Origin of the sequence: Xanthomonas floridensis (assembly GCF_001642575.1) — a bacterium.
GTDB classification, from domain to species: domain Bacteria; phylum Pseudomonadota; class Gammaproteobacteria; order Xanthomonadales; family Xanthomonadaceae; genus Xanthomonas; species Xanthomonas floridensis.
In genome coordinates this window covers 1-57,671 of record NZ_LXNG01000055.1, presented here as the reverse complement: position 1 = coordinate 57,671, position 57,671 = coordinate 1, and the positions used below count along the sequence as shown (strand labels likewise).

The window sequence follows — 57,671 nt, the reverse complement described above, 5'->3', positions numbered from 1 at the left end:
ACCGCCTCGATGGACAGATAACCGGCATCGGCAGGGCTGGAAGGTGGCGACATGGCCTCGGGCAGTGACATGCATTCTCTCGATGGCGGCAGGCGCAGGCGCCATGCACGGAGTCTGCGCGCCATCATGACAAAAGCCTGTGTCCGCTGCAGGACCGACTAGCCGGGGATGTGCGGGAAAGCGGACCCTCCCGGGATATTGCATGCCGCTGTGATCGGCCGCCGGCGCGGTGCGAACCGCCGTGCGGGCCGCGTCACTACGCGTAGCGACAACCCGGGCTGTCGCAGGTCACGCAATCCCGGCTGTTGCAGCTCAGCGACCAAGAGGCTCACTCGCGCAAGACTCTCACTCGTGCGATGGGGTCGATACAGAAAATGATCTCCGAACCCACCATCGCCATCCCCGCACGAGACACGCATCTGTCAGTGGCATCGGACCATCGAGGTTGGCACGCCAGCGACGGCAGCACTGCGTCGTCGTGACTCCGGCCAGGCGGGTGCTGCCTGCACCTGCCAGTGAAACCGGCGCAGGCCGCTCCAGCCCGCGCCCGCCTCACGATAGCCGCCTTCCGATACTGCAACCGCCGGCGCCTCACTGCGTTTCCTGCGGCGCCTCGCTCCAGCCCAGCCCCAGGCTCTTCTGCAAGGCCACGTAGTTCACCAGCAGTTGCACCTGCGCCTGCGCGGCGGCGTCCTGCGCGGAGAGCTGCTGGCGCTGCACATCCAGCAGATCGATCGACGAGGTGGCGCCGGCATCGCGGCGTTGCTGCATCAGCCCGGCAGAGCGCGTGGCCGAGGCTTCGGCCTGGCGCGCCACCACCAGCTGCTTGCGCGCCGAACCGAAACGCGACAGCGCTGCATTGGCATCCTGCAGGGCACCTAGTACTGCCGCCTCGTAGGCCGCCTCGCGACCGGCGTTGCCGGCGCGCGCCTGATCCACTTGCGCACGGGTCTTGCCGAAATCGAAGATCGACCAGCGCAGCATCGGCACCGCCAGGGTGGTCAACGCATCGGAATTGAAATCGCTTGGTGAGCCGGCCACCCAGCTCAGGCCGCCCAGCAGGGTCACCTGCGGGAAATAGCCGTTCAGCGCCTCGCCGATCTGTGCGCTGGAGGCAGCCAGCTCGCGCTCGGCCTTGCGCACGTCCGGGCGACGGCGGATCAGCGCGCCGGCATCGTCCACGCGCACCTGGGCGGGCAGCATCGGCAACGGCTGGGCCGTGCTCAACTGGGCGTCCAGCGCGCCGGGCTCGCGCCCAACCATCAGCGCGAGCTGGTCCTGCGCTTCCTGCGCCTGCATTTCCAGCGGCAGGCGTTGCGCCTCCTGCTGCTGCACCTGGGTGGCGATCTGTTCGACCTGCAGGTCCGACGCGGCACCCTGGGTCCGGCGTTGCTGCACCAGCTGCAGCGATTGGCGGATCTTGGCCAGATTGGCATCGGCGATCGCCAGCCGCGCCTGCAGGCCACGGTAGTTGAGGTACACCTGCCCGACTTCGGCGGCCAGCTGCACCTGTGCGTCGGCCAGTTCGGCCTCGGACGCCTGTGCCTGGGCCAGTGCGCCTTCGGCGGCACGACGCCGACGGCCGAAGAAATCCAGCTCCCAGCTGGCGTCGAAACCGGCGCTGTAGATCTGGGTCTTTTCCAGATCCAGCGCCTCGCTGCCCTGTGCCGGTGGCTGACCGTTCTGACCGTTCTGCAAGCCGCCCAGCGTATCGACGATGGTCTGCGGCGGCTCGGCATACGCATACACTGCGCTGGCGTTGAGCTTGGGCAGACGCTCGGCACGGCGCTGGCGGGCCAGTGCGCGGTTGGCGCGCAGCCGTGCCTGCGCCGCACGCAGGTTGGGGCTGTCGGCCAGCGCCTGGGTCACCAGCTGGGTCAGGGTCGGGTCGTGCAGGTCTTCCCACCAGTGGTTCAACGGTGCGGCGGCCACCACCTCGGCGCCGCTGGCGCGATGCAGCGCCGGGGCCTGCATGGCCGCCTCGGCCACCGGCGGGGCCTTGGTGTAATTGGGGCCGAGCATGCAGCCGCCGAGCACGACGGCGCTCAACGCCGCGGCCAGCGGCATGCGGAGCAGGCGCATGGAATCAATGCATCGCAAGGTGCGTCCCCTTGGGTAACGGCTTGAGCAAAAAGGCCAGCGGGATCGTGCACACCACGATCATGCCGAAGATCCAGAACAGGTCGCTGTAGGTCATCACCAGCGCCTGCTGTTGCACCACCCGCGCGAACTGCGCTATCGAGCGAATCGCCGCCTCGCCCCCTGCGCTGCCCTGCATCTGCGCGCTCAGGCCGGCCAGCGCCTCCTGCGCACGCGGGGCATTGGCGGTGATCGAGCTGCCGATGGTCTCGGTGTGGAAGGTCATGCGCCGCTCCTGGAAGGTGGAGATCAGCGCCAGGCCGACCGAACCGCCCAGGTTGCGGCCGGCATTGAACAGACCCGAGGCATCGCCGGCCAGTTCCGGTGGCACCGAGGAAATGGCCGCCTGGTTGAGCGACATCATCGCCAGCGCCAACCCGCAGCCCTGCAGCAGCTGCCCGGCGACGAAATGCATGCCCACCGTGTCGGCGGTCAGCGACAGGTTGACGAAACAGGCGGCGGCAAAGCACAGCAGGCCGGCGATCACCAGGATGCGCACGTCCACCACTTCGAGCAGTTTGGGCATCATCGGCATCAGCAGCACGGTGGGCAGACCGGACAGCAGCAGCACATAGCCGGCCTGCTCGGTGTTGTAGCCGGAGATCACCGCCAGGAACTGCGGAATCATGTACATCACGCCGAACAGGATCATGCCCACCGCCATGATCATGATGAACACCGCGCCGAAGCTGCGATGCAGCAGCAGCGACAGGTGGATGACCGGTGCGCGCTTGCGGAACTGGCCAACGATCAACGCGATGAAACCGCTGAGCGCGATCACGCTCAGCGTGTTGATCTCGCTGGATTCGAACCAGCGCTCGCGCTGGCCTTCCTCCAGCACCACGGTCAGCCCGCCCAGCCCGGCGGTGAGGCCGTAGATGCCCAGCCAGTCGGCATCGAGCAGGCCGGCCCAGTTGCCCTTCTCATGCTCCAGCCCCAGCAGCAGCAGCGCCACCAGGCCCACGCAGATCGGCACGTTGATGAAAAATGCGTAGTGCCAGCTGACGTTTTCGGTGAGCCAGCCGCCCAGCAGCGGGCCGATCACCGGTCCCATGATCACGGTCATGCCGAACAGCGCGGTGCCCATGGTCTGCTGGCTGGGCGGCAGCCGGGTGGCCACGATGGTCAGCGCGGTCGGAATCAGCGCGCCACCGGCCAGGCCCTGGCCGACACGGCCGATGATCATCATCGGCAACGAGGTCGACAGGCCGCACACCACCGAGAAGGCGGTGAACATCACCGCGCAGATCAGCAGGAAGTTGCGCAGGCCCAGCGTGCGCACGAACCAGCCGGTGAGCGGGATCATGATGATCTCGGCCACCAGGTAGGCGGTGGAGATCCAGGTGCCTTCAGTGCCGCTGGCGCCCACCTCGCCCTGGATGGTGGGCAGCGCGGCGTTGACGATGGAGATGTCCAGCGTGGCCATGAACGAGCCGATGGTGCCGGCCAGCACCGCCAGCCACGCGCCCGGACTGGCCTTCTCGCGGCCTGCGCTGCCGCCGGCGCTCTGGCCGGTGGCGGCCGCTGCGCTCATTGCGCGCGCTCCTGCTCCTGCACGCGGTCGGATTCTTCTTCGGCGCGTTGCTTGGCGTCCTTGGCCGAGCGGGTATCCACGGTCACTTCCACGGACATGCCCGGCACCAGCACCTTGCGCGCCTCCTCGCCGGCCAGCACGCGGATGCGCACCGGCACGCGCTGCACCACCTTGGTGAAGTTGCCGGTGGCGTTTTCCGGCGGCAATAGCGCGAACTGCGAGCCGGTACCCGGCGACAGGCTTTCGACCTTGCCATGCAGTTTCACGCCCGACAGCGCGTCCACTTCGATCTCGGCCGGCTGGCCGGGGCGCATCAGGCCGACCTGGGTTTCCTTGAAATTGGCGACCAGGTACAGCGATTCCTGCGGCACGATGGTCATGGTGCGGGTGCCGGCGGCGAGGAACTGCCCTTCCTGCACGGTCTTGTCGCCGACCCGGCCGTGGATACGGCTGGTCAGGCGGGTGTCTTCCACCGCCACGCGTGCCTGGTCGGCATCGGCGGTGGCCTGCTTCAGGCCGGCCTGGGCCTGTTCCAGCTGCGCCTTGCTGGCCTGGATCTGGCTCTGCGCCCCGGTGGCCTGCGCCTGTGCGGCATCGTATTGGGCGCGGGCGCGGGCCAGTTCGTGCTGCAGGCTTTCCTGGTGCTCATGGGTGTCGGCGCCGGAGGCCGCCAGCGGCGCAAAGCGCTTCACTTCGGCCCGGGCGAAGGTGAGGCTGGCCGCGGCCGAAGTCACCTGGGTCTGCGCCTGCACCAGCGCCGCTTCCTGGCCGGCCACATTGGCAGTGGCGGCCACGATGTCGGCCTGGCGTGCGGCAATGGCTGCCTCGGCCTGCTGCAGGGTGGCCTGGTAGGTGCGGTCATCGATCTGCAGCAACGGCTGGCCGGCGTCCACGATCTGGTTGTCGCCCACCAGCACCTTGGTCACATAGCCGCTGACGCGCGGCGCCACCGCCACCGAGTCGGCCTGCAGGTAGGCGTTATTGGTGTCCTGCATGTAGCGGCCCTTGATCAGGTAATAGGCCAGCCAGACCACTAGCAGCACCAGCACCAGCACGCCCACCAGGATCAGGGTCCACTTGACCTTGGGGTTCTTCAGCGGCGACGGTTTGGGCGGCTGCTGGGCCTCATCGCCCTGGGCATCGGCGGACGAATCGCGGCCATCGTTGGACGGGTGGTCTTGGTTGCTCAAAGGAAGCGTCCTGTGTGTCGTGGGCGAGGCGCGCGACGGCGTGCCGCCATAGCGGCGCCAGCGAGCGCGGCGAAACCATACAATTATTTGAACCCGTCAGTACAGATTGTGTGATGAGCCTGGTCAGCCGCCGCTGGGCTTGCATGGGTCCGGGCGCTGGGCGGTTGGCCACGCACGCTGCGCCAGCAGGCACGCGACGGTGCCGCACCAGCCGCATGCAGTTGCGACCAGGTCTGCAGTGTTCGCGACCAAGATGGGGTTTTTATGGGAACGCGGCGGCCTGCGCCGCGGCGGTTAGCGACGCGTAGACCTCGGAGCGGCCAGCAACCCGTCACGGGCGGTGGTCAGGTGGCCGTGGACGGCGCGCAGGAATCTGGAGCGAGGCGTCCGAGCACCTGTCTCGCACGTTCGGAAGCCGCACAGGCGTGCGCTGCAGTCAGCGGCCGGTCTTGATCTCGGTCCACAGCCGCGTGTACAGGCGATCCACGTCCGGCGGATTGATCGCGTAGGTAAACATCTTGGCGGTCACTTCCGGCGGCGGATAGATGGTGGGGTCGTTGCGGATCGCCGCATCCACCAACGGTGTGGCGGTACGCACCGGGTTGGCGTAGTGGATGAAGTTGGTATTGGCCGCGGCCACCTCGGGCTTCAACAGGTAATTGATGAACGCATAGGCGTTTTCCGGATGTTTGGCGTCCTTGGGAATGGCCAGCATGTCGAACCATTGCGGCGCGCCTTCCTTCGGGATCGCGTAGGCCACCTTGATGGTGTTGCCAGCTTCCACCGCGCGATCGCGCGCCTGGATGATGTCGCCCGACCAGCCCACCGCCAGGCAGGTATTGCCGTTGGCCAGCGAGGTCACATACTGGCTGGAATGGAAATTCTGCACGTACGGCCGGATGGCCTTGATCAGCGCGGCAGCCTTTTCGATCTCGGCCGGCACCGTGCTGTGCGGGTCCAGGCCCAGGTAGTTCAGGGCGATCGGAATCATGTCCGAGGGCGTGTCCAGAATGGTCACGCCGCAGTCCTTGAGCCTGGACAGGTTCTCCGGCTTGAACACCAGGTCCCAGCTGTTGGCGACCTCGGTGCTGCCGAAGATCGCCTTGAGCTTGTCGACGTTGTAGCCGATGCCGGTGGTGCCGATCATGTACGGCACGCCATAGGCATTGCCCGGGTCCTGCGCGGCGATGCGGCGCATCACGTCCGGATCCAGATTGGCCAGGTTGGGGATCTTGCTCTTGTCCAGCGGCAGGAACACGCCGGCCTGGATCTGGCGGCCGAAGAAATTGAGCGTGGGCACCACCACGTCGTAATCGCTGCCACCGGCCAGCAACTTGGTTTCCACCATCTCGTCGCTGTCGAACACATCGTAGGTGACCTTGATGCCGGTGCTCTTCTCGAATGCCGGAATGGTGTCTTCGGCGATGTAGTCGGAATAGTTGTAGACGTTGAGCACCTTGGCCTGCGCGTCGGATTTCCCCGGCGCGCCACCGCCGCCACAGCCGGACAACAGGGTGATGGACAGCGTCAGTGCGAGCAGTCGCAGCGTCATGTGGGTCTCCAGCGCGATGGGGGCGGCCCGGTGCGGGCCGGTCTGCCGCCAGACTACCCACCGTGCCCAGGTTTGCCCAGCAGGGCCGGCCGGGAGGTGTGCTGACCATGCGCCGGGCAGTGGGAAGCATGCTGGCTACCCAACGGCGCTTTCGCAGCGACCGATGCCATGGCGCCGATCGGCAGGCCGGGCCCTGCATGGCCGTGGCAGCGGGCGCAGAGTGCTCCTGCCGCAGGTGCTGCTGCCGCGCCGGCGATGCGTCGCTGTCGCTTACCTGCCCAGCGCGTGCGCGGTGTCGTCCAGCGCGCCCCAGGCCTTGTCGAACAGCTCGTCCACCTGGGCGCGTGTGATGATCAGCGGCGGCGACAGCAGCATCGCATCGTAGGTGGCGCGCAGGATCAGCCCGCGTTGCAGCGCGAAATCACGGCAGAGCGCGCCGACCCGCCCGCGCCCGGGGAAGTAGGTTCCGCGCCGACGTTTGTCCGGCACCAATTCCAGCGCACCCACCAGCCCGGCGATGCGCGCCTCGCCCACCAACCGGTGCTCGCCCAGCTCGGCCCAGCGCTGCGCCAGATACGGCGCGATCTGCGTGCGAGCAGTGTCCACGATGCCCTCGTCCTGCAGCAGGCGCAGATTCTCCAGCGCCACTGCCGCACACACCGGGTGCCCGGCATAGGTACCGCCATGTGCCAGCTCGCCGCCCTGCCGCTTGAGCACCCCGGCCACGCGATCGCTGAACATCGCCGCCGCCAGCGGGATGTAGCCGGAGGTGATGCCCTTGGCCAGCGTCATCACATCTGGCTGAAACCCGAAATACTCGGCTCCGAACCACGGCCCGGTGCGCCCGAATCCGCAGATCACTTCATCGGCCACCAGCAACACGTCGTAGTGCCGGCAGATGCGCTCGATCTCCGGCCAGTAGCTGCGCGGCGGGATATAGACACCGATCGCGCCCATGATGGGCTCGCCGATGAAGGCAGCCACGTTTTCCGGCCCGAGTTCGAGGATCCTGGCTTCCAGCCGGCGCGCCGCCAGCAGGCCATAGTCCTCCGGATCCATGTCGCCGCCATCGCCGAAGTGATACGGCGGTGCGATATGCACGATGCCCGGAATCGGCAAGCCTCCCTGCTTGTGCATGCCCTGCATCCCGCCCAGGCTGGCGCCGGCCATGGTGGTGCCGTGGTAGCCATCGTGGCGACCGATGAAGACCTGCTTCTGCGGCTGCCCCTGCACCGCCCAGAAATGCCGCACCAGGCGCAGGATGGTGTCGTTGGCCTCTGACCCGGAGTTTGCGAAGAACGCATGGTTCAGATCGCCCGGCGTGAGTTCCGCCAGCTTGGCGGCCAGCTGGATGGTGGGCTCGGTAGTGCACTGGAAGAAGCTGTTGTAGTACGCCAGTTGCTCCATCTGGCGCGAAGCGGCCTGAGCCAGCTCGCTGCGCCCGTAGCCCACATTGACGCACCACAACCCGCCAAACGCATCCAGCAACTTGTTGCCGTCGGCATCCCACACATACACGCCCTCACCGCGCGTCAGGATCCGGGTGCCCTTGTGCGCCAACGCCGCGTTGTCGTTGAACGGATGCAGATGATGCGCTGCATCGAGTTGCTGCAACGACTTGAGCACAGAAGAATCCACGACCTGCTCCACCCCTCAGGAACCAAGAGCATACCCGGACCCTGTTGCCGGACCGCGGACGGCTGCGCAGATCGCTCGGCCACTCGCTTGCACGCCTGACAGACAGACAGGTGGGCCGCAAGAACTTGCCCTGCCACCGACGTCGCCTTCATCCGCCCTTCGGGCAGCTTGTCCCCCATGAAGGAGGACAACGTCCCGACGGGAGAAGGAAACGTCTGGCGACGTAGGCAGCCTGCACATTTCGACCGCACTTCCGGCCTCCTGCCCAGCACCGCCGGCCCTGCACACGGCGCCGCACCTCCGTGCGTTGCGCAAAGCCACGCCTGCCCTGCTTTGCCTTGCCTTGCCTTGCTTTGCTTTGCCTTGCTTTGCCTTGCTTTGCCTTGCTTTGCGTTGCGTTGCTTTGCTTTGCTTTCGCTTTTCCGGGGCCCCATACCGCAGCGGCAAGGCCGGCAGATACAACCCGCAGGGCGGCGCGCATGGATGCGCGACGTTTTTGTAAGGGACAAGGATGTCCCTTACAAAAATTTCTGCCGGACTTGCGCACCCGCAGCGCCGCAGGCGCGCACGGCGCGAGGACGGGGTGTGCTTTCTTTTTGGTTACTTTTTCTTTGCACAAGCAAAGAAAAAGTAACTCGCGCCCGAAGGGCGTGAAAGCTCTGCTCTGTTTTGAAGCTTTTAGAAGCACTAAAACACACAAACCAAGCCTCAACACCGCCTGACACCGTACCCTCATCCGCCCTTCGGGCACCTTCTCCCGGCGGGAGAAGGGAAACGCCTGGCACGGGTCTCGATCGGGCAACTCACACGTTCAACAACAAGAACTCCCGCTCCCACGAACTGATGACCCGAAAGAACGTCTCGTATTCCTTCCGCTTCACCGAGATATACGCCCGCACAAACCGCGCGCCCAACATCTCCTGCAATGCCTCGCATCCCTCCAACCCATCCAGCGCCTCCCCCAACGAGCGCGGCAAATCGTAGCCCTGCTCCTTGCCATTGCTGCTGATCGGCGCGGTGGGTTCGAGCGTTTCGCGGATGCCCAATAACCCGCAGGCCAAGGTCGCCGCCATCGCCAGATACGGGTTGGCGTCGGAGCCGGCGAAGCGGCTTTCCACCCGCATGTTTTGCGGCGCATCGATCGGCACCCGCAGCCCGCAGGTGCGGTTGTCGAACCCCCACAGCACATTGCTTGGCGACACCTCGCCGAACATCAGCCGCCGGTACGAATTGACGTTGGGTGCCAGCAGCCCCATCGCCATTGGAATGTATTTCTGCAGCCCGCCCAGATAATGCGCGAAGGTGTCGCTGAACCCGCCCTCGCGCTTGCCACTGAACACATTCTTGCCGGTGCCCGCGTGCAACAGGCTCTGGTGGATGTGCATCGCGCTACCCGGCTCGGTTTCCATTGGTTTTGCCAGAAAGGTGGCATACACGCCGTGGCGCAACGCGGCCTCGCGCATGGTGCGCTTGAACAGGAACACCTGATCGGCGCGCGACAAGGCATCGGCATGGGTGAAATTGACTTCCAGCTGCGCGGCGCCCGACTCGTGGATCAAGGTGTCCACGTCCAGTTCCATTGCATCGCAGTAGTCGTACATCAGGTCCAGGATCGGGTCGAACTCGTTGACCGCATCGATGGAATACGACTGCCGCGCGGTTTCCGGGCGGCCGGAGCGGCCGGCCGGCGGTAGCAGCGGGAAATCCGGGTCGGTGTTCTTCTGCACCAGGAAGAATTCCAGCTCCGGCGCCACCACCGGTTGCAGCTTGACCTGCGCATAGGCATCGAGCACGCGACGCAATACGTTGCGCGGCGCCAGCTCGTGCGGCTGGCCATCCTTGGTATAGCAATCGTGGATGACCTGCGCGGTGGGGTCGGCGGCCCACGGCACCATGCGCACGGTAGAGGCATCCGGGCGCAGATGCATGTCCGAATCCGATGGCGAGGTCAGCGCGTAGTAATCGTCCGGAAAATCGCCGGTGACGGTGGTGGCGAAGATGCCTTCCGGCAGCCGCGTGCCATAGTCGTGCGAGAACTTGTCGGCCGGAATGATCTTGCCGCGCGCATTGCCGGTGATGTCCGGCACCAGGCATTCCACTTCGGTGATGTGGCGGTCCTTGAGCCAGCGGCGCAAGGCGCTCTCCGGCTGTTTGGGCGTGGCAATACGCGAACGTTGACGAAGCGACATACACCCTCACTGGCCGCGCTGGGCGGCATAACGGCGACAGGCCTGGCCGAAGGCCTCAAAGATGGCACGGTAGAACGGTTGCTGTGTGACACGCCATTCCGGATGCCACTGCACCGCCAGCAGGAACCCCGGCCCGGGGCCGCGAAACGCTTCGATCAGGCCGTCCGGTGCGGTGGCCTCGACCAGTAAGCCATCGGCCAGCGTGGCGATGCCCTGCCCGTGCAGCGAATTGACCATGACCTCGTCGGCGCCGCTCATGCCGGCCAGCCAGCCGCCGGACTGCAGCCGCACCGGATGGGCGGGGCCGTATTGCACCTCCAGCGCAGCGCTGCGGTCTTCGCGGTGATCGCGCAGGCCGGGCACGTCATGCACACGCTGGTGCAGGCGCCCGCCCAGCGCCACGTTCACCTCCTGCAGGCCGCGGCAGATCGCCAGCACCGGCAGGCCGCGCGCCAGCGCCTGTGGAATCATCCCCAGGTTGGTGGCATCGCGGGCCGCATCGTGCGGGTTGCCCTCCCAACTGGATTCGTCGCTGTAGTGATGCGGCTCGATATTGCTGACCGCCCCGGTGAGCAGCAGGCCATCCAGGCGCTCCAGCCATACGGCGGCATCGAGCGTAGGCTGCAGGCTGGGCAGCAGCACCGGCATGGCCCGGGCCGCTTCCACCACCGCGCGCACGTATTTTTCGCCGGCCGCCAGGAACGGATGCGGCCCCTGCGCGATGCGATCGGTCGGCAACCCGACCAGCGGTACGACAGCCATGCAGACATCCCGATGCGGTGCGTTGATCAGCAGGTGCATCCGAACTTACCGCGCCACCGCCGCCATTGCCACCGCCGCCGCCTCGCGCGTCTGCGACGGCTCACGCGCGCTTTGCTAGGCTGGCTGCGACTTCGCAGGTGGTGCCCATGGCTTCAGAGAACTCCGTCGCGTCCCTGCCCGCCGCCGATGCTGCCACGCTGGCGCGCATTCCCGGCTGTGCCTCGGTGGACCTGTTGTTGCCCGACACCAACGGCGTACTGCGCGGCAAGCGCATCACCGCCGACACCCTGGGCAAGGTGTATCGCGATGGCGTGTGCCTGCCGATGTCGCTGATCGCCACCGACATCACCGGCAATACCGTGGAAGAAACCGGGCTGGGGTATGCGATCGGCGATGCCGACCGCATCTGCCGGCCGATCGCCGGTTCGCTGCGACCGGTGCCGTGGGCACCACAGCCGATGGCGCAGCTGCTGCTGGCGATGCACACCCCCGAGGGCCAGCTGTTCGAGGTGGCGCCGCGCGCGGTGCTGCAGCGCGTGCTGGCCGGCTTCGCCGCGCGGGGCTTGACCCCGGTGATTGCGGTGGAACTAGAGTTCTACCTGTTCGATGCGGTGCCCGATGCGCAGGGCCGCCCGCAGACCCCGCGCGACCCGGTCACCGGCGCCCGCAGCGCCAGCACCCAGGTGTATGCGCTACAGGACCTGGACGACCAGCGTGGCTTCACCGACGCGGTCACAGCCGCATGCCGCCAGCAAGGCATTCCCGCCGACACCGCGGTGGCCGAGTACGCGCCGGGCCAGTTCGAGATCAACCTGCAGCACCGTGCCGACGCGGTAGCGGCCTGCGATGAGGCGATCCTGCTCAAGCGCACCATCAAGGCCATTGCGCAGCAGCAAGGCACGCTCGCCAGCTTCATGGCCAAGCCGTTCCCCGACCAGGCCGGTAGCGGCCTGCATCTGCATGTGAGCCTGCTGGATCAGGAAGGCAACAACGTGCTGGCCGGCGGTGCCGACGCGCCCGCGGCCGCGCTGCGGCACGCCATTGCCGGGCTGCAACGGCATGCCGACGCCTGCCTGCTGCTGTTCGCCCCGCATGCCAACAGCTACCGCCGCTTTGTCAGCAATGCGTTCGTGCCGCTGGATGCCAGCTGGGGCTTCAATAACCGCACCGTGGCGCTGCGCATCCCGCATAGCGATGCGCGCAACACCCGCATCGAACACCGCATCGCTGGCGCCGATGCCAATCCATACCTGGTGGCCGCCGCGGTGCTGGCGGCCATGCTGGACGGCTTGCAACAGCCCGGCGAGCCCACCGCCCCGATCGTAGGCAATGCCTATGCGCAATCGGTGTTCCGGCCGCGCACCTGGCAGGGTGCGGTGGATGCGTTTCTGGGCAGCGATTTCATCAACGCGCAGTTCGGCACGCAATTCCGGCAGGTGTTCGGCCAGCAGAAGCAGCGTGAGCTGTTCGACTACCAGGCGCTGGTGCCGGACCTGGATTACGCCCGGTACCTGCGCACCGTGTGATGGGCAGCCCGGCCGCAACCGCCAGCGAGACACCGGGCAGCGGGTATCCGGACAGCTGGTATGCGCGCAGCACACCGGCCCTGCCCGCCCAGCCGCGCCTGCTCGGCGCGCTGCAGGCCGATGTCTGCATCCTCGGCGCCGGCTATACCGGCCTGACGGCCGCGCTGACGCTGGCCGAAGCCGGCTATCGGGTGGTCGTGCTGGAGGCCAGGCGCATCGGTTGGGGCGCGTCCGGGCGCAACGGCGGTCAGGCCATCGTCGGCTACGGCTGCGAGCAGGACACGCTGGAAGCGTTGGTCGGCGATGCGGATGCGCGCCTGCTGTTCGATTTTTCGCGCGACGGCATGCAGCTGCTGCGCCAGCGCATCCAGCGCCACGCCATCGCCTGTGACTGGCGCGACGGGCATGCGCATGTGCCATTGAAGCCGCGCCAGGTCCGCGCCCTGCAGCACGGCATCGTGCGCATGGCCGAGCGCTACGACTATCCGCTGGAATGGTGGGACCGCGCCCGCACCCGGCAGGTGCTGGACAGCCCGCTGTACCTGGGCGCGATGTTCGATGCGGCCAGCGGCCATCTGCATCCGCTGGCCTATGCCCTTGGCTTGGCGCGGGCCGCGCTGGCCGCCGGGGTGCGCATCTTCGAAGACTCGGCGGTGACCCGGCAGGACGCCGGTGCACGGGTCACGATGCACACCGCCGAGGGCAGCGTTGCCGCGGATGTCGGGGTGATTGCCGGCAATGCCTTGCTGCACGGCATCGCCCCGCAGCTGGAGCAGCGCATCATGCCGGTGGGCACCTATGTCGGCGCGACACCGCCCCTGGGCGCGGCGCGTGCACGCGCGCTGATCGGCAACGACATGGCGGTGGCCGATACCAATTGGGCGCTGGATTATTACCGGCTCAGCGCCGATCACCGGCTGCTGTTCGGCGGGCGTGCCAGCTATTCGTCGCGTCCGCCGCCGGGCCTGCAGGGCCTGATGACCCGGCGCATGCACACCGTGTTCCCGCAGCTGCGCGACGTGCCACTGGAGACCGTGTGGGGCGGCTACGTCGACATCACCCGCAACCGCGCCCCGCACTGGGGCCGGCTCGCACCGAACCTGTATTTCGCACAAGGCTTCTCCGGCCACGGCGTCGCGGCGACCGGCCTGGCCGGCCAGGTCATCGCCGAGGCCATCGCCGGCCAGAGCCGGCGCCTGGACGTGTTCTCCCGCATTGCGCACCGGCCGTTCCCGGGCGGACGACGGCTGCGCACCCCGTTGCTGGTGGCCGCCATGAGCTGGTACCGGCTGCGCGATGCGCTGTGGTGAACGCCGCCGCCGGCACCGCGCACAGGGTGCGACGAAATGCTCAAGTTTTGGCGGGCAGAGCCGTTAGCTGATCTGACGGTTCGATCCACACGGCCAGCCGATGTCTCCAGGTACCCTACATCGCAATAGTGAAAGTGCAGTTCTGCCGCAACGCGTGTTGCTGGTGGAGAACTCACGCACGTTCACCAGCATGCTGCGCGAAGCCATCGAGCAACGCGTGGAACTGCCGGTCACTGTCGTCTCGACCCTGGCCGAAGCGGCGCGCGTGCTCGACGAAGAAGATGGCTGGTTCCTGGTCCTGACCGGGCTGGTGCTGGTAGACGGCGACCGCGACAAGGTGGTGGAGTTCTTCCTGTCGCGCAACCTGCCCACCGTGGTGGTCAGCGGCGTGTACGACGAGGACCTGCGCCAGCGCGTGCTGCAGCAGCAGATCATCGACTACGTGCTCAAGAACGCACCGGGCAGCATCGAATACCTGGCCTGGCTGGTGCAGCGCCTGGAGCGCAACCGCCGCATCGGCGCACTGGTGGTGGACGACTCGCTGTCTGCCCGCACCTACGCGGCGGCGTTGCTGTCGATGTACGGCTACCGCGTGGTGCTGGCGGCCGACGGCGCAGCCGGCCTGGAAGCGATCGAGCGCGATCCTGGTATCCGCCTGACCATCGTCGACCAGGAAATGCCCGGCATGGAAGGGGTGGAATTCACCCGCCGGCTGCGTGCGATCCGTTCGCGCGACAAGGTGGCGGTGATCGGCATCTCCGGCAACAGCGATTCGTCGCTGATCCCGCGCTTCCTGAAGAACGGGGCCAACGATTTCCTGCGCAAGCCCTTCTCGCGCGAGGAATTCTTTTGCCGTGTCTCGCAGAACGTGGACCAGCTGGAATTGATCGGCACGCTGCAGGACCTGGCCACGCGCGACTTCCTCACCGGCCTGCCGAACCGGCGCTACTTCCTGGAACAGAGCCAGCGGGTGATCCCCAAGCTGCTGTCGCAGGACCAGACGGTGACCGCCGCGATGCTGGATATCGACCACTTCAAGCATATCAACGACACCTGGGGCCACGAAGCCGGCGACCAGGCACTGCGTGCGGTGGCCGCCTCGGTGTCCGGGCATGCGCGGCCGCAGGACCTGGTGGCGCGCTTCGGCGGCGAGGAATTCTGCCTGCTGGTCCCCGGGCTCGATGCAGCCAACGCCACCAGTTATTTCGAGACCCTGCGCGAACGCATCAGCGCATTGCGCGTGCGCATCGGCGATGAAACGCTGAGCATGACGGTGAGCATTGGCGTGTGCATTGCCAGCGAAAGCGGGCAATCGCTGCATCACCTGCTCGGCGAGGCCGACAAGTACCTGTACCTGGCCAAGGCCGGCGGCCGCAACCAGGTTCGCCTGGCGAGCTGATCGACGTCGCTGACGCGCTGCACGCGGCGACGCGGCTGCAGCGACACCGAACGACGGGGATGACGCACAGACCCAAGTGGGCACGCCTCGGGGTTGCCCGCACACCCTGACCGGATTTGATCCAGATCAACGCGCCAGCGCTGGCGCGCGCCTATCGTGCCGCCCATCATTTGGAACAGGGGTGGGCGATGGCATTGCTGGTCTGGCAGGACGACCTCAACACCGGGATCGAGGTCATCGATCATCAACACCGGCGCATCGTGGAGATGATCAATCATCTGCATGCCGCGCAGACCAGCCTGCAGCGCCTGGCGGTGGCCGAGGTCATCGATGAATTGATCGACTACACCTTGTCGCACTTCGCTTTCGAAGAAGAGCTGATGGAAGAAGCCGGCTACCCCTTCAGCCTGGCGCACAAGCGCGTGCACGAGGTATTCGGCAAGCGCGTCGGCGAATACCGGCTGCGGTTCCAGGCCGGCGAAGAGGTCAGCGACGACTTGCGCAACATGCTCTCGCGCTGGTTGTTCAACCATATCCGCGGCGATGACCAGGCCTATGCGCCGCAGGTGATCGCGCACCTGGACCAGTTCTCGCGTAGCCACCAGCACGGCCACTGGCTGGGCCGCACGCTGAAACGGCTGTTCCGTTGAAGATTGCGCCGCGTCAGCAACTGGTCGCTGACCGTGGCAGTGCACCGAAAAACCTGCCGGCGTGCGCTGATTCCTCTCACCAGCGCCGCAGCGTATGCGCGCACGCTGTTATTGAAATCAATGGCACAGCTATGCCGGCGTGCAGCCGCAGCGCGGCATGCAGGAATCGCGCCGGCACTTCCCTCGCCCGCGCGTTGCCCTAGGCGACGGACGGGCTCTTTTCCGCAGGAACGCGCCAGCGGCGCGCCACCATCAGCGCGACCAGGCTCAACACCGCGGCACTCCCAAGGTAATAGCCCACCGCGCGGACACCGTAGCGTTCTGCCAGCTGCGTGGCCACATACGGCGCCGGTGCCGCGCCCAGGATACTGGCCAGGTTGAACGACAAGGATGCGCCGGTATAGCGCACCTCGGTGGGATACAGCTGCGCCAGCAGCGTGCCGCAGGGGCCGTAGGTCAGGCCCATGAAGAAGAATCCCAGCGACAGGAAGCCCAGCACCTGCAACGGATGATTGGCCTGGAACAACGGCGCGAATGCCAGCCCGAACGCGATGATGGCGATGCTGGCCAGCATCATCGCCAGCGGCGCCCCGTGGCGGTCGCCAAACCTGGCCGACAGCGGGATCCCCAGCGCGAAAAACACGATGCCGGCCACCTGCAGCAGCAGGAACTGCTCTTTGTCGTAGCCCAGGGTCTTGGTGCCATAGCCCAGCGCAAAGACGGTCATCAGATAAAACAGCACGAAGGTGGCGAACGCGCCCAGGGTGCCGACGATCAACGCCGGCCAATGCTGCGAGATCACCGTGCCCAGCGGCAGGCGGACGCGCGTCTTGCGGTCCAGGGTCTTCTGGAAATCCGGGGTTTCGGTGATGCTCAGGCGCACCCACAGGCCGGTGAGCACCAGCAGCGCGCTGGCCAGGAACGGCACCCGCCACCCCCACGCCAGGAAGTCGGCATCGTCCAGCAACGCGCCCATGCCCAGGAACGTGCCAGTGGACAGCAGAAAGCCCAGCGGCGCACCCAGCTGCGGAAACATGCCGTACCAGACCCGCTTGCCGGGCGGCGCGTTTTCGGTGGCCAGCAGCACCGCCCCGCCCCACTCGCCGCCCAGGCCCAGACCCTGGCCGAAGCGACACACCGCCAGCAGCGCCGGCGCCAGCACGCCGATCTGCGCGTAACCGGGCAATAGGCCGATCGCCACCGTGGACAGGCCCATCGTCAACAACGCCGCCACCAGCGTGGCCTTGCGGCCAATGCGGTCGCCGAAGTGGCCAAACACCGCCGAGCCCACCGGCCGCGCGATGAAGGCCACCGCAAACGTGGCCAGCGATTGCAGCATCGCCGCATTGCCGTCACCGGCCGGGAAGAACAAGGTCGGGAACACCAGCACCGCCGCAGTGGCGTAGATATAGAAATCGAAGAACTCGATGGTGGTGCCGATCAGGCTGGCAAACAGCACGCGCGCAGGCGAATTGGAGGGCGTGACAAGCGGCGCGGCGGCAGTCATCGGCGATCGGCATCCAGGCAAGGCAAGATAAGACGGCCGATTCTGGCAGATCGCGGCGGCGGTTTGCGCGGACCAACGGCCTGAGAAAAGTTACAGGCGTGACCGTCCGCGTTGTGGCAGCAGGGCCGTGAGATCTCGGTTGAAGTGGTGAAGGAGTGCGGATACATCCCTTGTAGAGCCGATGACCTTCGGCTTGGACTACGGGGCCCTTGCCCGCCCAGCATTGTGGGACACACGGAAAGTCAGGAGCATTTTGACAATGCAGATAGATCGATTGTGGAGCCGATGGCCTTTGGCCTGGCTGCAAGGCCCTTGCCCGCCCACCATCGCAGGACACGCCGCAAGTACGTCCCTGTAAGCTCTTACGCGGCATCCATGCCGCGTCAGGTTCCGCGACGGGGGGCGGGCAAGGACCGGTCGAGATGGTTGGTGCGTCAGTGCAAGCGATAGGCAACCTCCGCTTGCTGCGCCGCCTGCGTATCACGATCGGCTTTCTCAAAACCGCCAACCAACGTTCTGGTGCGGTGACCTCGCCGCTTGCGGGACCGTTGGCGGCATGGAGGCCGCCAACGGTCCTCCGTGGATGGGTTTACGGCGTGTCCCGCAAGCGATGAGAGCACCGCGCGCGCGCAACGACGCGTTTGGCTCAAACCGGTGAACCTCAACGTTCCGGGATGCGGTACCAACCAAATCCAAAACACCGCCAGCTCTTCATCAAAGCGAAAAGATCGCTCAACCGCCCTGCGGCGCTTGCGCCGTTGCACGCTGCACGTGTTCAACCAGGCCGGCAGCAGTGATCACCGCAAATTGCCGTTCGCCACGCTCGTCTACGCGGACCCAGTCCGGGCCCGGTTCACCGTCCAGGTTTGCCGTGCCCAGCCAGGCGAGCGTGCGCAGCAGCACGCTCATGCGCACGCCCAGCTGCTTGCACAACCTTGCCAACGACACGCCATCGGGCGTGTCGGCCAGCGCCTGCAACAACTGCGCGGTGAGCTGTGTGTCAGCGGACAAGTACCGCCCCGATGTCGCGCGGCGCCGCATCGGCAGTTTCGGCGCGGTGCGGCAGCACGATCACCGGAATCGACTTGGACGTCGGCGTGCGCGCTTCGTCAGCGAAGCTGGACAGCGGTACCAGTGCATTGGTTTCCGGGTAATACGCCGCCAGGCAGCCACGCGGAATGTTGTAGTCCACCAGCAGGAAACGCCGCGCCTCGCGACGCACGCCGTCCTCGCACAGACTTTCCAGGTCCACCCAGTCGCCGGCCTTCATGTTCAGTGCCGCGATGTCGGCACCATTGATGAACAGCACGCGGCGCTCGCCGAACACACCGCGGTAGCGATCGTCCAGCCCGTAAATGGTGGTGTTGTACTGATCGTGCGAGCGGGTAGTGGCCAGCGTGAACACCATCTGGTCGCCACGCGAACGCCGCGCGCGATGGATCGGGTTATCGGTGGGCACCGCGTGCGATTTGAAGACCGCACGCTGCTCGGGCGTGACCCAGTTGCGGTCGCGCGCGGTGTTGGACAGGCGGAAGCCACCCGGCGTGCGTACCCGTTGGTTGAAATCGGCAAAGTCCGGGAACACCTGGGCGATCAGGTCGCGGATGCGGTCGTAGTCGCCCACCAGCCAGCGCCAGCGGATGGCGCTGCGCGCACCCAAGGTGGCTTCGGCCATGCGCGCCACGATCGCCGGCTCGGACAACAGGTCCGGCGAGGCCGGCGGATTGATGCCGGCCGACAGGTGCACCATGCTCATCGAATCCTCCACCGTCACGCCTTGCGAGCCGGCGTCCTGGATATCGATTTCGGTGCGCCCCAGGCACGGCAGGATCAACGCATCGCGTCCGTGCACCAGGTGACTGCGATTGAGCTTGGTGGTGACGTGGACGGTGAGTTCGCAGTTGCGCAGCGCGCGGTGGGTGGCATCGGTATCCGGCGTTGCCGCAGCGAAGTTGCCGCCCATCGCGAAGAACACCTTGCCGCGCCCATCCAGCATCGCTTCGATCGCACCGACGGTGTCGAAGCCGTCTTCGCGCGGCGGCGCAAAGCCGAACACCGACTGCAGCTTGTCCAGAAACGCGGCCGGCGGTTTTTCGTAGATCATCATCGTGCGGTCGCCCTGCACGTTGCTGTGTCCGCGCACCGGGCACACGCCTGCGCCGGGACGGCCCAGATGGCCGCGCAGCAGCAGCAGGTTGGTGATCATGTGGATGGTGGCTACCGAGTGCTTGTGCTGGGTGATGCCCATGCCCCAGCACGCGATCACGCGCTCGGCCTTCAGATAGATTTCGCCAGCCTTGCGCAGCGCCGCTTCGTCCAGTCCGGATTCTTCGACGATGGTGCTCCAGCTTTCCGCATGCACGTCGGCGGCGAAGGCGTCGAAGTTGGCGGTGTGCTCGGCGATGAAATCCAGATCCAGCAACCGCGCCGTGCCGTCGCGCTGGGCCTGCGCATCGCGCTCGAGCACATGCTTGATGACGCCCTTGATCGCGGCCAGGTCGCCGCCGATCTTGAGCTGGAAGTAATCGGAGGCGATGCGCGTGGAGCCGTTGTGCAGCATCTCCAGCTTGTCCTGCGGGTCGGCGAACTTCTCCAGCCCGCGCTCGCGCAGCGGATTGAACGCCGCAATCGCCGCGCCGCGCTTGGAGGCCTGACGCAACTCGCCGAGCATGCGCGGGTGATTGGTGCCCGGATTCTGGCCAAAGATGAAGATGGCATCGGCCAGTTCGAAATCGTGCAGCGACACCGTGCCTTTGCCCACGCCGATCTGCGACCGCAGCGCGGTGCCGGAGGGTTCGTGGCACATGTTGGAGCAGTCGGGGAAGTTGTTGGTGCCGAATTCGCGCACGAACAGCTGATACAGGAACGCTGCCTCATTGCTGGTGCGCCCGGAGGTGTAGAAGATCGCCTCGTCCGGGCTCGCCAGGCCGTTGAGATGGCTGGCGATCTGCGCAAACGCATCGTCCCAGCTCACCGGCACATAGTGGTCGGTGGCGGCGTCGTAGCGCATCGGCTGGGTCAGGCGGCCCTGCCCTTCCAGCCAATAGTCGCTGTACTGCGACAACAGGCTGACGCTGTGCGAGGCGAACAACTCGGCCCCGGCGCGGCGCGCGGTGGATTCGGCGGCCACGGCCTTGGCGCCGTTCTCGCAGAATTCGAAGGTGGAGGTGTGATCGCGGTCGGGCCAGGCGCAGCCGGGGCAGTCGAAGCCGTCCGGCTGGTTGGCGTGCAGCAGCGTCTTGGCGCCCTGCACCGCGATGTCCTGTTCCATCAGATGCTTGGCCACCGAGCGCAATGCGCCCCAGCCGCCCGCGGGATTGTCGTACTGCTTGATGGTTTTCTTGCTCATGCGGGCTCTCCCACGGCAACGCCCAGATCCAGGCGTTGTGGATGGCTGTAAACAACACAATCGTGATTGCGGGCAAACCCGATCAGGGTCAGTCCCGCGCTGTCGGCCAGGCTGATCGCCAGCGCGGTCGGTGCGGAAATCGCTGCCAGCAGCGGAATCCGGGCTTGCGCGGCTTTCATGGCCATTTCATAACTGGCGCGGCTGGTGACCACCGCAAACCCTTGCGATGCATCGATGCGCGCGCGCGCCAATGCACCGATCAATTTGTCCAACGCGTTGTGGCGCCCGACATCTTCGCGCACGAGCTGCACCACCCCGTTCGCATCGGCCCAACCGGCGGCATGCACCGCGCCGGTCTGCGCGGCGATCGGCTGCTGCGCATGCAACGCATCCAGCGCACGCGCCAACGCATCGGCGTCGATCTGCAGCGTCGATTGCACGCGCGGTGGCACGCGCAGCACCGCCTCGATCGACTCGTTACCGCACACCCCGCAACCACTGCGTCCATCCAGGTTGCGCCGCCGCTGGTCCAACGCGGCGGCGCGCTCGGGTGGAATCTCGATCTGCAGCGAAGCACCTTCCAGGAAGGTCTCCACCGCAACCACCCGCAGGTCCTGCGGGCGGTCGACGATGCCCTCGCTCAGCGAGAACCCCAGTGCGAAGTCTTCCAGGTCCTCCGGCGTGGCCATCATCACCGCAAACGGCACGCCGTTGTAGATGAAGGCGACCGGCATTTCTGCCGCCACCATGTCCTGCACCGTGGCGCTGCGGCCGCCGCGATGCCGGAACACCGTGCGCACCACACTGCCGGGGCGCACCGAGCGGGAAGACGGAGTGGTCATCTCACCTCAATGGAACAGCACGAAGGCTTTCTGCAGCGTGACCCAGATGCCGAACAGCATCGGGATGCCCACTGCCAACCAGGCAAACGCCACCAGCGCGGGATTGCCGCCGTGACCGATGCGCGCCATCTGCTCCGGCGGCAGCACCGCGTGTCCGCTGCGGTCGACCTTTTCGTGCGCCAGCTGCTTCTCGCGCGCCAGTTCGTCGGGCGTCATGAAATGACGCGCGGCTACCGGGCGCACCAGCAGATTGCAGATCAGGCCGAGCACGAGCATGCCGGCGAGGATGTACATGGTGGTGTTGTAGACCTGTGACGGCGGGCTGCCGTGGGCCAGCTGGTACTCGCGCATATACCCCACGACCACCGGGCCGAGGATGCCGGCGGTGGCCCAGGCGGTCAGCAGACGGCCGTGGATGGCGCCCACCATCTGGGTGCCGAACAGGTCGGCCAGATACGCCGGAATGGTGGCGAAGCCGCCGCCGTACATCGACAGGATGATGCAGAAGATGCCCACGAACAGCGCGATACCGCCCACGCCACCGGCCGACGGCGCCGCCGCGTACAGGCAGATACCCAGCACGAAGAACAGCGTGTAGGTGTTCTTGCGGCCGAGCTTGTCGGACATGCTGGCCCAGAAGAAGCGGCCACCGATGTTGAACAGGCTGAGCAGGCCGGTGAAGCCGGCCGCGATGGCCGCGATGCTGGCCAGCTGGGTCGGGTCCAGGTTGCCGAAGCCGATGTCCACGCCGATCAGGCGGCCGCCGAACACTTCCTGCAGCATCGGCGAAGACATGCCGATCACGCCGATACCGGCCGAGACGTTCAGGCACAGCACGCCCCACAGCAGCCAGAACTGCGGGATGCCCCAGACCTTTTTCACGTGCACGTGATTGGCGGTGATCATCGCGTTGGTGCTGGCCACCGGGGCAGTCCAGCCGGCCGGGGTCCAGCCGCTCGGCGGCACGCGGTAGCCGAACGCGCCGGCCATCATGAACACGAAATACAGCGCCGCCATCACCAGGAAGGTTTCCATCACGCCCACCGAGGTAGGGGTGGCGAAGTGGCGCATCAGCGCATCGGCCAGCGGGCTGCCGATCATCGCGCCACCACCGAAGCCCATGATGGCCATGCCGGTCGCCATGCCGCGACGGTCCGGGAACCATTTGATCAGGGTCGACACCGGCGAGATGTAGCCCAACCCCAGACCGATACCGCCGATCACGCCCGAGCCCAGCCACAGCATCCAGATCTGGTGGAAGTGGATACCGGCCGCCGAGATCACCAGGCCGCCGCACCAGCACAGCGCCGAGACCACGCCGGCCTTGCGCGGGCCGGCACGTTCCAGCCAGCCGCCCCAGATCGCCGCCGAGCAGCCCAGCAGCACGAAGAACAGCGTGTACATCCACTGCAGCTCGCTGATCTTCCAGTCGCAGGTTGTGGCCACCATGCGCGCGAACAGGCTCATGTCGGCCGGACACGCGATCGACTCGGTGATGCCCAGCGCCTTGGACAACGGCAACCAGAACACACTGAAGCCGTAGGCCATGCCGATGCACAGATGGATCGCCAGCGCTGCCGGCGGCACCAGCCAACGATTGAATCCAGGACGCGCAACGATGCGCTCCTTGGACAGCAGACCGGCGTCAGCGCCGCTGGCTGTCGCCACGGTGGACCCTTGCGTCATTCCCATTTCCCCAAATAAAAAGTGCGATGAACTGCGATGAATACGATTGACGGCTGCGATGGAGTGGCGTGGTGCGATCAGGCCGGCGACAACAATCAGCCCCGACAGGCGCCGGTCTGGCGCATCATCGGCGATCCTCGCGTCATTGCAATGCTCGGCATCGCCTCGCAGCGTTCCATCGCACTGCCACACCCACGCCACGCACGCCTTCCTCGTCGTTAGCGGCCGGCCGTGCGACTAATTGACTAGTTCTTATTGACTAGATCGCGCCGCTGCCAGCGTTGGCTGGTGCGGTGCGATGGGCGGCCGGGCATCGGCCGGGGTGACGGCCAGGACGCAGGCTGCCGTAGAGTCGGGCCATCCCCGTCACGGAGCCTGCGATGCACGACCACCCTTCGCACGAGACCGCCCACGCGTTGCAGGCGCCGCCGCAGCTGGACGCGTTCTGGATGCCGTTCACGGCCAACCGCCAGTTCAAGGCGCGCCCTCGCCTGCTGGCCTCGGCGGCCGGCATGTATTACCAGGATGTCGACGGCCGCCAGATCCTGGACGGCACCGCCGGGCTGTGGTGCTGCAATGCCGGGCATGGCCGCCAACGCATCGTGGCAGCGATCCGCGCCCAGGCCGGCACGCTGGATTTCGCGCCCACCTTCCAGATGGGCTCACCGCTACCGTTCGTGCTGGCGCAGCGGCTGGCGGCGATCGCCCCGCCGGGGCTGGAGCATGTGTTCTTCACCAACTCCGGCTCTGAAGCGGTGGATAGCGCGATGAAGATCGTGCTGGCCTATCACCGGCTGCGTGGCGAGGGCCAGCGCATCCGCTTCATCGGCCGCGAGAAGGCCTACCACGGGGTGGGTTTCGGCGGCATGTCGATCGGCGGGCTGCCCAACAACCGCAAGTGGTTCGGGCCGCTGCTGGCAGGCACCGACCATCTGCGCCACACCCTGGACCTGCAGCGCAACGCCTATTCGCGCGGGCTGCCGGCGCATGGCGCGGAGCTGGCCGACGATCTGGAGCGGCTGATCGCCCTGCACGACGCCTCCACCATTGCCGCGGTGTTCGTCGAGCCGGTGTCCGGCTCGGCCGGGGTGATCCTGCCGCCGGAAGGCTACCTGCAGCGGCTGCGCGACATCTGCGACCGCCACGGCATCGTGCTGGTGTTCGACGAGGTGATCACCGGCTTCGGTCGGGTCGGCGAGGCGTTTGCGGCGCAGCGCTTCGGCGTCACCCCGGACATCATCACCGCCGCCAAGGGGCTGACCAGCGGCACCGTGCCGATGGGGGCGGTGCTGGTGAACACCGCCATCCACGATGCCTTCATGCACGGACCGGAGGCGGCGATCGAACTGTTCCACGGCTATACCTACTCCGGCCATCCGCTGGCCTGCGCGGCAGCGTTGGCCACGCTGGACACCTACGCCGAAGAAGGCCTGTTCCAGCGCGCGATCACGCTCGGCCCGCACTGGGAACAGGCCCTGCACGGCCTGCGTGGGCTGCCGCATGTGATCGACATCCGCAACATCGGCCTGATCGGTGCGATCGAGCTGGCGCCACGCGACGGTGCGCCGGGGGCACGTGGCTATGCCGCGTTCGAGCGCTGCTTCCACGAAGGCGGCCTGCTGGTGCGGGTCACCGGCGATGTCATCGCACTGTCGCCGCCACTGATCGTGACCGAGGCGCAGATCGGGCAGATGGTCCAGACCCTGGCCGGGATCCTGCGCACGCTGGACTGACGCCGCCAGCTCGGGCAGCAGCCTAGCGTGTCCGCGAACGCTACCCCCGCTTGTGGTCCGCTCGCCCGGGCTGTACGGATCGCCTTGCCTAGCAGGCCGCACGCACCGCCCACGGCCCGCGCGCAGGCCTCGGCCATCCAGTGGCCGGGCGCGCACCGGGCGCACGCGTGTCACGCGCGCAGGCGCCGCGTCAAGCGCGCAAAGCCGGGGCAGGCTCACTACAATGCCGGCCCCGTACTCCCCCGCAGTTGCCGCATGAACATCGTTGTCAAAGAAGAACTCAAGGCCTATATCGACCCGCTGACGCCCGACGAGCACGAGGCGCTGGAGCGCAGCCTGCTGGCCGAAGGCTGCCGCGATGCGCTGGTGCTGTGGGGGGAGGTACTGGTGGACGGCCATAACCGCTATGGCATCTGCCAGAAGCACGGGCTGCCGTTCCAGACCGTGCAGAACCCACGCTTTACCTCGATGCAGGACGTGCACCTGTGGATGATCGAGCAGCACCTGGGCCGGCGCAGCGTCTCCGACTTCCAGCGCGGCGTGCTGGCACTGCGCAAGCGCGAGATCCTGGCCGCACGCCAGCGTACCCAGCGCGAGGCCGATGCCGCCGCCGAGGCGCCGGTGGTGGCCGACGCGCACGCAGAGGCCGACGGTGACGACAGCGCAATGCGCGACACCCCCGCCGCGCAGGCTGCCGAAGACACCGACAGCCCACCATGGGAAGAAACCTCCACTCCGGTCAGCCGCGCCGAGCTGGCACGCGAAGCGCGCCTGAGCAGCAACCAGGTGGTCATGATCGAGCGCATCCACAAGCAGGCCGCGCCGGAAGTGGTGCAGGCGGTAAAGGCGGGCGAGATCTCGATCAGCGCCGCCGCTGCGGTGGCCACCCTGTCCGAAGACGAACAGCGCGCCGCCGCGCAGGCCGGCAAGGCCGAGCTCAAGCAGGCCGCCAAGCGCGTGCGCGATGCCAAGCGCAAGCCCAAGTCCGACGAGGCCGAAGGTGGCGAAGCCGAGCGCCGCGACCTCAAGGCCTTGCAGCGCCGCGTCACCGAACTGGAGAACGAGAACGCCGCCCTGCAGTCCAAGGTGGCCGCACTGCAAGCGCAGCTGGAGCGTCTGCGCGGTTGAGTGTGCGATGCCGCGCCTGCGCACCGCGGGCGGCATCGGACATCCAATGTTGGAGCGCGTCGGTCCATGCGCGCAGGCGATGACGCGCGGCCGGTAGAGCCCTGTCGCGCCCGGGTGCGCTCATACGTGAATTCCTGAGGCAGCACCCGTCAACGGCACGCCTGCTCAGCCGCAGGCACCAGCTCCCGCGCGTTCGGCAGGAAGGCATCCGGGCGCGAGGAAGCGTTTACTGTCACCCCATCGCACGCACGCGCACGCCTGTCTCGCCGATCGCATCACGATCGCCAGGGGCTGACATGTCCACAACCCCTCGCAGCGCAACCGCCGCGCTCTCCGTGCGAGCGTGTCCGGCGCAACGCGGCGATCCCTTCCCTTCCCAACGCCACAGTGCCCACAGCGCCGGTACCCAGCCTTGCTGATGCTGTGGACATGCCCTGCTCAAGCGACTGGGTACACTTCAGGGATGGAACCCAGCCTCAGCACGCCCCGCCCCGTCGATCCCCGCCGCGCCCAGTTGCAGCGCATGAAATTGCTGGCCGTGGCCCTGCTGCTGGCCATGTTTGCCGGCTTCGTGGTCAGCCACCTGATGGGCGAGCACGGCATCTGGGCCTGGGTCTCGGCCTTCTGCGAAGCGGCCACGGTTGGTGCATTGGCCGACTGGTTCGCGGTGGTGGCGTTGTTCCGCCATCCGATGGGTCTGCCGATCCCGCACACGGCCATCCTGCCGCGCGGCAAGGAACGGCTGGCCGACGGTCTGGCGGTGTTCGTGCGCGACCAGTTCCTCGCGCCGGATGCGTTGATGGAAAAGCTGCGCGTCTTCGACCCGGCCAGCCGGCTCGGCGAATGGCTGGCCAAGCCCGAGCAGTCGCACATGCTGGCGCAGATGGCACGCGGCTGGATGTTGCAGGCGCTGGAGCTGCTGGACGAGGCCGCGGTGCGGCGTGCGATCCAGCGCTTCGTGGTGGATCGCCTGCGTAAGTGGAATGCGGCCGCCACCGTGGGCGATGTCATGGCCTTGCTCACCACCGATGGGCGCCACCAGAAACTGCTGGACGAAGTGCTGCTGCGGCTGGGCGAGTGGCTGGACCAGGAGCAGGTCAAGACCCGCGCCTCGGCGCTGATCGTGCGCTACGCACGGCGCGAATGGCCCAAGCTGGTCGGCACCGTGAACTGGGTCAAGCCGATTGAAGAAATCGGCGATTCGCTGGCCGACCGCATGGCACGTGCGGCGATCGAAGAACTGCAGGACATCCTCACCACCCCCGAGCATCCAATCAGGCGCGACTATGAAACCTGGTTGCAGGGCTACATCGCGCGGCTGCGCGATGAGCCGGACATGGCCGAACGCGTGGAAGCGCTCAAGCAGCGCGTGATCGACCATCCGGCATTGCAGGACTACGTGCAGGGCCTGTGGGGCGAAATCCGCACGGCACTGCGCAACGACCTGGCACGCGAAGAATCGTCGATGGCCGCGCACCTGGAGCGCTCCATGCAGTCGCTCGGCCAGGCGCTGTCGCAGGATCCGTCATTGCGCGAAGCACTCAACCAGCACATGCTGCAGGCGGCGGACAAACTCACCACACGGCTGCGTGCGTCGGTCACCGACCACATTGCATCGACGATGAAAAGTTGGGACGAACGTCACCTCGTCGAACAATTGGAATTGGGTGTGGGACGCGATCTGCAATACATTCGCTTCAACGGCACCTTGGTTGGCGGGCTGATCGGTCTTGCCCTTCACGCATTATCGATCTGGCTATCGTTCTGATGCACTGACACGACGTTGATCGCCCACCACGAGAGCATGCAGACACCGGGGGACCTGCACGCAGCCGGATAATCGTCAGGCGGTACCAAGCGGTCGACCTCACTGTCGGCCAGGACACTGGGCACGCAACAGGCAAGGCGAAGGAACGAGCATGCCGAACGGCCGTTGGAATCTGCGCAGGAAATATGGGCGTCGTGCCTTGATCTGCGCAGTAATGATTCTTACCGCCGGAGTGATCACCGCCATCGTGTCGGGTGTCTGGCTGCAACGGCATAACGAACTGGAGCGCGACCAGCGATTCCAGTACGTGGTGCGCACCCTGGCACGTAATATCAGCGAGCGCATGTATACCTTCGAGCATGGCCTGCGCGGCGCACGTGGCGCGGTGATCGGCGCCGGTAGCGAGGTCATCAGTCGCGAACGTTTCACCTTGTACAGCCGCTCGCGGGATTATTCGCGCGAGTTTCCCGGCGTGCTGGGATATGGCTATATCCATCGGGTGGCTCCCGCCGACGAAGCGCGGTTCCTGGATACCGCGCGTGCCGATGGTGCGCCGGACATCCATCGCCGCGCGCTGGCACCGTGGGATGGCGAGCGCTACATCGTGCTGTATTTCGAACCGGAGTCGTCCGGCAACCGGCCCATCGGCCTGGACATCGCATCCGAGCCACGCCGCCGTGCGGCGGCCCTGCAGGCCGCACGCAGCGGCGAACCGACCATGACCTCGCCGGTCTCGCTGTCGGGCTACCGCGTACCCAGCGAAAGCGGCTTTCTGGTGCTGCTGCCGGTCTATCGCGAAGGCATGCCGTTGCAGACCCCGCAACAGCGCATGGCAGCGACCAACGGCTGGGTGTATGCGCCCTTCAGCGTCGAGCAGATGGTGCAAAGCGCACTGGGCGAGCGCGACGACGTGGCGCTGGATCTGTCCGATCGCAACGAGCCCACCCACAATTTCTACCGCAGCGGCACGCCCACCAGCGACAGCGCGCGGCGGCGGCCGGTGGTGCAGCTGTTGCCCATCTACGGCCGCACCTGGGTCATCACTGCCCATCCCACCGCCAGCTTCGTCGCATCGCTCAACCAGACCCCGCCCTGGCTGGTCGGTGGGCTGGTGATGGCGACCTCGGCGCTGCTGGCTGCGTTGCTGGGGCTGTACTTCAGCAACGGCTTGCGCCGCGAGGAAGTGCTGCGCAAGCAGATGGAACTGGCCGCCCTGGTCAGCCATTCCAGCGAAGCCATCGTGGCCGAGACACCGGATGGCCGCATCACCCACTGGAATCCGGCTGCGGAAGCGATGTTCGGCTATGCCGCGGACGATGCGATCGGCCAGGACCTGAGCATGCTGCTGTCGCCGCAACCGTACGCGATGCCGGAGATCGACCCGCCCGACCAGGCGCATCCGGTCAACGCGTCTGCGGCGCTGGGCGTGCGCCACCGCGACGGGCATCAGGTGCACGTACTGGCCAGCAAGGCGCCGATCATCGAAGCGGACGAAACGCTCAGCGGCCACTCCCACTTCTTCCGCGACATCTCCGAGCGGGTGCGCTCGCACCAGCGTATCGTCGATCTCAACGCCTCGCTCGAACACCAGGTGGCCGAGCGCACCAGCGAGCTGGTGAAGTTCTCGGTCCTGCAGCGCGCGATCCTGGCGCATGCCGGCTACGCCATCATCGCCACCGATTCCAACGGGTTTGTCACGCTGTTCAACCCCGCCGCAGAAAAACTGCTGGGCTACAGCGCCGACGATGTGATCGGCCGGCGCAAGGCCAGCCAGTTCGTCGAACAGGACGATCTGCAGGAACGTGCGCACCTGCTGTCCGAACAGACCGGTACGCCGGTGGCGCCGACACTGGAAGCAGTGGCCGCACTGACCAGCCTGGGCCGTAGCGATACCAGCGAGTGGACCTATGTCAGCCACGATGGTCGCCGCCTGCCGGTGCTGCTGACGCTGAGCACCCTGCGCGACGACAACGATCAGGTGATCGGCTATCTCGGCGTGGCAGTGGATCTCACCGAGCAGAAGCTGCACGAGAAGCAGCTGCGGCTGGCGATGGATGCGGCCAAGAGCGCCAACCAGTCCAAGTCCGATTTCCTGGCCAACATGAGCCATGAAATCCGCACCCCGATGAATGCCATCCTCGGCATGCTGTACCTGCTTCAACGCAGCGAGCTTCCCGGCGCCGCCCAGGACATGGTCACCAAGATCGACCGCTCGGCGCGCAGCCTGCTGGAGATCATCAACGACATCCTGGACTTCTCCAAGATCGAGGCCGGGCGCATCGACCTGGAGCGTGCGCCCTTCGACCTCAACCAGCTGTTCGACAACATCGCCGACCTGATGCGCTCCTCGCTCAGCGCCAAACCGGTGGAGATGATCGTCGAGCCGTTGCCGCGCGACAGCCGCTGGTTGCTGGGCGATGCGCTGCGCATCAACCAGGTGCTGGTCAACCTGGTTGGCAACGCGATCAAGTTCACCGAACAGGGCGAAGTGGTGCTGTCGGTGCGGCGCTTCCCCAGCGGCGACCCCAACAAGGTCAAGCTGCTGTTCTCGGTGCGCGACACCGGCATCGGCATTTCCAAGGAAAAGCAGAGCCTGATCTTTTCCCCGTTCCTGCAGGCCGATACCTCCACAAGCCGGCGCTACGGCGGCAGTGGCCTGGGCCTGACCATCAGCCGGCGGCTGATCGAACTGATGGGTGGCGAGTTGGAGGTAGAAAGCGTGCCCGGCCGCGGCAGCGAGTTCTACTTCGTGGTGACGCTGGAGAAAGCCGACCCGCCGGCCGCGCAGAGCGATGCACCGCTGCCGCCGCCGGAGACGATGCCGCGCGTGCTGATTGCCGACGACCACGATGCCGCACTCAACAATCTGGTCCGCATCGCCACCGATCTTGGCTGGCGGGTGGATGCGGTGGCCAGCGGCCAGGCCGCACTGGCCGCGATCGAACAGGCCGCCGAGCCCTACGACATCTTCCTGCTCGACTGGCGCATGCCCGACATCGACGGCGTGGCCATCGCACGCCAGATCCGCGCGCGCGCCGCCCCCGGCCCGCATCCGGTGATCGTGATGGTCACCGCCTACGAACGCCGCCTGCTGGAGCAGCATCCCGAGCAGCAGGACCTGGACGCGGTAATGACCAAGCCGGTGACCAGCGTGGCACTGCATCGCCTGGTGGAACAGCTGGCCGATGCGCGCCCCGGCGCACGCCCTGCTGCGCCCACCTTCGTGGCGCGGCGACTGGAAGGCGCGAACCTGCTGCTGGTGGACGACAGCGAAATCAATTGCGAGGTGGCACAGCGCATTCTCGAAGGCGAAGGCGCCATGGTCACCGTCGCCCACGATGGCGAGCAGGCGGTCAACGTGCTCAAGCGCGCGCCGGAGCTGTTCCATCTGGTACTGATGGACGTGCAGATGCCGGTGGTGGACGGTTACGAAGCCACCCGCCGGCTGCGCCAGATCCCGGCCCTGGCCAGTCTGCCGGTGATTGCCCTCACTGCCGGCGCCTTCCGCCCGCAGCAGGAAAAAGCGCTGGAAGCCGGCATGAACGGTTTTATCGCCAAGCCGTTCAACGTGGAGGAACTGGTCACCGCGATCCGTCATTTCATGCACCCGGGGATGCGCCGCATCCCGTCGCTGCCGCACGAGACCGACAGCAGCGATGGCCCGGAATGGCAGCACAGCGACCCGGAACTGCTGGACGCTGCGCGCGCGCGTAGCCTGTGGCGCGAGCGCGAGCCGTATGCACGCTATCTGCGCAAGCTGCTGCGCGAAAACCCCGACCCGGCTGGCATGGCGGCCGAGCATTTGCGCAACAACGAGCTGCCGGCAATCGGCGCCATGGCACACAAGCTGCGTGGCGCGGCAGGATCGCTGGCACTGCCGGCCCTGGCCGGCGCCGCGGGCGATCTGGAAACACGCATCGAGGACGGCCATGACATCACCGCCGCACTGACCGCGCTGCAGGACATCATGCGGCGCACGGCCGATGCGATTGGCGCCTTTCTGCAGCACGACGATGCTGCGGCCGGCGGCGACGATGACGACACCGCGCTCGACGCTGACAGCGTGCAGATTCTGGAAGCGGCCTTCGCCAGCGACGACGCCGACAAGATCGACCATGCCCTGTTGATCTGCGCGCCTCGCCTGGCGCGCACGCTGCAGGAAGAACTGCAACGGGCGGTGGAAGATTTCGATTTCCGCCGCGCCGAAGCCACCCTGCGCGACTGGCAGGCCACCCACCCACGCTGAAGGCGATCTCCCGCGCCTGCTGCAAGGACCTCCGCATGCCGTCCCGCCCCTTGCTCTGTGTCGACGACGAGTCCAGCAACCTGGCGACGCTGCGCCAGTTGTTGCGCGACGACTTTCCGCTGGTATTCGCCAAATCCGGTGGCGAAGCGCTGGAAGCGGTGAGCCGGCATTGCCCGGCGTTGATCCTGTTGGACGTGGAATTGCCGGACATGGACGGCTATGCGGTGGCACGCACGCTCAAGCAGCAGCCCTCCAGCAGCGCCATCCCCATCCTGTTCGTCACCTCGCGCAACAGCGCGCACGACGAACGCGCCGGGCTGGAGGCGGGCGCCGCCGATTACGTCAGCAAGCCCTACTCGCCCGCGCTGCTCAAGGCCCGCATCGGCACGCAGCTCAAACTGGCCGAAAGCGGGCGCCTGGCGCAGCAATACCGCGATGCCATCCATCTGCTGGGTACCGCCGGCCAGGGCCAGGATGTGGACACCGGCGCGCACATCTGGCGCATGGCCGCATACGCCCGCGTGCTGGCCGAAGCGGCAGGCTGGTCGCCGCAGCAGGCGCAACTGTTGCAGGACGCCGCGCCCTTGCACGACGCCGGCAAGATCGCGGTGCCCGGCAGCATCCTGCACAAGCCCGATGCGCTGGACGAACACGAGCGCTCGGTGGTACGGCAACACCCGCAGGCCGGCCACGACCTGCTGCGCCACGGCCGCGGGCCGGTATTCCAGCTGGCGGCCGACATCGCCCTGCATCACCACGAATGCTGGGATGGCAGCGGCTACCCCAACGGCCTGGCCGGCGAAGCCATTCCCGAGGCCGCGCGCCTGGTGGCGGTGGCGGACGTGTTCGATGCGCTGTGCGGGCGACGCGCCTACAAGGCGCCGTGGACGGTGGACGACGCCATGCGCAAGCTGGAAAGCATGTCCGGCAAGCAGCTGGAGCCACGCCTGGTGCAGCATTTCCGCGAAGCGCTGCCGCAGATCCTGCAGATCAAGGACGCCTGGGACATCCCGACGCCACAGCGCTGATTTGGGTCGCTAAGACAACCACCCAGTCGCGATGTCAGGTTGGCTGTCTAAGGCAACCGCCCATTCGCGATGTCAGGGTTGCTGTCTTCCCGCCGCACCCTCACCCCAATCCCTCTCCCGCAGGAAGAGGGGCTTTCACCAGGCGCGATCACTGTGCGCGTGCTGCATCTTGAGCCTTCTCCTTTCGGGACATTGTCCTCCTTCGTGGGGGAGAAGGTGGCGCATAGGGCCGGATGAGCGTCCGGGCAGCTCGTGGACGACCAGCCGACGATGCATTACTTCGCGCGTCCCATATCGCCATCGCGCACTCACGTCACCACCAGCCGCGTTAGCCGCCAACCTTTGCATCACGCCAACACCCGCCACCGGACCATCACGTCTGCATCGACAAGCACGCACTGTTACCCACGTGCGCTTGAACCCCGCCCCTCACCAGCGGACAATATCCATGTTGCGCCGCACAACACCGTGCGACGCGGGCCGATTCGGCTGCCGCTGCGGCGCCGTCCACGCGGCCCGGCAACCGAGAGTCCGATGTCCTCCAGCGTGTCCGAGGCCGGCGCCATGCCGCCGTGCTACCCCGATTACCGCATCATTTCGCTGATCCTGGCCTGCGCCATCTTCATGGAGCAGATGGACGCCACCGTGCTGGCGACCGCGCTGCCGACCCTGGCGCGCGACTTCGGCGTCGCCGCGCCGGCCATGAGCATTGCCATGACCAGCTACCTGCTGGCATTGGCGGTGCTGATCCCGGCCAGCGGCGCGATCGCCGACCGCTTCGGCCTGCGCCGGGTGTTCGGCGCCTCGATCTGGGTGTTCGTCGGCGGCTCGATCCTGTGTTCGCTGGCCGACAGCCTGCTCACCATGGTGGCGGCCCGCGTGTTGCAAGGCGCCGGTGGCGCGATGATGGCGCCGCTCGGCCGGCTGATCCTGCTGCGCACGGTGGAGCGCCGCCACCTGGTGTCGGCGATGGCGTGGACGCTGGTGCCGGCCTTCATTGGTCCAATGCTGGGCCCGCCGCTGGGCGGGTTTTTCGTCTCGTATCTGGATTGGCGCTGGATCTTCTACATCAACGTGCCGATCGGCATCGCCGGTTTCCTGCTGATGCGCCGCTTCATCCCGGAGATTCCCAGCGAATCGGCGCCGGCGCGGTTCGACCTGCGTGGCTTCGTGCTGTGCGGCACCGCGCTGGGCTGCCTGCTGTTCGGCCTGGAGATGGTCAGCCAGCACGACGGTCTTGGCGTGGCCAGCTGGCTGCTGGCGATCGGCGCCAGCGCGGCCATCGGCTATCTGTGGCATGCACGCCACCACCCCGCTCCGCTGCTGGACCTGACCCTGCTGCGGATCGACTCGTTCCGATTGTCGGTGATCGGCGGCGCGTTGATGCGTATCACCCAGGGCGCGCATCCGTTCCTGTTGCCGCTGCTGTTCCAGATCGGCTTCGGCTTCAGCGCCGCGCACAGCGGCCGGCTGATCCTGGCCACTGCGCTGGGCGCACTGCTGATGCGCAGCATCACGCCGCAACTGCTGCGCCGCTTCGGCTACCGCAACAGCCTGATCGGCAACGGCGTGCTGGCCAGCCTGGGCTACATGGTATGCGCGCTGTTCCGCCCCGACTGGCCGCCGGCGCTGATGTTCGGCCTGCTGCTGTGCTGCGGCGCGTTCATGTCGTTCCAGTTCGCCGCCTACAACACCATTGCCTACGAAAGCGTGCCCACCGCGCGCATGAGCCGCGCCAGCAGCCTGTACACCACGCTGCAGCAATTGATGCTGTCGGTCGGCGTCTGTGCTGGCGCGATGATCCTCAACCTGGCCATGCTGGCCGGCGGTCACGCCCAGCCCCGGCAGGGCGACTTTTCGCTGGCGTTCTGCGTGGTCAGCCTGATCTCGCTCAGCGCCACCTGGTGGCATGTGCGCTTCGACAAGCACGCCGGCCAGGAAATGAGCGGGCATCGCGCCTAGCGCTGGACACCCGATGGATCGCGCTTGCCGGCGGATGAAACGCGCCGGTGCAGGACATCTGACCGCTGCCTTGCCACGGGACGAAGCACCCGCTTCTTACAGGCGATCCCCCGACACACGTCGCTGCCATCGAGAGCTGCGATCAAGGTGCACTCGCGCACGCAGTCGGCCCGTCATCGAAACCCGAACATCGGCTCCGCTAAGCGTTTTGCGACTGCTGCATGGACGCCAGCAGCGAGCTCCGGCACGCGGCCAGGATCTCGTCGGCAAGCGGTCCATCGTCCGGGCATGCGCGCGACATCACGATGGCGCCGATGGCATGCGCCATCATGTCCAACTTCCTGGCGCGTGAGGCCGCTGCGGATTCGCCGGGCGCCTCCATGGCCGACACGTCGAGCGCTGCCAGCACATGTTCGATGCCTTGCGCAAACGCCGCCCGCACCTGCTCTGGCTGACGCGCAGCATCAGTGGCAAGCGCCGCCATCGTGCAGCCGGACGCGCGGTCGTCGCGGTGCGCGCGCGACACATACAGATTGACGAACTCGGCTGGCGCCACGTGCGCGGTCTGCGCCGCGGTCTGCGCGAGCCCGCACGCCGCCGACTCGGCCATCAGGTCCGCCTTGGAACGGAATTGCTTGTAGAACCCGCCATGGGTGAAGCCGGCGGCCGCCATCAGGTCGGCCACGCCCACACCGTCGTAGCCACGCTCGCGGAACAGCCGGGAGGCGGTTTCCACCACATGGGTCCGGTTGGCTTGCGCCTGGGCCTTGCTGACTTTCATGGTCCACCTCGCTACGCATGCTGCATCTGAATCCGCACTATACATTGATGTCAATCATCATCAAAGACATTGACTTTAAAAATTACGATCATCATCATTATCTGCGTTGCACCAACGAGCTGGACTCAGCCACCGCTGCCAGACCTTCCATCGACCGGCCTGTGGGCAGGCGGCGACCGCCGCCCTGGGCCGGGCACGCACCGGATCGTCCGCCAGCACCTGGCGTTGTCTCAGCTATCAGGCGCGCCGCGCCTACATCGCTCCACCCCTCTCATCAAGGCCCTCTCATGACCACGCTACCCACTGTTTTGATCACTGGCGCCTCCACCGGCATCGGCGCCGTCTACGCAGAGCGCTTTGCGCAACGCGGCCATTCCCTGGTGCTGGTCGCGCGCGACCAGGCGCGTCTGGACGCACTGGCGGCCCGCCTGCAGGCCGCGCACGGCGTGAATGCGGAGGTGCTGCAGGCCGATCTGACCCGGCCTGCCGATATAGCGGAGGTGGAAACCCGGCTGCGCGACGATGCCCGGATCGGCATCCTGATCAACAACGCCGGCATGGCGCAGACCGGCGGCTTCCTGCAGCAGGATGCAGATACCATCGAGCGTCTGATCGCGCTCAACACCACCGCGCTGACGCGACTGGCGGCGGCCGTGGCCCCTCGCTTCGTCGAGGCGGGAACTGGCGCAATCGTCAACCTTGGATCGGTGGTGAGTCTGGCCCCGGAGTTCGGCATGTCGCTGTATGGTGCCACCAAGGCGTATGTGCAATTCCTGTCGCAGGGCCTGCACGTGGAATTGGGTGCCAAAGGCGTCTACGTGCAGGCCGTCTTGCCGGCGGCCACGCGTACCGAAATCTGGGAGCGCGCCGGGATCGACGTCAACTCGCTGAGCGAAGTGATGGATGTGGGCGAACTGGTCGATGCGGCCCTGGTTGGCTTCGATCGCCGCGAGCTGGTGACGATTCCGCCGCTGCATGTGGCCGAGCGTTGGGACGCACTGGATGGTGCACGCCAGGGCCTGTTGTCCGATATCCGTCAGGGCAACGCCGCCGAGCGTTATCTGCAACCGACCTGAGCGCAGCCGGACCATCGCGCGCATCGCCGTTTCCGGCGGTGGTGCGTCGCGATCGCTTTACGCAAGGCCCCTGACTATTTCGAGCCCGATCCCATGCAAGCACTCACCTTCCAACGCTACGGCAAATCGCCTGGCATCGCATTGACGAAGTGATGCCCTGCGCAATCGGCACAACGTCGGCAGTCATCGCCTGAAATGAAACGGCCGCCAGAAAGGCGGCCGTTTCATCTTGGTCTGCATGGACCTTCAGCGGTGGCGACGAGGCCTGCGCCCCGTCACCACCTGGCGCACGCTTACAACCCGTGCGCGGCCAGCTGGCCCAACCGCTGCACTGCAACCGACACGGTGGGGTAATCCAGGGTCTTCTGCTCGGCCACGTCGGCGAGCATGGCCAGGGTGAAGCGCAGGCTGGAATCGTCGCGTTCCAGCCAGTTGGCCACCTTGTCCTCGGCCGTGCTGCCGGACATGGTCAGCACCTGACCCACCAGCGCACGCTGATGCGCGGCCAGTTCGTCGCGCAGCACGCCACGTGCCACTGCATGCCAGCGGCCGTTGACCTCCAGCGCGTCGATCTGCTCGAACAACCACGGCAGCCGCAACGCATCGCCCAGGCGGAAATGCACCTTGGACACTTCCACCGGCTTGAGCTTGCGGGTGCGCGCGGTCTCGATGATGTCGAAGGCCGGCTCCAGGTAACGCAACTCGCACAGCTGCTGCGCCAGTTGCGGCGGCAGGCCCTTTTCCTGCCATTCCCTCACGCTGCCTTCGTACTGCGGACGCTGCGCATCCGACAATACGCCCGATGCCACGCGGATGTCGTTGAACGGGCCGTGGTAACGCTCCACCGCCGCAGTGATGCCCGGCATCTGGCCCGGGCGCAGCAGCAACCAGCGCACGAACGAGCGTTGCAGGCGCCAGATCACTTCCAGTGCGTCGATCTGCACCGACTCGGGCACCTTGCCGTCCAGCGCATCGATCTGCGTCCACAGCGCGCGCGCATCCAGCGTTTCGCGGCTGATGGTGTAGGCCTTGGCCACCTCGCCGATGCTGCGGCCGGTGTCTTCCTGCATGCGCATCAGGAAGGTGGCGCCCATGCGGTTGATGGTGGTGTTGGTGACCGCGGTGGCGATGATCTCGCGCTTCAGGCGATGGCGCTCCATCGCATCGGCGTACTTTTTCTGCAGCGGCTGCGGGAAGTAGCGCTGCAATTCCTTGGACAGATACGGGTCTTCGGGAATGTCCGATTCCAGCAACTGCTGGAACGCCACCAGCTTGGAATACGACAACAGCACCGACAGCTCCGGCCGGGTTAGCCCCTGCCCGCGCGCCTTGCGTGCGGAGAGCTCAGCATCGGAGGGCAGGAACTCGATCTGGCGGTCCAGCAGGCCCTGCAGTTCCAGCGTGCGGATGAAGTGCTGCTTGGAACCCAGGCGCTTGACGCTCATGCGCTCCATCAAGCTGATGGCCTGGTTCTGGCGGTAGTTGTCCCACAGCACCAGGTCGGCTACTTCGTCGGTCATCGACGCCAGCAGCGTGTTGCGTGCGTCGTAGGTGAGCTTCTTGGCCTGCACCATGTCGTTGAGCAGGATCTTGATGTTCACCTCGTGATCGGAGGTGTCCACGCCGGCCGAGTTGTCGATGAAATCGGTGTTGAGCAACACGCCGGTCTGCGCCGCTTCGATGCGGCCGAGCTGGGTCAGGCCCAGATTGCCGCCCTCGCCCACCACCTTGCAGCGCAGCTCGCCGCCGTTGACGCGCAGGCCGTTGTTGGCGCGGTCGCCCACGTCCGCATGCGACTCGCTGGCCGCCTTGACGTAGGTGCCGATGCCGCCATTCCAGAACAGGTCCACCGGCGCCTTGAGGATGGCGTTCATCAGCTCGTTGGGCGAGAGCTGCTTGACGCTGGACTCCAGCCCAAGCGCCTCGCGCACCGGCGCGCTGATGTCGATGGATTTGAGCGTACGCGGATAGATGCCGCCACCGGCGCTGATCAGCTTGGCGTCGTAATCGGCCCAGCTGGAACGCGGCAGCTTGAACAGGCGCTCGCGTTCGGCGAAGGAGACCGCAGCATCCGGCGACGGGTCGAGGAAGATATGCCGGTGGTCGAACGCGGCCAGCAGGCGGATGTGCTTCGAGAGCAGCATGCCGTTGCCGAACACGTCGCCGGACATGTCGCCGATGCCGACCACGCTGAAATCCTGGCTCTGGCAATCGCGGTCCATCGCACGGAAGTGGCGCTTGACCGACTCCCACGCGCCGCGCGCGGTGATGCCCATGCCCTTGTGGTCGTAACCGACCGAACCGCCGGAGGCAAACGCATCGCCCATCCAGAAGCCGTGATCCAGCGCCAGGCCATTGGCGATGTCGGAGAACGTGGCGGTGCCCTTATCGGCGGCGACCACCAGGTACGGGTCGTCCTGGTCGTGACGCACCACCTGCGGCGGCGGCACGATCTTGCCGCCGACGATGTTGTCGGTGATGTCGAGCAGGCCCTGGATAAACAGCTTGTAGCAGGCGATGCCTTCGGCCTGGATCGCATCGCGGTCGCCGCCAACAGGCGAACGCTTGACGTAGAAACCGCCCTTGGCGCCGACCGGCACGATGACGGTGTTCTTGACCATCTGCGCCTTGACCAGCCCCAGCACCTCGGTGCGGAAATCCTCACGACGATCCGACCAGCGCAGGCCGCCACGTGCGACCGCGCCGAAGCGCAGGTGCACGCCTTCCACGCGCGGGCCGTAGACGAAGATTTCGCGGTACGGACGCGGCTTGGGCAGGTCCGGCACCAGCGCCGAATCCAGCTTGAAGCTGATGCAGTGGCCGTGCTTGCCCTGTTTATCGGTCTGGTAGTAGTTGGTGCGCAAGGTCGCATCGATCACATCGATGAAGCTGCGCAGGATGCGGTCTTCGTCCAGGCTGGAGACGCGGTCCATCAACTTCAACAGCGTGGCGCGGGTGGCCTCCTGCTGCGCGGCGCGGTCGCTGCCACGTGCCTCCAGCACCGGCTCCAGTGCCTTCAAGGTGGCGTCGTCGCCGCCTGCCAGCGCGGAGAGTTCTTCGCGCAGGCGCTCCTGGCCGGCGAAGATCTGTGCCTTGGTTTCGCTGCCGGTGGACGGGTCGAAGCGCGCTTCGAACAGCTCCACCAGCAAACGCGCCAGCAACGGGTAACGGGTGAAGGTCGCTTCGACGTAGGCCTGCGAAAACGGCACCGCGGTCTGCAGCAGATACTTGCAGTAGCCGCGCAGCAGCGCGACCTGACGCCAGTGCAGGCCGGCGGCCAGGATCAGGCGATTAAAGCCGTCGTTTTCGGCATCGCCGTTCCAGATGCGCTCGAACGCTTCGCCGAAGCTGGCATCGGCGCTGGCTGCATTGATCTTGCCGGCGGTGGATTCGACCTCGAAATCCTGGATATAGACCGGCGTTTCGCCCACCTGCAGCCGATACGGCCGCTCGGAGATCACGCGCAGGCCCATGTTTTCCATCATCGGCATCGCATCGGACAACGGAATGTCGTCGAGCTGGCGATACAGCTTCAATCGCAAGCCTTCGCCCGCATCCAGGCGCATGCCATCGTCGCGACGGATTTCCTGCAGGCTCAGATGCAGGTCATCCGGGCCATCGAGGGTTGCCAGGTGTTCGACGTCGGACACCGCCGATTCGATCGACGAATCTTCGATATAGCCGGCCGGCAGCGCGCGGCCGAAGTTGGCCGCCATGCGCAGGCCATTGGCCTCACCGTGCCGCGCCACCAGCGCCTCGCGCAGCGCATCGCGCCAGTTGCGCAACAGATGCGCCAGCCGCGATTCGAGTTCGGTGGTATTGAATTCCAGCGCTTCGCCGCTCTTGGGCCGCACGATCAGATGCAGCTGCGCCAGCGGCGATTCGCCCAGCACCACCGACGAGTCGATGTACTCGCCATGCAAGGCGTCTTTGAGCAGCGCCTCGATACGCAGACGCACATCGGTGTTGAAGCGCTCGCGCGGGATGTACACCAGCGCCGAAATGAAACGGCTGTACTTGTCGCGGCGCAGGAACATGCGGCTGCGCACACGCTCCTGCAGGCCCAGGATGCCGATCGCGGTGCGATACAGCTCTTCTTCGTTGGACTGGAACAGCTCTTCGCGCGGCAGCGTCTCCAGGATATGCCGCAGCGCCTTGCCACTATGGCTGCTCGGGGTCAGCCCGGACTTGCTCATCACGTATTCGTGGCGCTGGCGCACCAGCGGGATTTCCCACGGGCGGCGGTTATAGGCGCTGGAGGTGAACAGGCCCAGGAAGCGCTGTTCGCCGACGATGCGGCCCTTGGCGTCGAATTCCAGGATGCCGATGTAATCCATGTACCCAACCCGGTGCACGCGCGAACGTGCATTGGTCTTGGTCAGGATCAACGCGTCCTTGAGCTTGGACGAGGCATTCAGGCCATGCGCCGCCAGCGTGGTCACCGGGCGTGCCGGCGAGGTGTCGTGGCCGCGCATCAGGCCCAGCCCGGATTCTTCCACCGGTGCCAGCACCTCCTGCCCATCCTGCTTCTCCACGCGGTATTCGCGGTAGCCGAAGAAGGTGAAATGGTCGGCGGCGGCCCAGCGCAGGAATTCCTGCGCCTCGTGACGGCTGATGTCGTCGATCGGCAGGCGGCGGGTGGCCAGATCGTCGGCCAGCATCACCATCTTTTCGCGCATTGCGGCCCAGTCGTGCACGATGGCGCGCACTTCGCCCAGCACCTTGCGCACCGCCGCTTCCACCTTGGGCATTTCATCGGCTGGCTGGCGGTCGATCTCCAGCACCATCAGCGACTCGCTCTTGCCCTCGCCCACAGCGGTCAGCTTGCCGGACTTGTCGCGCGCGATGCGCAGCACCGGGTGGCCGAGCACGTGCACGCCGATCCCCAGGTCCGACAGGGTCATGCTGACCGAATCCACCAGGAACGGCATGTCGTCGTTGACGATCTGCAGCAGCGTGTGCGGCGACTCGTAGCCGTGGCTCTTCAGGGTGGGGTTGAACACCCGCACATTGACCGTACCGGCCTTGCGGTTGCGCGCGAACTCCAGCATGTCCGACGCCAGCGCCGCCCACTGCTCGGGCGGGTGGTTCGGGAATTCGTCTTCCTCCATGCGCCGATAGAAGTCGGCGGCGAACGCCTGGACCTCCGCCTGGCGGGCGGCCGGGTAGCGCTTGCGCAACGCGGCAAACACCGGCTCGAGGGTGACCGCCTGCGGTTCGGTGGCAAGCACGGGGACGGCACGTTCGGCGACCGGTTTGACCGACGTCGTGGACGATTTCGAAGCGGCTTTCTTGGCTGTCATGAGTAGAGCTGGAATGCTCGGTGGAAAACCTGAATTGTACCGATGCACCGTGACAACGCCTTGCTGCATAGCGCAAAAGCACTGTACCCAGCGGGCGCGGCAATGGCGTCAAAGCGCTATGACTCTGTAGTTTTGCCTCACAGCGCGAGCCCGCCGTGCGCTGGATCGCCAGATCCGGCAAAGTCCAGCACCGGCACCGGCACAAGGCTTGCCACACAGGGCGTTGTGCAGAGCAAACCGCGATCGTCAAGGCTGTTTAAAAACTAAACTGGACGGTATAGTCTACCGCCATGACCCCTCGTTCCCCCCGTGCTGCCCGGCGTTCGGACTGCGACCGCCGCATCCATGCTGCCGTGCATACCTTGCTTGCCGAGCGCGGAATGCGGCTGAGCATGGACGCGGTGGCCGAGCGCGCGGGATGTTCCAAGCAGACGCTCTACAGCTATTACGGGTGTAAAGAAAACCTGTTGCGCGACGTGCTGCAGGACCATGTGCATCTGGCCACGGTGCCGCTGGGCGCGGTGTCCGGCGATCTGCGCGAGGATCTGCTGGCGTTTGCGCTGGCGCATCTTGACCGCCTCAACAGCCCGGATGTGTTACAGACCTGCCGTTTGGTGGAAGCCGAGTCGCACCGGTTCCCCGATCAATCCCAGCAGATCTTCCACGAGGGCGTGGTCGGCATGCAGCAGCGCCTGGCGCATCGTTTCGAGCAGGCGATGAGCGCCGGGCAGCTGCGCCATGACGATCCGCACTTCATGGCCGAACTGTTGCTGAGCATGATCGTAGGACTGGATTTCGATCGCCAACGCTTCCAGGTTCCCCATCGCGCCGGCCTTGCCGCCAGGCAGCAGTGGGCGCAGTTCGCCGTCGACACCTTTTTGCGGGCGTTTGCCGCGGCCAGCGCCGCGCCCGCGCTGGCCCCGCTCACCCTTCTCACTTCAAGACCCTAACGGAGTTCCTCCTGATGATTGCCCCGCTCCGCACCTTCGGCCTGGCCCTGGCCATCACCGTGGCGCTCGCTGCCTGCAGCAAGCCAGAACAACAGCAGGCGCCGCCGCCGCCGGAGGTCTCGGTGCTGGAAATGAAGCCGCAGACGCTGCCGCTGGAGCGCGACCTGGTGGGCCGCCTGTCGGCGTTCCGCTCGGCCGACGTGCGCGCCCGCGTCGACGGCGTGGTGCTCAAGCGCCTGTACACCGAAGGCACCGACGTCAAGGAAGGCCAGCCGCTGTTCCAGATCGACCCGGAACCGCTGAAGGCCACGCTGCTGCAGGCCCAGGGCCAGCTGGCGGCCGCCGAGGCCACCTATGCCAACGCGCAGATCGCCGCCAAGCGCGCGCGCAGCCTGGCACCACAGCAATATGTGTCGCGCGCCGACATCGACAACGCCGAAGCCACCGAGCGCTCTTCTGGCGCCAGCGTGCAGCAGGCGCGCGGTGCGGTCCAGGCCGCCAGGATCCAGCTCAGCTTCGCCAGCGTCACCTCGCCGATCACCGGTCGCGCCGGGATCCAGCGCGTCACCGAGGGCGCCCTGGTCGGTGCTGGTGAAGCCACCCTGCTGACCACCGTGGACCAGATCGACCCGCTGTACGTGAACTTCGCGATGAGCAGCGAAGAACTGGCCGCGCTGCGTCAGGCGCAGAGCAGCGGCAACGTGCAGCTCAGCGGCGACGGCAAGTCCACCATCAGTGTGGAACTGGGCAACGGCACCCTGTACCCGCACCCCGGCACGCTGGACGTGTCGGCGGTGACGGTGGACCCGAGCACCGGCGCGGTGTCGCTGCGCGCCACCCTGCCCAACCCCGAGCTGGCGTTGCTGCCGGGTGCGTTCGTGACCTTCAAGGCCAGCCTGGGCCAGCGCAACAATGCCTATCTGGTGCCGCAGCAGGCGCTGCAGCGCGATGCAACCGGCGCCTATGCGCTGGTGCTGGGCAAGGACGGCAAGGTGGTACGCAAGAACCTCACCGTGGACGGCCAGCAGAAGGGCCAGTGGATCGTGACCGGCGGTGTGGCACCGGGCGACCAGGTCATCGTCGACGGCGTGCAGAAAGCCAAGGAAGGTCAGCCGGCCAAGGGCGTGCCGTGGGATCCGAACAAGCCGGCCGCCGGCGCGCAGCCCGGTGCACCGGGCGCTGCCCCGGGTGCGGCACCGGCCGCCGGCCAGGCCGGCAAGGCGGAGGGCGCACCTGCGGCCGATACGGCCGATGCCGCTGCCCCGGCCGCGCAGAACCAGCCCAAGCAGGACGCGGCCGCGCAACCGGCCGACTCCCAGTCCAAGCAGCAGTGACGGAACCCGGACATGCCTAAGTTTTTTATCGAACACCCGATCTTTGCCTGGGTGGTGGCGATCCTGATCTCGCTTGCGGGCGTGATCTCGATCCTGAATCTGGGTATCGAGTCGTACCCCACGATCGCCCCGCCGCAGGTCACCGTCACCGCCAACTTCCCCGGTGCCAGTGCCGACACCGCCGAAAAGGCGGTGACGCAGGTCATCGAGCAGCAGCTCACCGGTATCGACCACCTGCTGTACTTCAACTCTTCGTCGGCCTCCAACGGCCGCGTGACCATCACGCTGACCTTCGAAACCGGCACCGACGCGGATATCGCGCAGGTGCAGGTGCAGAACAAGGTGTCGCTGGCCACGCCGCGCCTGCCGTCCGAAGTCACCCAGCAAGGTGTGGTGGTGGCCAAGGCCAACGCCGGCTTCCTGATGGTGGCAGCGCTGCGCTCGGACAACCCGTCGATCGACCGCGATGCGCTCAACGACATCGTCGGTTCGCGCGTGCTCGAGCAGATCTCGCGCGTGCCCGGCGTGGGCAGCACCAACCAGTTCGGCGCCGAGTACGCGATGAACATCTGGTTGAACCCGGAAAAGCTGCAGGGCTACAACCTGTCGGCCACCCAGGTGCTGACCGCGGTGCGCAACCAGAACGTGCAGTTCGCTGCCGGTTCGGTCGGCGCCGACCCCACGCCCGACGGCATCAGCTTCACCGCCACCGTGTCGGCCGAAGGGCGTTTCAGCTCGCCGCAGGAATTTGAAGACATCATCCTGCGCACCGACAACAACGGCGCCACCGTGCGCCTGAAGGACGTGGCGCGCGTCACCGTGGGGCCGAGCAACTACGGCTTCGACACCCAGTACAACGGCAAGCCGACCGGTGCCTTCGGTATCCAGCTGCTGCCGGGCGCCAACGCACTGAACGTGTCTGAAGCGGTCGGGGCCAAGCTCGACGAGCTGCAGCCCACCTTCCCGCAGGGCGTGACCTGGTTTGCACCGTACGAGTCGACCACCTTCGTGCGCATCTCCATCGAGGAAGTGGTGCACACGCTGGTGGAAGCCATCGTGCTGGTGTTCCTGGTGATGCTGCTGTTCCTGCAGAACTTCCGCGCCACGGTCATCCCGACCCTGGTGATCCCGGTGGCGCTGCTGGGCACGTTCTTCGGCATGTACGCCATCGGCTTCACCATCAACCAGCTGACGCTGTTTGCGATGGTGCTGGCGATCGGCATCGTGGTGGACGATGCGATCGTGGTGATCGAGAACGTCGAACGCATCATGAGCGAGGAGCATCTGGAGCCGAAGGCGGCCACGCAGAAGGCGATGACCCAGATCACCGGCGCGGTGGTGGCCATCACCGTGGTGCTGGCGGCGGTGTTCATCCCCTCCTCGCTGCAGCCGGGCGCCTCCGGTGCGATCTACAAGCAGTTCGCGCTGACCATCGCCATGTCGATGGGCTTCTCCGCGTTCCTGGCGCTGACCTTCACCCCGGCGTTGTGCGCCAGCTTCCTCAAGCCCACCCATTCGGACAAGAAGAACTGGGTCTACCGCACCTTCGACAAGTACTACGACAAGTTGGCGCATCGCTATGTCGGCGTGGTGGGTCACACGTTGAAGCGCTCGCCGCCGTGGATGATCGTGTTCGTGGTGCTGGTGGTGCTGTGCGGCTTCCTGTTCACCCGCATGCCGGGCAGCTTCCTGCCGGAAGAAGACCAGGGCTTTGCGGTGGCCATCGTGCAGCTGCCGCCGGGCGCTACCAAGATCCGCACCAACGAAGCGTTTGCGCAGATGCGTGCGGTGCTGGACAAGCAGCCGGCCGTGGAAGGCATGCTGCAGATCGCCGGCTTCAGCTTCCTGGGCTCGGGCGAAAACGTCGGCATGGGCTTCATCCGGCTCAAGCCGTGGGAAGAACGTGACGTCACTGCCGAGCAGTTGATCCAGCAGCTCAATGGCGCCTTCTACGGCATCAAGGGCGCGCAGATCTTCGTGGTCAACCTGCCCACCGTACAGGGCCTTGGCCAGTTCGGCGGCTTCGACATGTGGCTGCAGGACCGCTCCGGCGCAGGCCAGGAAGCCTTGACCCAGGCGCGCAACATCGTGCTGGGCAAGGCAGCGCAAAAGGCCGACACCATGGTGGGCGTGCGTCCGAACGGCCTGGAAAACTCGCCGCAGCTGCAGTTGCATGTGGACCGCGTGCAGGCCCAGTCGATGGGCCTGGAAGTCAGCGACATCTACAGCTCGATCCAGCTGATGCTGGCGCCGGTGTATGTCAACGACTACTTCTCCGAAGGCCGCATCAAGCGCGTCAACATCCGTGCCGACGATCAGTTCCGTACCGGCCCCGAGTCGTTGCGCAACTTCTTCACTCCCAGCAGCACCGCCACCGGTGCCGACGGGCAACCCGGCATGATTCCGCTGAGCAATGTGGTCAAGGCCGAATGGACCTACGCCTCGCCGGCGCTGAACCGCTACAACGGCTATTCGGCGGTGAACATCGTCGGTAATCCGGCGCCCGGCGGCAGCTCCGGCCAGGCGATGAACGCAATGGAAGAGATCGTCAACAACGATCTACCGCCAGGCTTCGGCTTCGACTGGAGCGGCATGTCGTACCAGGAAATCATTGCCGGTAACGCGGCGACGCTGCTGCTGGCGTTGTCGGTGGTGGTGGTGTTCCTGTGCCTGGCCGCACTCTACGAGAGCTGGTCGATTCCGGTGGCGGTGCTGATGGTGGTGCCGATCGGCGTGCTGGGGGCGATCACCTTCTCGATGCTGCGTGGCCTGCCGAACGATCTGTACTTCAAGATCGGCATGATCACGGTGATTGGTCTGGCGGCGAAGAACGCGATCCTGATCGTGGAATTCGCGGTGGAGCAGCGTGCGGCGGGCAAGACCCTGCGCGAGGCGACCCTGGAAGCGGCGCATCTGCGTTTCCGCCCGATCCTGATGACTTCGTTCGCGTTCATCCTGGGCGTGTTGCCGCTGGCCATCTCCACCGGTGCCGGCGCCAACTCGCGTCACTCCATCGGTACCGGCGTGATCGGCGGCATGGTGTTCGCCACCGTGCTCGGCGTGATCTTCATCCCGCTGTTCTTCGTGGTGGTGCGCCGCATGCTGGGCGACAAGCTGGACGAGCAGTCCAAGGAATATCTGGTCGCACAGAACGATTCGGGCACGCACCGCCCGGATCGCTGAGCCAGGCATTCGTTGCAAACCAAAAGCCCCGGCAGTGCCGGGGCTTTTTTTGTGCCTTGACTTGAAGGGCTTGACTGCATCCAGACCAAGCGACGACTCGAAGCGGTTGTCTCTAATAGCGCGGATGGACCAGTTGGAGAGCCTCCAATCGGCGACTTCGTTGCAGGGCCCTTGCCGGCCTACCATCGCGGGACACGCTGCAAGTACGTCCTTGTAAGCTCTTACGCGGCATCCATGCCGCGTAAGGTCCCGCGACGGTAGGCCGGCAAGGACCAATCACGATGGTCGGTGCGCAGAGCTTCCAACAAAGCAATCAGCAAACCGCGCCACGCGGCGTGCTCGCTCTTCAACGAGCGACCAACATCCTGTCTGGTGCGCTGCCCTCGCCGCTTGCGGGCTCGTTGGCGGCATGGATGCCGCCATCGAGCCCCCGGGGACGGGTTCACGGCGTGTCCCGCGAGCGGTGAGGGCGCCGCGCGCTCGACTAATCAGGCTAAGTGAGCGATGACCAGTCACGATGTCCGGCGCGCGAAGCTTTCAATAAAACAGCCAGCAAACTGTCTGGCGGGGCGCCCTCGCCGATTGCGGGACCGTTGGCGGCATGGATGCCGCCATCGAGCCCCCAGGGACGGGTTCACGGCGTGTCCCGCGAGCGGTGAGGGCGCCGCGCGCTCGACTAATCAGGCTAAGTCAGCGATGACCAGTCACGAAGGCCGGTGCGCGAAGCTTTCAGTAAGACAGCCTGCAAACTCTCGACGCGGTGCCCTCGCCGCTCGCGGGCTCGTTGGCGGCATAGATGCCGCCATCGAGCCCCCAGGGACGGGTTCACGGCGTGTCCCGCGAGCGGTGAGGGCGCCGCGCCCTCCACCAAGCCAGGCTTTTGATTTGAAGCCTTTAACCGCATCAAACGAAGTCACAATTCGAACAAGCGTGTTACCCAAAGGTACCAGCGCACCTCCGGTAGCAGTCAGATGCGCGGCATGCGTGCGCCAGTCGACCCACGCACCACGCAACGCCCGGTCATCACCATGCGGCGGATCGGCAGCTGCGGATTACTTAGCCGTTCCAGCAGCAGCGACATCGCCGCACGGCCCATGTCTTCCACCGGTTGCTCGACCACGGTGATGCCCGGTTCGACCAGGTCGGTCCAGCGCTCGTTGTCGAAGCCGGCCAGCGCCAGGTCCTGCGGCAGCCGCAGGCCGGCGGTGCGCGCGGCTTTCAATGCGCCCATCAGCAGCAGACTGTTACTGGTGACGATGGCTTCGGGCCGGCCGTCGCTCGATAGCCACTGCTCCAATTCGGCGATTGCCGCTTCGGCAGTCGGCGCCACTTCGCGGTAGTCCGGTGACAGGCCCTGCGCACGCATCGCAGCCAGATAACCGTCGCGGCGCTCGGCCGCGGTGGTGCTGGTGCTGCCGAACAACCCGCCGATGCGGCGATACCCCTGCGCCTGCAGATGCGCGACCAGCTCGCCCATCGCCGCCGCGTTGTCCAGCACCACGCTGTCGTAGCGGCTGCCGGGCCCGGCGCGGTCCACCAGTACGGTGGGGTAATCCAGGGCCAGCTCGTGCATCCGCCCAACCGTCACCCGGGTCGGCGCGAAGATCAGGCCGGTGATGCGTTCTTCCTGCATCAGCTCCAGATACAGCGCCTCGCGCTCGGGGTCTTCATCGGTATTGCAAAGAGTGACGCGCATACCGGCACGGTAAGCGACCTCTTCCACCGCCCGGATCAAGGCAGTGAAGTACGGGTTGCGGATGTCGGCGACGATCACGCCCAGGATGCCGGACTGCTGCGATCGCAGCCGCCGCGCCATCAGGTTGGGGCGGTAACCGGTCTGACGCACGGCGGCCTCGACCTTGGCACGCACTTCCTCGCTCACCGGGCCGGTACCCAGCGCGCGCGAGACCGTGGACTTGGACACACCGGCCACGCGGGCCACGTCATTGATGCTGATACTCACTGGGACCGTTCCCGCTCCATTTGCGCACCTGACCCAGGCGCCGTGTCTACTCAGATGCTAACCCGAAAGCACTACAAGGATTTTGTGCACTGCACATTGACCTGGATCGTGGGAACGTTCCCACTATACTTCCCAGCCTGATCCCCTAATCGGAGCCCGCCTTGTCTTCTCCGTCGCCCGCCCCCGTCACTCCCGAGCTCATCCGTCTGCGTGCGCAGGCCCGCGACAAGGACGATGCCATCGCCCAGGCTGCGCAATTGCTGGTCGCCGCCGGCTGCGTGGCGCCCGGTTACGACGCCAGCATGCGACGCCGCGAAGGCCTGGCGAACACCTTTCTGGGCCATGGCCTGGCGATCCCGCACGGGGTCGGCGAAGACCGCCACCTGGTGCGCCGCGACGGGATCGCGGTGTTGCAGCTGCCCGAGGGCGTGGAGTGGAATCCCGGCCAGACCACCCGGCTGGTGGTTGGCATCGCCGCCCAGTCCGACACCCATATCACCCTGCTGCGCCGGCTGACCCGGTTGATCCAGGACCCGGCGCAGCTGGAAGCGCTGTTCACCACCGACGACCCCGGCGTGATCGTGGCCGCGCTCACCGGCGACCGCGCGCCCGACACCAGCGCCGCGCCAGCCACCGATCTGGCCGAAACCTTCGAGTGGACCATCGCCTACCCCAGCGGCCTGCACGCCCGCCCGGCCACCCGCTGGGCCGAGACCGCGCGCGGCTTCTCGGCGCGCGCGCAGGTGCGGGCCGGCGACCAGGCTGCCGATGCCAAGAGCCTGGTCGGCCTGCTGCAGCTGGGCCTGCGTGCCGGCGACAGCATCACCGTCTCGGCCGAAGGCACCGATGCCGCCGCGCTGCTCAAGCGCCTGCGCGCAGTGATGGACAGCCTGACCGCACAGGAAAAAGCCGATGCCGAACGCGCCGCGCAACGTCGCGCCGCCCCGGTGGTGGGCTGGACGCCGCCGCAGGCGCAGCCGGCCATCGTCGGCATCGGCGCCAGCCCGGGCGTGGCGATCGGCATCGTGCACCGGCTGCGCGCGGCGCAGACCGAGGTGGCCGATCAACCGGTCGGCCTGGGCGACGGTGGCGCGCTGCTGCACGACGCGCTGACCCGCACCCGCCAACAGTTGGCGGCGATCCAGGACGACACCCAGCGCCGGCTCGGCACCTCGGACGCGGCCATCTTCAAGGCCCAGGCCGAGCTGCTCAACGATACCGATCTGATCACCCGCACCTGCCAGCTGATGGTCGAAGGCCACGGCGTGGCATGGTCGTGGCATCAGGCGGTGGAACAGATCGCCTCGGGCCTGGCGGCGCTGGGCAACCCGGTGCTGGCCGGCCGTGCGGCCGACCTGCGCGATGTCGGCCGCCGCGTGCTGGCCCAGCTCGACCCGTCTGCGGCGGGCGCCGGCCTCACCGACCTGCCCGACCAGCCCTGCATCCTGCTGGCCAGCGACCTGTCGCCGTCGGATACCGCCAACCTGGACACCGCACGCGTGTTTGGCCTGGCCACCGCGCAGGGCGGCCCGACCTCGCACACCGCGATCCTGTCGCGCACCCTGGGCCTGCCGGCGCTGGTCGCGGCCGGCGGCCAACTCATGGATATCGAAGACGGCGTCACCGCGATCATCGATGGCAGCAGCGGCCGGCTCTATCTCAATCCATCCGAGCAGGATCTGGACGCCGCGCGCACCCATATCGCCGAACAACAGGCCATCCGCGAGCGCGAAGCCGCGCAGCGCGCCTTGCCGGCCGAAACCACCGACGGCCACCACATCGACATCGGCGCCAACGTCAACCTGCCCGACCAGGTGGCGATGGCGCTGACCCAGGGCGCCGAAGGCGTCGGCCTGATGCGCACCGAATTCCTGTTCCTGGAAAGCGGCAGCACGCCCAGCGAAGACGAGCAGTACGCGACCTACCGCGCGATGGCGCAGGCACTGGACGGCCGCCCGCTGATCGTGCGTGCGCTGGACATCGGCGGCGACAAGCAGGTGGCGCATCTGGAACTGCCGCACGAGGAAAACCCGTTCCTGGGCGTGCGCGGCGCGCGCCTGCTGTTGCGTCGGCCCGACCTGCTGGAGCCGCAGCTGCGGGCGCTGTACCGCGCGGCCAAGGACGGTGCACGGCTGTCGATCATGTTCCCGATGATCACCTCGGTGCCGGAGCTGATCGCCTTGCGCGAGATCTGCGCACGCCTCCGCGCCGAGCTGGACGCGCCGGAGGTTCCGATCGGCATCATGATCGAGGTGCCGGCCGCCGCCGCGCAGGCCGACGTGCTGGCGCGCCATGCGGACTTCTTCTCGATCGGCACCAACGACCTCACCCAGTACGTACTGGCGATCGACCGCCAGAACCCGGAGCTGGCCGCCGAGGCCGACAGCCTGCATCCGGCCGTGCTGCGCATGATCCGCAGCACGATTGAAGGGGCGCGCAAGCACGACCGCTGGGTCGGCGTGTGCGGCGGTCTGGCCGGCGACCCGTTCGGTGCCAGCCTGCTGGCCGGCCTGGGCGTGCAGGAACTGTCGATGACGCCCAACGACATCCCCTCGGTGAAAGCGCGCCTGCGCGCGTCGTCGATCGACCAGTTGCGGCAGTTGGCAGAACAGGCGCTGGACTGCGAAACCGCCGAACAGGTGCGCGCACTGGAAGCGCAGCGCGGGGACGTGGCATGAGCCTGCAGGCCATTACCGTCACGCTGAACCCGGCGATCGACCAGACCATCCGGCTCGACAGCCTGCAGCCCGGCGCAGTGCATCGCGCCAGCAGCGTGCGCAACGATGCCGGCGGCAAGGGCATTAACGTGGCGGCGTGCCTGGCCGATTGGGGCACCGATGTGGCCGCACTCGGCGTGCTCGGCGGCGGCAATGCCGGCGTGTTCGAAGCGCTGTTCCGCGAGCGCGGCATCGTCGACCACTGCCAGCGCGTGGCCGGGGAAACCCGCACCAATCTCAAACTGGTGGAAGCGCGCAGCAACGACACCACCGACATCAACCTGCCCGGCCTGCAACTGACCAGCGCGCATCTGCAAGGCGTGGCCGATCAACTCGCCCCGCTGCTGCGCCCCGGCCTGCCGGTGGTGCTGTCCGGCAGCCTGCCTGCCGGCCTGCCCGACGACAGCTGGGCGCAGTTGCAGGCCCAGGCCGGCGCCGCCGGTGCACGCGTCTTGCTCGATACCAGCGGCGCGCCGCTGGTGGCCGCACTGAACTGCGCGCGCGACGCGTTGCCTTATGCGGTCAAGCCGAACCGCCACGAACTGGAAGCCTGGACCGGCCGCCCGCTCACCGATCGCGCCGCGCTCAGCGCCGCTGCGCACGAACTGCTCGCGCGCGGCATCCAGCTGGTGGTGATTTCGATGGGCACCGACGGCGCGTTGTTCGTGCAGCGCGACCAGCGACTGATCGCGCGTCCGCCACGGCTGGCGCACGGCAGCAGCGTTGGCGCAGGCGATGCGATGGTGGCCGGCCTGGCCGCCGCGCTGCTGGATGCGGCCACCGATCTGGAGCAGTGCGCACGGCTGGCCACGGCGTTTTCGATGTGCCGGCTGGAGAGCGGCGACGCGCGCCGGATCACGGCCGATGGCGTGCGCCGCGCCGCACGCCAGGTCGTGATCGAGATGCTGTCGTGAGCCTCTGTTTGCCGCCGCCGCGCTCCAAGGGCATGTCCACGCCTGGTGCCACGCGTCTGCGCAACCCCGGCCTGCCACACCCGCGCGCTTAAGCCTCGCCTATCCCCCCGCCGGCCACACCGGCGACCGCAATACAGCAGGAGTTTTGCCATGTCCTCTTCCATCGTGGTCATCGCCGCCGGCGAACGCAGCACCGAGGCCGTCCTGGCGGCCGAAGCGCTGCGCCGCGCGGCCACCGCCGCCGGGCGTAGCGTGACGATCGAAATCCGCAGCGACCAGGGCGTACTTGGCGCCTTGCCCGCCGAACTGGCCACTGGCGCGTCCCAGGTGCTGGTGATCGGCGATGACGACGCCGACACCGGCCGCTTCGGCGACGCGCAAGTGCTGCGTCTGAGCCTGGGCGCGGTGCTGGACGACCCGGCCGCCGCCGTTGGCCAGCTCGCCGTCACCTCCAGCGCTGACGCTGCGTCCGCTGCGGACGGTGTGTCTTCCAATGCCAGCAAGCGCATCGTCGCGATCACCTCCTGCCCTACCGGCATCGCGCACACCTTCATGGCCGCCGAAGGCCTGCAGCAGGCTGCCAAGAAGCTTGGCCATCAAATGCGCGTGGAAACGCAGGGCTCGGTGGGCGCGCAGGACGCATTGACCGACGAGGAAATCCGCGCGGCCGATGTGGTCATCATCGCGGCCGACCGCGAAGTGGACCTGGCCCGTTTCGCCGGCAAGCGCGTGCTCAAGAGCGGCACCAAGCCGGCCATCAACGACGGGCCGGCCCTGATCAACAAGGCGCTGGCCGAGGCCGGCGTGCACGGCGGCGCGGCGCCGGCCACCGGCACCGCCGCCAGCACGACCGCAAGCAAGGGCAACGGCCGCACCGGCGCCTACAAGCACCTGATGACCGGCGTGTCGTTCATGCTGCCCTTCGTCACTGCCGGCGGCCTGTTGATCGCCCTGGCCTTCGCGCTCGGCGGCATCTATGCCGGCGACGACGCGCACCAGGGCACGCTGGCCTGGTCGCTGTTCCAGATCGGCGCCAAGGCCGGCTTCACCCTGATGGTGCCCGCGCTGGCCGGCTATATCGCCTACTCCATCGCCGACCGCCCCGGCATCGCGCCGGGCATGATCGGCGGGCTGGTCGCGGCCAATCTCAATGCGGGTTTCCTCGGCGGCATCATTGCCGGCTTCATCGCCGGCTACGGCGTGGCCGCGCTCAACCGCTACATCAAGCTGCCGCGCACCCTGGAAGGGCTCAAGCCGGTGCTGATCCTGCCGGTGCTGGGCACCCTGCTGGTCGGCCTGGCGATGATGTACGTGTTCGGCCAACCGGTGGCCGACCTGCTGGCCTGGCTCACCGCCTGGCTGCGCGGCATGCAGGGCAGCAGCGCGTTGCTGCTGGGCCTGCTGCTCGGCGGCATGATGGCCTTCGACATGGGCGGGCCGGTCAACAAGGCCGCCTATGCGTTCTCCACCGGCCTGATCGCCAGCCAGGTCTACACCCCGATGGCGGCCGCCATGGTGGCCGGCATGACCCCGCCGCTTGGCATCGCGCTGGCCACCTGGGTGTTCCGCAACCGCTTCACCGTCGAAGAACGCGGCTCGGCCACCGCTGCCGGCGTGCTCGGGCTGGCCTTCGTCACCGAGGGTGCCATCCCGTATGCCGCCCGCGACCCGCTGCGCACCATCCCGGCGCTGGTGATCGGCTCGGCCGTGGCCGGTGCGATCTCGATGTCGGTCGGCGCCGAACTGAAGGCCCCGCACGGCGGCATCTTCGTGCTGCTGATCCCCAACGCCGTCACCCATCTGGCGATGTATGTGCTGGCGCTGCTCGCCGGCGTGGCGGTCACCGCGATTGCCCTGCGCGTGCTCAAGAAGCCGGTAGCCGACGTCGTCGCCTGACGCCGGCACCTGCGGTGGCCGATGGCCGCCGCACCCGACGCGCCGGACGCGCGTCGCCCCTGATCGATCACCGCTGCGCCGCGTGCCGATGTGCGCCGCCAGCGGCTTGCCCACCCACGTACTGTCGCGTCCGCCACCTTGGCCACGCCCTCTCTGTTCGGAGTCCCGCCATGACTGCCCTGCCCTCCCGCCGCGCCCATCCCCGCCTGCTGTGCCTGTCGCTCGCGCTGGCGATCGCCCCACTCGCCCAGGCGCAGGACGCCGCCGATGCCTTCAAGCTCAAGCTCGGCTACACCGGCGAAGCCGCCTCGATGATCGACGGCGGCCGTAAGAGTGGCGACGCCTACGCCGGCCAGCTGATGGTCGGCACCGATGTCGACATGGACCGCCTGTTCGGCTGGGGCGGCGCCACCGTCAAGCTGTACGTTTCCAACCGCCACGGCACCAACCTGGCCAACAGCAGCATCGGCAACAGCACCTCGGTGCAGGAGATCTACGGCGGCCAGGGCACGCGTCTGGCCAACTTCACCCTGCTGCAAAAACTCTTCAACGACCGCCTGGAACTGGAAGCCGGCCGCAGCGTGGCCAACATCCACTTCCTTGGCTCGGACCTGTGCCAGTACTTCCAGGGCAACTCGGCCTGCGGCAACCCCACCTTCGTGTTCCGCACCAGCAATTTCACCTACTGGCCGGTCTCCAGCTGGGCCGCGCACGCCACCGCCTGGGTCACGCCCAAGGTCTATGTGCATGTCGGCGCGTATGAAGTGAACCCGGTGCAGGCCCAGGACGGCCAGCACGGCCTGAAGTGGAGCACCGACGACACCACCGGCGTGGTGGTGCCGTATGCCATCGGCTACAAGAACAAGGGCGGCGACGGCACCCTGGCGGCGATGTACGAACTCGGCGGCTGGCAGGACAACTCCGACTACACCGACCCGCTGCGCGACCGTAACGGCAACCCCGCCGTGCTCAGCGGGCTGGGCTATGAAAACAAGCAGGGGCGCTCGGGCCTGTTCGGCCGCTTCGAGCAGCAGGTCACCAACCCCGACCCGTCCGGCACCCAGGGCCTGACCGTATTCGCCGCCATCCTCAAGAGCACCGGCGGCCAAGCCATCGAAGATCATTTCGTGCAACTGGGCCTGGTGCAGAAAGGCACCTTCGCCAGCCGCCCGCAGGACAACATTGCGTTTGTGATCACCCAGCAGAAATACAGCGACGAGGCGATCGAAAACCTGCGCCTGGCCCGCGCCTCGGCCGGCGGCACCGGCACCCCGGCCGACAACCAGATCATGATGGAGCTCAGCTACGGCATCCAGGTCACCAAGCGCCTGCGCATCGCCCCGAACCTGCATTACGTGATCAACCCCGACCAGTTCAACGAGCCCACCCGCACAAACGATCTGAAGAACGCCCTGATCGCGGGCATGCGCATCGATTGGAATCTGTGACCCGTGGAGAAGCTGCGCGCGTTGCGCGCATGCTTGGGGGGCACCACTGCCTGAAGTGAGTGGCGGGTGCGTTGCATCTGACTGCAGTGCAACGCATTCGAAAACTAGCACCCTGAGCTGATTTTCAGTGGGTCATTACATGATCGAGCGGCACCGGGAAGGCGTCGCGGCGTACTACAGGCCAGAGAACAAGGTCAGCTTTGGCCTGGTGGAGGGCCTCAACCACAAGATCCCGGTCATGCAGCGCAGCACCTACGGCTATCGCGACGAGGATTTCCTCAAGCTCAAGATCATCGCCAGCTTCCCGCACGCGTTAACCGAAAACGCCAAGTTGAACCACCGTGATCCGCGAAGACCTGAATTTTAGGCCAACTTTCGATCACGACATATTGCCCTCAACAAGTTCTTTCAAATACGAAAACACGTCAGGCCCATCATCTCCGCCAGATGACTTATTTGGCGGGGAAGGACGAGGGTCTTCCTGACGCACAAGCAAAGAGCAGCTTCCGACACTCTCGGTCAGCTCATAGGTCATGAAGAAGTAGTGCTCTGGAATGTCCTGTAGGTCGGGGCGCGGGAAGAACAATGAGTACTTAAGGCGCGACTCCGGTAAGAACTCAAGAACCGTGCCTTTCTGCTCAAAGACTTGCCCATTCCATTCGTTCCGAAAAATAATTGGGGTCCCTACTTCCCACGTGGTCAGCAGGTCGGAGCCGTACTGCCATTGCTTGACTAGCTCAGGCACGGTCAACGCCTTCCAGACTTTACTGGCAGGCGCAAGAATCTTTACGATTGAATCGGACGTTCTCATCTGCATACCCCGAAGATGTTTGGTGTTCGTCTAAGGATGGTCTGATCAACGCCATCGGAGGATGAGGTAAGCCGCATCGGTCGCGCCAATGACGCTCAGGCCTGCGGTTTTTGGCCGTTTCCGGCGCATGTGCGCGGTGTTGCCCCTGCTACAGGCA

At 66.6% G+C, this 57,671-nt stretch carries 36 protein-coding genes (1 of these 36 running past the window's edge); 19 read left to right on the top strand and 17 right to left on the bottom strand.

Features of this window, described 5'->3' with window-relative positions:
* The 8 genes from A7D17_RS19440 to A7D17_RS19405 all read right to left on the bottom strand — a co-directional run.
* Positions 1-71, bottom strand: partial view of an ABC transporter ATP-binding protein gene (locus A7D17_RS19440; RefSeq protein ID WP_064510609.1) — the start only. The gene continues 1,060 nt to the left of window position 1, outside the view; 71 of the gene's 1,131 nt are visible here — the first part of the coding sequence; it begins with the start codon at positions 69-71; its stop codon lies beyond the left edge, outside the window.
* A gap of 520 nt (positions 72-591) precedes the next feature.
* Positions 592-2,082, bottom strand: a complete 1,491-nt coding sequence (locus A7D17_RS19435; protein ID WP_064510608.1) for an efflux transporter outer membrane subunit — start codon at positions 2,080-2,082, stop codon at positions 592-594.
* Between the two features lie 4 nt (positions 2,083-2,086).
* A complete protein-coding gene (locus A7D17_RS19430; protein ID WP_064510607.1) occupies positions 2,087-3,673 on the bottom strand; it encodes an MDR family MFS transporter in 1,587 nt (528 codons plus the stop codon).
* Positions 3,670-4,863 carry an HlyD family secretion protein gene (locus tag A7D17_RS19425; RefSeq protein ID WP_064510606.1) on the bottom strand — a complete coding sequence of 398 codons (1,194 nt, stop codon included), beginning with the start codon at positions 4,861-4,863 and terminating at the stop codon, positions 3,670-3,672. Before A7D17_RS19425 ends, A7D17_RS19430 begins: the two co-directional genes overlap by 4 nt.
* Positions 4,864-5,299: 436 nt before the next feature.
* The gene (locus A7D17_RS19420; protein WP_064510605.1) at positions 5,300-6,415 is read right to left on the bottom strand and encodes a polyamine ABC transporter substrate-binding protein; all 1,116 of its coding nucleotides are present in this window, start codon (positions 6,413-6,415) and stop codon (positions 5,300-5,302) included.
* Between the two features lie 270 nt (positions 6,416-6,685).
* Positions 6,686-8,053 (bottom strand): aspartate aminotransferase family protein, encoded by a 1,368-nt coding sequence (locus A7D17_RS19415; protein WP_064510753.1) that lies wholly within the window; start codon positions 8,051-8,053, stop codon positions 6,686-6,688.
* 803 nt (positions 8,054-8,856) lie between these two features.
* On the bottom strand, positions 8,857-10,242 hold the full coding sequence (locus A7D17_RS19410; protein WP_064510604.1) for a glutamine synthetase family protein: 1,386 nt from the start codon (positions 10,240-10,242) through the stop codon (positions 8,857-8,859).
* A 6-nt stretch (positions 10,243-10,248) separates the two neighbouring features.
* Positions 10,249-11,004, bottom strand: a complete 756-nt coding sequence (locus A7D17_RS19405) for a gamma-glutamyl-gamma-aminobutyrate hydrolase family protein (RefSeq protein WP_064510752.1) — start codon at positions 11,002-11,004, stop codon at positions 10,249-10,251.
* A gap of 146 nt (positions 11,005-11,150) precedes the next feature.
* On the opposite strand from A7D17_RS19405, the gene A7D17_RS19400 reads away from it, so the two are divergent.
* The 4 genes from A7D17_RS19400 (at position 11,151) to A7D17_RS19385 (ending at position 15,889) form a co-directional block, all read left to right on the top strand.
* Positions 11,151-12,530 carry a glutamine synthetase family protein gene (locus A7D17_RS19400; protein WP_064510603.1) on the top strand — a complete coding sequence of 460 codons (1,380 nt, stop codon included), beginning with the start codon at positions 11,151-11,153 and terminating at the stop codon, positions 12,528-12,530.
* The gene (locus A7D17_RS19395; protein WP_064510602.1) at positions 12,530-13,840 is read left to right on the top strand and encodes an NAD(P)/FAD-dependent oxidoreductase; all 1,311 of its coding nucleotides are present in this window, start codon (positions 12,530-12,532) and stop codon (positions 13,838-13,840) included. The genes A7D17_RS19400 and A7D17_RS19395 overlap by 1 nt, the downstream gene beginning before the upstream one ends.
* 100 nt (positions 13,841-13,940) lie before the next feature.
* Positions 13,941-15,239 (top strand): diguanylate cyclase, encoded by a 1,299-nt coding sequence (locus A7D17_RS19390; protein ID WP_029220200.1) that lies wholly within the window; start codon positions 13,941-13,943, stop codon positions 15,237-15,239.
* Between the two features lie 188 nt (positions 15,240-15,427).
* The gene (locus tag A7D17_RS19385) at positions 15,428-15,889 is read left to right on the top strand and encodes a bacteriohemerythrin (RefSeq protein ID WP_064510751.1); all 462 of its coding nucleotides are present in this window, start codon (positions 15,428-15,430) and stop codon (positions 15,887-15,889) included.
* A 199-nt stretch (positions 15,890-16,088) separates the two neighbouring features.
* Here A7D17_RS19385 and A7D17_RS19380 read toward each other — a convergent pair whose 3' ends face one another.
* The 5 genes from A7D17_RS19380 to A7D17_RS19360 form a co-directional block, all read right to left on the bottom strand.
* Complete coding sequence (locus A7D17_RS19380; protein WP_064510601.1) at positions 16,089-17,396, bottom strand: MFS transporter; 1,308 nt, start codon at positions 17,394-17,396, stop codon at positions 16,089-16,091.
* Between the two features lie 732 nt (positions 17,397-18,128).
* On the bottom strand, positions 18,129-18,407 hold the full coding sequence (locus A7D17_RS19375) for a hypothetical protein (protein ID WP_064510600.1): 279 nt from the start codon (positions 18,405-18,407) through the stop codon (positions 18,129-18,131).
* Positions 18,397-20,745 carry an FdhF/YdeP family oxidoreductase gene (locus A7D17_RS19370; RefSeq protein WP_064510599.1) on the bottom strand — a complete coding sequence of 783 codons (2,349 nt, stop codon included), beginning with the start codon at positions 20,743-20,745 and terminating at the stop codon, positions 18,397-18,399. Before A7D17_RS19370 ends, A7D17_RS19375 begins: the two co-directional genes overlap by 11 nt.
* Positions 20,742-21,587 (bottom strand): formate dehydrogenase accessory sulfurtransferase FdhD, encoded by an 846-nt coding sequence (gene fdhD / locus A7D17_RS19365; protein ID WP_064510598.1) that lies wholly within the window; start codon positions 21,585-21,587, stop codon positions 20,742-20,744. Before fdhD ends, A7D17_RS19370 begins: the two co-directional genes overlap by 4 nt.
* 6 nt (positions 21,588-21,593) lie before the next feature.
* A complete protein-coding gene (locus A7D17_RS19360; RefSeq protein ID WP_064510750.1) occupies positions 21,594-23,273 on the bottom strand; it encodes an OFA family MFS transporter in 1,680 nt (559 codons plus the stop codon).
* 380 nt (positions 23,274-23,653) lie between these two features.
* Between A7D17_RS19360 and aptA the strand changes: the two genes are divergently transcribed.
* From aptA to A7D17_RS19325, 6 genes are all read left to right on the top strand, one after another.
* On the top strand, positions 23,654-25,006 hold the full coding sequence (gene aptA / locus A7D17_RS19350; protein ID WP_064510596.1) for an omega-aminotransferase AptA: 1,353 nt from the start codon (positions 23,654-23,656) through the stop codon (positions 25,004-25,006).
* Positions 25,007-25,261: 255 nt separating this feature from the next.
* Complete coding sequence (locus A7D17_RS19345) at positions 25,262-26,134, top strand: hypothetical protein (RefSeq protein WP_064510595.1); 873 nt, start codon at positions 25,262-25,264, stop codon at positions 26,132-26,134.
* A 463-nt stretch (positions 26,135-26,597) separates the two neighbouring features.
* Positions 26,598-27,902: a DUF445 domain-containing protein gene (locus A7D17_RS19340; protein WP_064510594.1), complete on the top strand. Its 1,305-nt coding sequence runs from the start codon at positions 26,598-26,600 to the stop codon at positions 27,900-27,902.
* A 151-nt stretch (positions 27,903-28,053) separates the two neighbouring features.
* The gene (locus tag A7D17_RS19335) at positions 28,054-32,148 is read left to right on the top strand and encodes a CHASE domain-containing hybrid sensor histidine kinase/response regulator (RefSeq protein ID WP_064510593.1); all 4,095 of its coding nucleotides are present in this window, start codon (positions 28,054-28,056) and stop codon (positions 32,146-32,148) included.
* Between the two features lie 35 nt (positions 32,149-32,183).
* Positions 32,184-33,176, top strand: a complete 993-nt coding sequence (locus tag A7D17_RS19330) for a response regulator (protein WP_064510592.1) — start codon at positions 32,184-32,186, stop codon at positions 33,174-33,176.
* 534 nt (positions 33,177-33,710) lie between these two features.
* Positions 33,711-35,138 carry a DHA2 family efflux MFS transporter permease subunit gene (locus A7D17_RS19325; protein WP_064510591.1) on the top strand — a complete coding sequence of 476 codons (1,428 nt, stop codon included), beginning with the start codon at positions 33,711-33,713 and terminating at the stop codon, positions 35,136-35,138.
* Between the two features lie 199 nt (positions 35,139-35,337).
* Here the strand turns inward: A7D17_RS19325 and A7D17_RS19320 are convergent, their stop codons facing one another.
* Positions 35,338-35,919, bottom strand: a complete 582-nt coding sequence (locus A7D17_RS19320) for a TetR/AcrR family transcriptional regulator (protein ID WP_064510590.1) — start codon at positions 35,917-35,919, stop codon at positions 35,338-35,340.
* Positions 35,920-36,206: 287 nt separating this feature from the next.
* Here A7D17_RS19320 and A7D17_RS19315 point away from each other — a divergent pair, with 287 nt between their 5' ends.
* Positions 36,207-36,995 (top strand): SDR family NAD(P)-dependent oxidoreductase, encoded by a 789-nt coding sequence (locus A7D17_RS19315; protein WP_064510589.1) that lies wholly within the window; start codon positions 36,207-36,209, stop codon positions 36,993-36,995.
* Between the two features lie 293 nt (positions 36,996-37,288).
* Here A7D17_RS19315 and A7D17_RS19310 read toward each other — a convergent pair whose 3' ends face one another.
* Complete coding sequence (locus tag A7D17_RS19310) at positions 37,289-42,298, bottom strand: NAD-glutamate dehydrogenase (RefSeq protein ID WP_064510588.1); 5,010 nt, start codon at positions 42,296-42,298, stop codon at positions 37,289-37,291.
* 290 nt (positions 42,299-42,588) lie between these two features.
* Between A7D17_RS19310 and A7D17_RS19305 the strand changes: the two genes are divergently transcribed.
* From A7D17_RS19305 to A7D17_RS19295, 3 genes are read left to right on the top strand one after another with little or no spacing between them, the layout of a single operon-like run.
* A complete protein-coding gene (locus A7D17_RS19305) occupies positions 42,589-43,248 on the top strand; it encodes a TetR/AcrR family transcriptional regulator (RefSeq protein WP_064510587.1) in 660 nt (219 codons plus the stop codon).
* A 14-nt stretch (positions 43,249-43,262) separates the two neighbouring features.
* Positions 43,263-44,582, top strand: a complete 1,320-nt coding sequence (locus tag A7D17_RS19300; protein ID WP_064510586.1) for an efflux RND transporter periplasmic adaptor subunit — start codon at positions 43,263-43,265, stop codon at positions 44,580-44,582.
* 12 nt (positions 44,583-44,594) lie between these two features.
* Entirely contained in the window at positions 44,595-47,765 is a 3,171-nt protein-coding gene (locus A7D17_RS19295; RefSeq protein ID WP_064510585.1) for a multidrug efflux RND transporter permease subunit, read from the top strand.
* A 967-nt stretch (positions 47,766-48,732) separates the two neighbouring features.
* Here the strand turns inward: A7D17_RS19295 and A7D17_RS19285 are convergent.
* Positions 48,733-49,728, bottom strand: a complete 996-nt coding sequence (locus tag A7D17_RS19285) for a LacI family DNA-binding transcriptional regulator (RefSeq protein WP_064510584.1) — start codon at positions 49,726-49,728, stop codon at positions 48,733-48,735.
* A gap of 161 nt (positions 49,729-49,889) precedes the next feature.
* On the opposite strand from A7D17_RS19285, the gene ptsP reads away from it, so the two are divergent.
* The 5 genes from ptsP to A7D17_RS19260 all read left to right on the top strand — a co-directional run bounded on the left by ptsP (position 49,890) and on the right by A7D17_RS19260 (position 57,070).
* Positions 49,890-52,406, top strand: coding sequence for a phosphoenolpyruvate--protein phosphotransferase (gene ptsP / locus A7D17_RS19280; protein ID WP_064510583.1), 2,517 nt, complete (start codon positions 49,890-49,892; stop codon positions 52,404-52,406).
* Positions 52,403-53,359, top strand: coding sequence for a 1-phosphofructokinase (gene pfkB / locus A7D17_RS19275; RefSeq protein WP_064510582.1), 957 nt, complete (start codon positions 52,403-52,405; stop codon positions 53,357-53,359). The genes ptsP and pfkB overlap by 4 nt, the downstream gene beginning before the upstream one ends.
* 150 nt (positions 53,360-53,509) lie before the next feature.
* Positions 53,510-55,255 carry a PTS fructose transporter subunit IIC gene (locus A7D17_RS19270; protein WP_064510581.1) on the top strand — a complete coding sequence of 582 codons (1,746 nt, stop codon included), beginning with the start codon at positions 53,510-53,512 and terminating at the stop codon, positions 55,253-55,255.
* Between the two features lie 170 nt (positions 55,256-55,425).
* Positions 55,426-56,703, top strand: coding sequence for a carbohydrate porin (locus A7D17_RS19265; protein WP_064510580.1), 1,278 nt, complete (start codon positions 55,426-55,428; stop codon positions 56,701-56,703).
* A 139-nt stretch (positions 56,704-56,842) separates the two neighbouring features.
* Entirely contained in the window at positions 56,843-57,070 is a 228-nt protein-coding gene (locus tag A7D17_RS19260; protein ID WP_064510579.1) for a transposase, read from the top strand.
* 12 nt (positions 57,071-57,082) lie between these two features.
* Here the strand turns inward: A7D17_RS19260 and A7D17_RS19255 are convergent, their stop codons facing one another.
* Positions 57,083-57,514, bottom strand: a complete 432-nt coding sequence (locus A7D17_RS19255) for an SRPBCC family protein (RefSeq protein WP_064510749.1) — start codon at positions 57,512-57,514, stop codon at positions 57,083-57,085.
* Positions 57,515-57,671 lie beyond the last annotated feature (157 nt).

Bases quoted from the DNA above. Each gene is read 5' to 3' on its own strand.
- A7D17_RS19435 (WP_064510608.1), bottom strand. From the start codon at position 2,082: ATGCGCCTGCTCCGCATGCCGCTGGCCGCGGCGTTGAGCGCCGTCGTG.
- A7D17_RS19430 (WP_064510607.1), bottom strand. From the start codon at position 3,673: ATGAGCGCAGCGGCCGCCACCGGCCAGAGCGCCGGCGGCAGCGCAGGC.
- A7D17_RS19420 (WP_064510605.1), bottom strand. From the start codon at position 6,415: ATGACGCTGCGACTGCTCGCACTGACGCTGTCCATCACCCTGTTGTCC.
- A7D17_RS19410 (WP_064510604.1), bottom strand. From the start codon at position 10,242: ATGTCGCTTCGTCAACGTTCGCGTATTGCCACGCCCAAACAGCCGGAG.
- A7D17_RS19405 (WP_064510752.1), bottom strand. From the start codon at position 11,004: ATGGCTGTCGTACCGCTGGTCGGGTTGCCGACCGATCGCATCGCGCAG.
- A7D17_RS19400 (WP_064510603.1), top strand. From the start codon at position 11,151: ATGGCTTCAGAGAACTCCGTCGCGTCCCTGCCCGCCGCCGATGCTGCC.
- A7D17_RS19395 (WP_064510602.1), top strand. From the start codon at position 12,530: ATGGGCAGCCCGGCCGCAACCGCCAGCGAGACACCGGGCAGCGGGTAT.
- A7D17_RS19390 (WP_029220200.1), top strand. From the start codon at position 13,941: ATGTCTCCAGGTACCCTACATCGCAATAGTGAAAGTGCAGTTCTGCCG.
- A7D17_RS19385 (WP_064510751.1), top strand. From the start codon at position 15,428: ATGGCATTGCTGGTCTGGCAGGACGACCTCAACACCGGGATCGAGGTC.
- A7D17_RS19380 (WP_064510601.1), bottom strand. From the start codon at position 17,396: ATGACTGCCGCCGCGCCGCTTGTCACGCCCTCCAATTCGCCTGCGCGC.
- A7D17_RS19370 (WP_064510599.1), bottom strand. From the start codon at position 20,745: ATGAGCAAGAAAACCATCAAGCAGTACGACAATCCCGCGGGCGGCTGG.
- fdhD (WP_064510598.1), bottom strand. From the start codon at position 21,587: ATGACCACTCCGTCTTCCCGCTCGGTGCGCCCCGGCAGTGTGGTGCGC.
- A7D17_RS19360 (WP_064510750.1), bottom strand. From the start codon at position 23,273: ATGACGCAAGGGTCCACCGTGGCGACAGCCAGCGGCGCTGACGCCGGT.
- aptA (WP_064510596.1), top strand. From the start codon at position 23,654: ATGCACGACCACCCTTCGCACGAGACCGCCCACGCGTTGCAGGCGCCG.
- A7D17_RS19345 (WP_064510595.1), top strand. From the start codon at position 25,262: ATGAACATCGTTGTCAAAGAAGAACTCAAGGCCTATATCGACCCGCTG.
- A7D17_RS19340 (WP_064510594.1), top strand. From the start codon at position 26,598: ATGGAACCCAGCCTCAGCACGCCCCGCCCCGTCGATCCCCGCCGCGCC.
- A7D17_RS19335 (WP_064510593.1), top strand. From the start codon at position 28,054: ATGCCGAACGGCCGTTGGAATCTGCGCAGGAAATATGGGCGTCGTGCC.
- A7D17_RS19330 (WP_064510592.1), top strand. From the start codon at position 32,184: ATGCCGTCCCGCCCCTTGCTCTGTGTCGACGACGAGTCCAGCAACCTG.
- A7D17_RS19325 (WP_064510591.1), top strand. From the start codon at position 33,711: ATGTCCTCCAGCGTGTCCGAGGCCGGCGCCATGCCGCCGTGCTACCCC.
- A7D17_RS19320 (WP_064510590.1), bottom strand. From the start codon at position 35,919: ATGAAAGTCAGCAAGGCCCAGGCGCAAGCCAACCGGACCCATGTGGTG.
- A7D17_RS19315 (WP_064510589.1), top strand. From the start codon at position 36,207: ATGACCACGCTACCCACTGTTTTGATCACTGGCGCCTCCACCGGCATC.
- A7D17_RS19310 (WP_064510588.1), bottom strand. From the start codon at position 42,298: ATGACAGCCAAGAAAGCCGCTTCGAAATCGTCCACGACGTCGGTCAAA.
- A7D17_RS19305 (WP_064510587.1), top strand. From the start codon at position 42,589: ATGACCCCTCGTTCCCCCCGTGCTGCCCGGCGTTCGGACTGCGACCGC.
- A7D17_RS19300 (WP_064510586.1), top strand. From the start codon at position 43,263: ATGATTGCCCCGCTCCGCACCTTCGGCCTGGCCCTGGCCATCACCGTG.
- A7D17_RS19295 (WP_064510585.1), top strand. From the start codon at position 44,595: ATGCCTAAGTTTTTTATCGAACACCCGATCTTTGCCTGGGTGGTGGCG.
- pfkB (WP_064510582.1), top strand. From the start codon at position 52,403: ATGAGCCTGCAGGCCATTACCGTCACGCTGAACCCGGCGATCGACCAG.
- A7D17_RS19270 (WP_064510581.1), top strand. From the start codon at position 53,510: ATGTCCTCTTCCATCGTGGTCATCGCCGCCGGCGAACGCAGCACCGAG.
- A7D17_RS19265 (WP_064510580.1), top strand. From the start codon at position 55,426: ATGACTGCCCTGCCCTCCCGCCGCGCCCATCCCCGCCTGCTGTGCCTG.
- A7D17_RS19260 (WP_064510579.1), top strand. From the start codon at position 56,843: ATGATCGAGCGGCACCGGGAAGGCGTCGCGGCGTACTACAGGCCAGAG.
- A7D17_RS19255 (WP_064510749.1), bottom strand. From the start codon at position 57,514: ATGAGAACGTCCGATTCAATCGTAAAGATTCTTGCGCCTGCCAGTAAA.